This window comes from Serratia sp. BW106, from assembly GCF_002607755.1.
In the GTDB taxonomy this organism is placed as follows: domain Bacteria; phylum Pseudomonadota; class Gammaproteobacteria; order Enterobacterales; family Enterobacteriaceae; genus Serratia; species Serratia proteamaculans.
This window is the reverse complement of sequence record NZ_MCGS01000008.1, coordinates 230,687-285,678: the sequence shown is the minus strand read 5'-3', so window position 1 is coordinate 285,678 and position 54,992 is coordinate 230,687. Positions and strand designations below refer to the sequence as shown.

61 protein-coding genes and 1 other RNA gene (2 of these 62 running past the window's edge) are annotated in these 54,992 nt (G+C 55.1%); 33 read left to right on the top strand and 29 right to left on the bottom strand.

Going from position 1 to position 54,992, the window contains the following annotated elements; genetic code table 11:
• The 3 genes from proV to BEI65_RS07220 form a co-directional block, all read right to left on the bottom strand.
• A protein-coding gene (gene proV, locus BEI65_RS07230; protein WP_099062746.1) for a glycine betaine/L-proline ABC transporter ATP-binding protein ProV crosses the window boundary here: on the bottom strand, positions 1-1,147 show its 5' portion. The gene continues 56 nt to the left of window position 1, outside the view; only the first 1,147 of its 1,203 coding nucleotides appear in the window; the start codon lies at positions 1,145-1,147; the stop codon falls past the left edge of the window.
• A gap of 407 nt (positions 1,148-1,554) precedes the next feature.
• Positions 1,555-2,241, bottom strand: coding sequence for a response regulator (locus BEI65_RS07225; protein WP_099062745.1), 687 nt, complete (start codon positions 2,239-2,241; stop codon positions 1,555-1,557).
• An 11-nt stretch (positions 2,242-2,252) separates the two neighbouring features.
• On the bottom strand, positions 2,253-3,851 hold the full coding sequence (locus BEI65_RS07220; protein WP_099062744.1) for a sensor histidine kinase: 1,599 nt from the start codon (positions 3,849-3,851) through the stop codon (positions 2,253-2,255).
• Positions 3,852-4,178: 327 nt separating this feature from the next.
• Between BEI65_RS07220 and BEI65_RS07215 the strand changes: the two genes are divergently transcribed.
• Entirely contained in the window at positions 4,179-5,534 is a 1,356-nt protein-coding gene (locus BEI65_RS07215) for a 2-hydroxycarboxylate transporter family protein (protein ID WP_099062743.1), read from the top strand.
• A gap of 130 nt (positions 5,535-5,664) precedes the next feature.
• Complete coding sequence (locus BEI65_RS07210) at positions 5,665-6,609, top strand: MBL fold metallo-hydrolase (RefSeq protein ID WP_099062742.1); 945 nt, start codon at positions 5,665-5,667, stop codon at positions 6,607-6,609.
• 28 nt (positions 6,610-6,637) lie between these two features.
• On the opposite strand, the gene BEI65_RS07205 is transcribed toward BEI65_RS07210, so the two are convergent.
• Positions 6,638-7,531, bottom strand: a complete 894-nt coding sequence (locus tag BEI65_RS07205; RefSeq protein WP_099062741.1) for a LysR family transcriptional regulator — start codon at positions 7,529-7,531, stop codon at positions 6,638-6,640.
• Positions 7,532-7,655: 124 nt separating this feature from the next.
• Between BEI65_RS07205 and BEI65_RS07200 the strand changes: the two genes are divergently transcribed.
• Positions 7,656-8,396, top strand: coding sequence for an SDR family oxidoreductase (locus tag BEI65_RS07200; RefSeq protein WP_099062740.1), 741 nt, complete (start codon positions 7,656-7,658; stop codon positions 8,394-8,396).
• 72 nt (positions 8,397-8,468) lie between these two features.
• Positions 8,469-8,681, top strand: coding sequence for a DUF1289 domain-containing protein (locus BEI65_RS07195; protein WP_099062739.1), 213 nt, complete (start codon positions 8,469-8,471; stop codon positions 8,679-8,681).
• A gap of 36 nt (positions 8,682-8,717) precedes the next feature.
• Here the strand turns inward: BEI65_RS07195 and nrdF are convergent, their stop codons facing one another.
• The 5 genes from nrdF to BEI65_RS07170 form a co-directional block, all read right to left on the bottom strand.
• Positions 8,718-9,689 (bottom strand): class 1b ribonucleoside-diphosphate reductase subunit beta, encoded by a 972-nt coding sequence (nrdF, locus tag BEI65_RS07190; RefSeq protein WP_099062738.1) that lies wholly within the window; start codon positions 9,687-9,689, stop codon positions 8,718-8,720.
• 8 nt (positions 9,690-9,697) lie between these two features.
• The gene (nrdE, locus tag BEI65_RS07185) at positions 9,698-11,842 is read right to left on the bottom strand and encodes a class 1b ribonucleoside-diphosphate reductase subunit alpha (RefSeq protein ID WP_198404412.1); all 2,145 of its coding nucleotides are present in this window, start codon (positions 11,840-11,842) and stop codon (positions 9,698-9,700) included.
• Positions 11,824-12,228, bottom strand: a complete 405-nt coding sequence (nrdI, locus tag BEI65_RS07180) for a class Ib ribonucleoside-diphosphate reductase assembly flavoprotein NrdI (RefSeq protein WP_099062737.1) — start codon at positions 12,226-12,228, stop codon at positions 11,824-11,826. Before nrdI ends, nrdE begins: the two co-directional genes overlap by 19 nt.
• 8 nt (positions 12,229-12,236) lie before the next feature.
• A complete protein-coding gene (nrdH, locus tag BEI65_RS07175) occupies positions 12,237-12,473 on the bottom strand; it encodes a glutaredoxin-like protein NrdH (protein ID WP_099062736.1) in 237 nt (78 codons plus the stop codon).
• Between the two features lie 282 nt (positions 12,474-12,755).
• Positions 12,756-13,187 (bottom strand): carboxymuconolactone decarboxylase family protein, encoded by a 432-nt coding sequence (locus tag BEI65_RS07170; RefSeq protein ID WP_099062735.1) that lies wholly within the window; start codon positions 13,185-13,187, stop codon positions 12,756-12,758.
• A 96-nt stretch (positions 13,188-13,283) separates the two neighbouring features.
• Between BEI65_RS07170 and BEI65_RS07165 the strand changes: the two genes are divergently transcribed.
• Complete coding sequence (locus BEI65_RS07165) at positions 13,284-14,717, top strand: PLP-dependent aminotransferase family protein (protein ID WP_099062734.1); 1,434 nt, start codon at positions 13,284-13,286, stop codon at positions 14,715-14,717.
• Between the two features lie 63 nt (positions 14,718-14,780).
• On the opposite strand, the gene BEI65_RS07160 is transcribed toward BEI65_RS07165, so the two are convergent.
• Positions 14,781-15,089: a YqjD family protein gene (locus tag BEI65_RS07160; RefSeq protein ID WP_099062733.1), complete on the bottom strand. Its 309-nt coding sequence runs from the start codon at positions 15,087-15,089 to the stop codon at positions 14,781-14,783.
• Positions 15,090-15,307: 218 nt separating this feature from the next.
• On the opposite strand from BEI65_RS07160, the gene asr reads away from it, so the two are divergent.
• The gene (gene asr, locus BEI65_RS07155; RefSeq protein ID WP_099062732.1) at positions 15,308-15,742 is read left to right on the top strand and encodes an acid resistance repetitive basic protein Asr; all 435 of its coding nucleotides are present in this window, start codon (positions 15,308-15,310) and stop codon (positions 15,740-15,742) included.
• A gap of 183 nt (positions 15,743-15,925) precedes the next feature.
• Here the strand turns inward: asr and BEI65_RS07150 are convergent, their stop codons facing one another.
• Both BEI65_RS07150 and BEI65_RS07145 read right to left on the bottom strand, forming a co-directional pair.
• Positions 15,926-16,306 carry a DUF4440 domain-containing protein gene (locus BEI65_RS07150; RefSeq protein ID WP_099062731.1) on the bottom strand — a complete coding sequence of 127 codons (381 nt, stop codon included), beginning with the start codon at positions 16,304-16,306 and terminating at the stop codon, positions 15,926-15,928.
• Positions 16,303-17,685, bottom strand: a complete 1,383-nt coding sequence (locus tag BEI65_RS07145) for an MFS transporter (protein WP_099062730.1) — start codon at positions 17,683-17,685, stop codon at positions 16,303-16,305. The genes BEI65_RS07150 and BEI65_RS07145 overlap by 4 nt, the downstream gene beginning before the upstream one ends.
• A 106-nt stretch (positions 17,686-17,791) precedes the next feature.
• On the opposite strand from BEI65_RS07145, the gene BEI65_RS07140 reads away from it, so the two are divergent.
• The gene (locus BEI65_RS07140; protein WP_099062729.1) at positions 17,792-18,688 is read left to right on the top strand and encodes a LysR family transcriptional regulator; all 897 of its coding nucleotides are present in this window, start codon (positions 17,792-17,794) and stop codon (positions 18,686-18,688) included.
• On the opposite strand, the gene BEI65_RS07135 is transcribed toward BEI65_RS07140, so the two are convergent.
• Positions 18,648-19,688, bottom strand: a complete 1,041-nt coding sequence (locus tag BEI65_RS07135; RefSeq protein ID WP_099062728.1) for a dienelactone hydrolase — start codon at positions 19,686-19,688, stop codon at positions 18,648-18,650. The two genes, BEI65_RS07140 and BEI65_RS07135, sit on opposite strands and share 41 nt — an antisense overlap.
• 128 nt (positions 19,689-19,816) lie before the next feature.
• Between BEI65_RS07135 and BEI65_RS07130 the strand changes: the two genes are divergently transcribed.
• The 3 genes from BEI65_RS07130 to BEI65_RS07120 all read left to right on the top strand — a co-directional run bounded on the left by BEI65_RS07130 (position 19,817) and on the right by BEI65_RS07120 (position 22,556).
• On the top strand, positions 19,817-20,830 hold the full coding sequence (locus BEI65_RS07130; RefSeq protein ID WP_099062727.1) for an AraC family transcriptional regulator: 1,014 nt from the start codon (positions 19,817-19,819) through the stop codon (positions 20,828-20,830).
• Positions 20,831-20,924: 94 nt separating this feature from the next.
• Positions 20,925-22,115 carry an MFS transporter gene (locus tag BEI65_RS07125; protein WP_099062726.1) on the top strand — a complete coding sequence of 397 codons (1,191 nt, stop codon included), beginning with the start codon at positions 20,925-20,927 and terminating at the stop codon, positions 22,113-22,115.
• Between the two features lie 102 nt (positions 22,116-22,217).
• Positions 22,218-22,556 (top strand): DUF2002 family protein, encoded by a 339-nt coding sequence (locus BEI65_RS07120; protein ID WP_012146416.1) that lies wholly within the window; start codon positions 22,218-22,220, stop codon positions 22,554-22,556.
• Between the two features lie 29 nt (positions 22,557-22,585).
• Here BEI65_RS07120 and BEI65_RS07115 read toward each other — a convergent pair whose 3' ends face one another.
• Positions 22,586-23,032 (bottom strand): DUF1198 family protein, encoded by a 447-nt coding sequence (locus BEI65_RS07115; RefSeq protein ID WP_085118398.1) that lies wholly within the window; start codon positions 23,030-23,032, stop codon positions 22,586-22,588.
• Positions 23,033-23,097: 65 nt separating this feature from the next.
• Positions 23,098-23,436 (bottom strand): MbeD/MobD family mobilization/exclusion protein, encoded by a 339-nt coding sequence (locus BEI65_RS07110; protein WP_099062725.1) that lies wholly within the window; start codon positions 23,434-23,436, stop codon positions 23,098-23,100.
• A 172-nt stretch (positions 23,437-23,608) separates the two neighbouring features.
• Between BEI65_RS07110 and smrA the strand changes: the two genes are divergently transcribed.
• Complete coding sequence (gene smrA, locus BEI65_RS07105) at positions 23,609-24,181, top strand: DNA endonuclease SmrA (protein ID WP_099062724.1); 573 nt, start codon at positions 23,609-23,611, stop codon at positions 24,179-24,181.
• 47 nt (positions 24,182-24,228) lie between these two features.
• On the opposite strand, the gene BEI65_RS07100 is transcribed toward smrA, so the two are convergent.
• The 3 genes from BEI65_RS07100 to BEI65_RS07090 form a co-directional block, all read right to left on the bottom strand.
• On the bottom strand, positions 24,229-24,642 hold the full coding sequence (locus BEI65_RS07100) for a DoxX family protein (RefSeq protein WP_085118394.1): 414 nt from the start codon (positions 24,640-24,642) through the stop codon (positions 24,229-24,231).
• 158 nt (positions 24,643-24,800) lie between these two features.
• Entirely contained in the window at positions 24,801-25,535 is a 735-nt protein-coding gene (locus BEI65_RS07095; RefSeq protein ID WP_099062723.1) for a bifunctional 2-polyprenyl-6-hydroxyphenol methylase/3-demethylubiquinol 3-O-methyltransferase UbiG, read from the bottom strand.
• A 120-nt stretch (positions 25,536-25,655) separates the two neighbouring features.
• The gene (locus tag BEI65_RS07090) at positions 25,656-26,519 is read right to left on the bottom strand and encodes an aldo/keto reductase family oxidoreductase (protein WP_099062722.1); all 864 of its coding nucleotides are present in this window, start codon (positions 26,517-26,519) and stop codon (positions 25,656-25,658) included.
• Positions 26,520-26,629: 110 nt separating this feature from the next.
• Between BEI65_RS07090 and BEI65_RS07085 the strand changes: the two genes are divergently transcribed.
• Positions 26,630-27,538 carry a LysR family transcriptional regulator gene (locus tag BEI65_RS07085; protein ID WP_099062721.1) on the top strand — a complete coding sequence of 303 codons (909 nt, stop codon included), beginning with the start codon at positions 26,630-26,632 and terminating at the stop codon, positions 27,536-27,538.
• A gap of 14 nt (positions 27,539-27,552) precedes the next feature.
• On the opposite strand, the gene BEI65_RS07080 is transcribed toward BEI65_RS07085, so the two are convergent.
• Positions 27,553-28,488: a LysR family transcriptional regulator gene (locus BEI65_RS07080; RefSeq protein ID WP_099062720.1), complete on the bottom strand. Its 936-nt coding sequence runs from the start codon at positions 28,486-28,488 to the stop codon at positions 27,553-27,555.
• Between the two features lie 137 nt (positions 28,489-28,625).
• On the opposite strand from BEI65_RS07080, the gene BEI65_RS07075 reads away from it, so the two are divergent.
• The 3 genes from BEI65_RS07075 to BEI65_RS07065 are packed head-to-tail and all read left to right on the top strand — an operon-like array spanning position 28,626 to position 30,813.
• The gene (locus BEI65_RS07075; RefSeq protein WP_099062719.1) at positions 28,626-29,279 is read left to right on the top strand and encodes a DUF3313 domain-containing protein; all 654 of its coding nucleotides are present in this window, start codon (positions 28,626-28,628) and stop codon (positions 29,277-29,279) included.
• Between the two features lie 40 nt (positions 29,280-29,319).
• Complete coding sequence (locus tag BEI65_RS07070; RefSeq protein ID WP_099062718.1) at positions 29,320-29,667, top strand: DUF3302 domain-containing protein; 348 nt, start codon at positions 29,320-29,322, stop codon at positions 29,665-29,667.
• A gap of 9 nt (positions 29,668-29,676) precedes the next feature.
• The gene (locus BEI65_RS07065; protein WP_099062717.1) at positions 29,677-30,813 is read left to right on the top strand and encodes an HlyD family secretion protein; all 1,137 of its coding nucleotides are present in this window, start codon (positions 29,677-29,679) and stop codon (positions 30,811-30,813) included.
• Positions 30,814-30,910: 97 nt separating this feature from the next.
• On the opposite strand, the gene ssrA is transcribed toward BEI65_RS07065, so the two are convergent.
• Positions 30,911-31,291: a transfer-messenger RNA gene (gene ssrA / locus BEI65_RS07060) on the bottom strand.
• A 49-nt stretch (positions 31,292-31,340) separates the two neighbouring features.
• Positions 31,341-31,823 (bottom strand): SsrA-binding protein SmpB, encoded by a 483-nt coding sequence (smpB, locus tag BEI65_RS07055; protein ID WP_085118380.1) that lies wholly within the window; start codon positions 31,821-31,823, stop codon positions 31,341-31,343.
• Between the two features lie 161 nt (positions 31,824-31,984).
• Here smpB and BEI65_RS07050 point away from each other — a divergent pair, with 161 nt between their 5' ends.
• Both BEI65_RS07050 and BEI65_RS07045 read left to right on the top strand, forming a co-directional pair.
• On the top strand, positions 31,985-32,419 hold the full coding sequence (locus BEI65_RS07050; protein WP_020828273.1) for a type II toxin-antitoxin system RatA family toxin: 435 nt from the start codon (positions 31,985-31,987) through the stop codon (positions 32,417-32,419).
• Positions 32,412-32,696, top strand: a complete 285-nt coding sequence (locus BEI65_RS07045) for an RnfH family protein (protein ID WP_099062716.1) — start codon at positions 32,412-32,414, stop codon at positions 32,694-32,696. The genes BEI65_RS07050 and BEI65_RS07045 overlap by 8 nt, the downstream gene beginning before the upstream one ends.
• Before the next feature lie 114 nt (positions 32,697-32,810).
• On the opposite strand, the gene bamE is transcribed toward BEI65_RS07045, so the two are convergent.
• From bamE to nadK, 3 genes are all read right to left on the bottom strand, one after another.
• Positions 32,811-33,149, bottom strand: coding sequence for an outer membrane protein assembly factor BamE (gene bamE / locus BEI65_RS07040; protein WP_012146393.1), 339 nt, complete (start codon positions 33,147-33,149; stop codon positions 32,811-32,813).
• A 238-nt stretch (positions 33,150-33,387) separates the two neighbouring features.
• Entirely contained in the window at positions 33,388-35,049 is a 1,662-nt protein-coding gene (gene recN, locus BEI65_RS07035; RefSeq protein ID WP_198404411.1) for a DNA repair protein RecN, read from the bottom strand.
• A gap of 86 nt (positions 35,050-35,135) precedes the next feature.
• Positions 35,136-36,014 (bottom strand): NAD(+) kinase, encoded by an 879-nt coding sequence (gene nadK / locus BEI65_RS07030; protein WP_099062715.1) that lies wholly within the window; start codon positions 36,012-36,014, stop codon positions 35,136-35,138.
• A gap of 124 nt (positions 36,015-36,138) precedes the next feature.
• On the opposite strand from nadK, the gene grpE reads away from it, so the two are divergent.
• Positions 36,139-36,711 carry a nucleotide exchange factor GrpE gene (gene grpE, locus BEI65_RS07025; protein ID WP_017893731.1) on the top strand — a complete coding sequence of 191 codons (573 nt, stop codon included), beginning with the start codon at positions 36,139-36,141 and terminating at the stop codon, positions 36,709-36,711.
• A 51-nt stretch (positions 36,712-36,762) separates the two neighbouring features.
• On the opposite strand, the gene ung is transcribed toward grpE, so the two are convergent.
• On the bottom strand, positions 36,763-37,446 hold the full coding sequence (ung, locus tag BEI65_RS07020) for a uracil-DNA glycosylase (RefSeq protein ID WP_099062714.1): 684 nt from the start codon (positions 37,444-37,446) through the stop codon (positions 36,763-36,765).
• A 345-nt stretch (positions 37,447-37,791) separates the two neighbouring features.
• On the opposite strand from ung, the gene grcA reads away from it, so the two are divergent.
• From grcA to BEI65_RS07005, 3 genes are all read left to right on the top strand, one after another.
• Positions 37,792-38,175, top strand: a complete 384-nt coding sequence (gene grcA, locus BEI65_RS07015; RefSeq protein ID WP_085118371.1) for an autonomous glycyl radical cofactor GrcA — start codon at positions 37,792-37,794, stop codon at positions 38,173-38,175.
• A gap of 186 nt (positions 38,176-38,361) precedes the next feature.
• A complete protein-coding gene (locus tag BEI65_RS07010) occupies positions 38,362-39,324 on the top strand; it encodes a DUF2974 domain-containing protein (RefSeq protein WP_099062713.1) in 963 nt (320 codons plus the stop codon).
• Positions 39,317-40,072 (top strand): ankyrin repeat domain-containing protein, encoded by a 756-nt coding sequence (locus BEI65_RS07005; RefSeq protein WP_099062712.1) that lies wholly within the window; start codon positions 39,317-39,319, stop codon positions 40,070-40,072. The genes BEI65_RS07010 and BEI65_RS07005 overlap by 8 nt, the downstream gene beginning before the upstream one ends.
• Before the next feature lie 59 nt (positions 40,073-40,131).
• Here BEI65_RS07005 and srmB read toward each other — a convergent pair whose 3' ends face one another.
• The gene (gene srmB / locus BEI65_RS07000; RefSeq protein ID WP_099062711.1) at positions 40,132-41,457 is read right to left on the bottom strand and encodes an ATP-dependent RNA helicase SrmB; all 1,326 of its coding nucleotides are present in this window, start codon (positions 41,455-41,457) and stop codon (positions 40,132-40,134) included.
• 99 nt (positions 41,458-41,556) lie between these two features.
• Here srmB and BEI65_RS06995 point away from each other — a divergent pair, with 99 nt between their 5' ends.
• A complete protein-coding gene (locus BEI65_RS06995; protein WP_099062710.1) occupies positions 41,557-42,339 on the top strand; it encodes a tRNA1(Val) (adenine(37)-N6)-methyltransferase in 783 nt (260 codons plus the stop codon).
• Positions 42,340-42,378: 39 nt separating this feature from the next.
• Here BEI65_RS06995 and nadB read toward each other — a convergent pair whose 3' ends face one another.
• Positions 42,379-43,980 carry an L-aspartate oxidase gene (gene nadB, locus BEI65_RS06990; RefSeq protein WP_170925066.1) on the bottom strand — a complete coding sequence of 534 codons (1,602 nt, stop codon included), beginning with the start codon at positions 43,978-43,980 and terminating at the stop codon, positions 42,379-42,381.
• Positions 43,981-44,193: 213 nt separating this feature from the next.
• Between nadB and rpoE the strand changes: the two genes are divergently transcribed.
• Genes rpoE through rseC form a run of 4 tightly spaced genes read left to right on the top strand, consistent with a single transcriptional unit; the run spans position 44,194 to position 46,885 of the window.
• A complete protein-coding gene (gene rpoE, locus BEI65_RS06985) occupies positions 44,194-44,769 on the top strand; it encodes an RNA polymerase sigma factor RpoE (RefSeq protein ID WP_012146382.1) in 576 nt (191 codons plus the stop codon).
• 30 nt (positions 44,770-44,799) lie between these two features.
• Positions 44,800-45,453: an anti-sigma-E factor RseA gene (gene rseA, locus BEI65_RS06980; RefSeq protein WP_099062708.1), complete on the top strand. Its 654-nt coding sequence runs from the start codon at positions 44,800-44,802 to the stop codon at positions 45,451-45,453.
• On the top strand, positions 45,453-46,412 hold the full coding sequence (gene rseB / locus BEI65_RS06975; protein WP_099062707.1) for a sigma-E factor regulatory protein RseB: 960 nt from the start codon (positions 45,453-45,455) through the stop codon (positions 46,410-46,412). The genes rseA and rseB overlap by 1 nt, the downstream gene beginning before the upstream one ends.
• Positions 46,409-46,885 (top strand): SoxR-reducing system protein RseC, encoded by a 477-nt coding sequence (gene rseC, locus BEI65_RS06970; protein ID WP_099062706.1) that lies wholly within the window; start codon positions 46,409-46,411, stop codon positions 46,883-46,885. The genes rseB and rseC overlap by 4 nt, the downstream gene beginning before the upstream one ends.
• Here rseC and BEI65_RS06965 read toward each other — a convergent pair.
• On the bottom strand, positions 46,882-47,721 hold the full coding sequence (locus tag BEI65_RS06965) for a hypothetical protein (protein WP_099062705.1): 840 nt from the start codon (positions 47,719-47,721) through the stop codon (positions 46,882-46,884). The two genes, rseC and BEI65_RS06965, sit on opposite strands and share 4 nt — an antisense overlap.
• A gap of 542 nt (positions 47,722-48,263) precedes the next feature.
• Here BEI65_RS06965 and lepA point away from each other — a divergent pair.
• From lepA to acpS, 7 genes are all read left to right on the top strand, one after another.
• Positions 48,264-50,060, top strand: coding sequence for a translation elongation factor 4 (lepA, locus tag BEI65_RS06960; protein ID WP_099062704.1), 1,797 nt, complete (start codon positions 48,264-48,266; stop codon positions 50,058-50,060).
• A gap of 36 nt (positions 50,061-50,096) precedes the next feature.
• On the top strand, positions 50,097-51,074 hold the full coding sequence (gene lepB / locus BEI65_RS06955; protein WP_099062703.1) for a signal peptidase I: 978 nt from the start codon (positions 50,097-50,099) through the stop codon (positions 51,072-51,074).
• Positions 51,075-51,256: 182 nt separating this feature from the next.
• Positions 51,257-51,937 (top strand): ribonuclease III, encoded by a 681-nt coding sequence (rnc, locus tag BEI65_RS06950; RefSeq protein WP_012146375.1) that lies wholly within the window; start codon positions 51,257-51,259, stop codon positions 51,935-51,937.
• A complete protein-coding gene (gene era, locus BEI65_RS06945) occupies positions 51,934-52,842 on the top strand; it encodes a GTPase Era (protein ID WP_085118353.1) in 909 nt (302 codons plus the stop codon). Before rnc ends, era begins: the two co-directional genes overlap by 4 nt.
• Before the next feature lie 8 nt (positions 52,843-52,850).
• Positions 52,851-53,582: a DNA repair protein RecO gene (gene recO / locus BEI65_RS06940; RefSeq protein ID WP_099062702.1), complete on the top strand. Its 732-nt coding sequence runs from the start codon at positions 52,851-52,853 to the stop codon at positions 53,580-53,582.
• Between the two features lie 73 nt (positions 53,583-53,655).
• The gene (gene pdxJ / locus BEI65_RS06935) at positions 53,656-54,387 is read left to right on the top strand and encodes a pyridoxine 5'-phosphate synthase (RefSeq protein WP_012146372.1); all 732 of its coding nucleotides are present in this window, start codon (positions 53,656-53,658) and stop codon (positions 54,385-54,387) included.
• Positions 54,387-54,767, top strand: a complete 381-nt coding sequence (acpS, locus tag BEI65_RS06930) for a holo-ACP synthase (RefSeq protein ID WP_099062701.1) — start codon at positions 54,387-54,389, stop codon at positions 54,765-54,767. The genes pdxJ and acpS overlap by 1 nt, the downstream gene beginning before the upstream one ends.
• 65 nt (positions 54,768-54,832) lie before the next feature.
• Here acpS and BEI65_RS06925 read toward each other — a convergent pair whose 3' ends face one another.
• A protein-coding gene (locus tag BEI65_RS06925; RefSeq protein ID WP_099062700.1) for a YfhL family 4Fe-4S dicluster ferredoxin crosses the window boundary here: on the bottom strand, positions 54,833-54,992 show its 3' portion. The gene runs 101 nt beyond the window's last position; the window shows 160 of its 261 coding nt (coding positions 102-261); its start codon lies off the right edge, out of view; it ends in the stop codon at positions 54,833-54,835.

The window sequence follows — 54,992 nt, the reverse complement described above, 5'->3', positions numbered from 1 at the left end:
TGATTCCGATATAGTTGTTTTCTTCGCAGACCACAGGTACCGCGCAAGGCGCCAGAGCGACCAATGAAATCAGTTCGCTTAGCGGCATGTCGGCCGGTACCGGGGCGGGCGCTTCCAGCAGGGCATCATCCAGCGTCAGATTGGCCGCCAGTGCCTGCTTGAGCGAATCTACCGACACCACGCCGATAAATTTCTTTCCGCGTTCAACAACATAACCATAATCACGGTCTTCATCGCGCAGCAGCTGTAACGCCGACCGCGGACCAAAACCGGGGGTTTTACGAATAAGCGCCACCGGACGACGCTTGGCGATATCCTTGGCGCTGAAAACATGGCTGACATCTACGCCACGGAAGAAGGTACGTACATAATCGTTGGCCGGATTATTTAATATTTCCTCCGGCGTGCCGACCTGAATCACCTCACCGCCTTGCATAATGGCAATACGATCGCCAATGCGCATAGCTTCGTCCAAATCGTGAGAAATAAAGACGATGGTGCGCTGATGCTGAGCCTGTAATTTGACCAGCTCATCCTGCATTTCGGTACGGATTAAGGGATCGAGCGCCGAGAAGGCTTCATCCATCAATAATATATCCGGATTATTTGCCATGGCGCGGGCTAATCCTACGCGCTGACGCATGCCACCGGAAAGTTCATCGGGATAAGCATGGGCATAATTCTCCAGTCCGACCTGACGCAGGGCTTCCAGCGCTTTATCCAGGCGTTCCTGGGGAGGAATATCGGCTAATTCCATGCCAAATGCAGTGTTATTCAATACATTCATATGTGGCATTAAAGCGAATGATTGAAACACCATGCTGATCTTATTACGACGTACGGTACGCAGTGCGCTGTCGGATATTTTCGATATATCCTCGCCATCAATCAGCACCTGTCCGCGAGTGGGTTCTATCAGACGATTGAGAAGGCGTACCAGGGTGGATTTTCCGGAACCGGAAAGCCCCATGATGACAAATATCTCGCCTTCTTCAATGGCCAGAGAGGCGTCTTTTACGCCTAATGATAACCCGGTTTTTTCAAGCAGTTGGTCTTTTGTCAGACCTTTCTCAATCAGTTTGAATGCGCGATCCGGGTGTTCGCCAAATATCTTATACAGGTTCTTTACTTCGAGTTTAATTGCCATGCAATTTGCTGTTTCCTCTGATGAATTATCAAACGATAAAAAATGTCCCAATAGAAAATAATAGTCCCCTATACCCTAACACAGTGGATATCTGAGACAACCCTCAATGTCCGCTGAATGGGATATTAGCGATTTACATCAACATTTCTATTGGTTATGGTAGTGCGGTGAATATTCAATTATTTGCGTTTGATATTCCCCGTAAACGCTTGGTTTTAAGTAAAAATAATCCCATTGTATTAACGCTATTATTTACTCGCTGAGTCTTCTTGTCAGGCAATAAAAAACCCGACCAGAGGTCGGGTAAAAGTCATCAGTATTTCATCAGTTTTTAACGACAGGTGCCGATATCGAGGGGATATCGTCGCAGGCATATTATCCGCTTAATATGACAGCCAGATGTCAGCCTACGCCTTGCGATACAGGCGGCGTGGATGGCCAATATTGCCGTACATCATCTCTACGCGTACGAACTGGGTGGCGACACAGTATTCCAGATAACGCCGGGCGGTGGTTTTACTGATACCGACTTGTTCGACCACGTCTTCCACCGCGTGCGCAACCTCGGGCCGTTTGATAAACAGCGCCTGAACCAGCTCCAGCGTATTGGTTTCAATGCCCTTGGCGCTGGGCTCGCTGGAGAACTGTTTGGATTGCAGGTTATACAGCGCGTCGACGTTGCTTTGGTCGATCACCTTGAAGGTGCGCTGGGTTTGAACAAACTGCATAAAGCGTTCCAGCGAGTTGCGCAGCCGTTTGTAGGACACCGGTTTAATGATGTAATCGAAAGCGCCGTTGCGGATCGCCTGGCTGCAGGTGTTCATATCGCTGGCGGCGGTAATGAAGATCACCGAACAGCCGGGATTTTTCACTGCGGCTTCCTCCATTAGCTCAATACCCTGGCCGTCCGGCAAAAAGTTATCCAGCAGGATCAACCGTGGCTGGTGGATTTTGACCTTGGCTCTGGCCTCGGCCAGCGTGGCGGCATAGGCCACCACCCGCAGAGCAAAGTTCTGCTCAATGAACTCGGCGTGCAGCGTCGCCAACTGTGGCTCATCTTCCACGATCAAAACGTCCAGTGCTTCTGGTTGCATTATTCGGGTGCTCAAGATTGTTTAGGGATAAACAAAGAAAAAATGGTGCCGTGCGGCTCGTTGTCCGACACTTCTATGCTGCCATGCGCCTGCGCTACGTGGCTGGCGACCAAATGCAGGCCGATGCCGTGGTCACCTTTGTCATCTTTGGTGGTGACGCCTTGTTCGAACAGCGTATCACGCACCTCGGGGGCAATGCCGGTACCGCGATCGGCCACTTCAATCACCAACTCATTGCCGTTATCGCTAATATAGAGTTCTACCGCTTCATGCGGCGCATCGCAATGCAGCGTAGCGTCAACCGCATTATCCAGCAAATTGCCAATGATCGACATCAGTTCGGTTTCGTTCAGCGCCGCCGGGATTTGCCCCAGCTGACAGGCGGGATCGAAGCGCAGCTCAACGCCTTTTTCCTTCGCACTGGAGTACTTGCCCAACAGCAGGCCGCAAAGTGCCGCAGAACTGAAACGCTGAGAAATAAAGTCGAGGATCTCCTGCGCGCCTTCCGACTGAGCCTCAACATAACGGATCGCCTCGTCGTAGCGCTGCATATGTAACAGCCCGGCGAGGGTGGCGGTCCAGTTGAGCTGTTCATGGCGCATGATACGCAGGTTGTCAGCGTAGCGTTTGACCTGGCTGAGTTGGCTGCTCAGGGTATTGATGTCGTTCTTGTCGCGGAAGCTGATCACCCAGCCTTGCAACTCTTCTTCCTGCATAATCCGCACCCGGCTGGCGATGACCCGCACGTGGTTGAAACGGCAAACCTCATCATGGGTGTCGTGTCCCAACTGGGAAGCGCCGAAAAAGTCCGGCTGTGACTGGATCAACTCGCCAATTTCACGTCCCATCAAGGCCCCGGCGGGTTGACGCAGATCCAGTAATTCACGTGCTGCGTGGTTGATGGTGATGATGCGCAACTGGGGATCGACGGCAATCACACCCTCATAAATCGCTTCCAGCAGGGCCTTTTGTTGGCGCACCAGCAGCGCAATTTCCTTCGGCTCCAGCCAGAACATCTGGCGTTTTAAATTCTTCGATAACAGCCAGGAAAAGACAAACAGGGCGATTAATAACATCACAATCGACACCACAATTTGCGTCAGGGTTCTGGCATTCAGGTTATCGATATGTGATTTCAGATAGCCGACCGAGACAATACCGATAACCTTATTATTGTCATCCATAATTGGTGCTTTGCTACGCAATGAAATTCCGATGCCGCCTTTGCGGATGGAAATAATACTTTTGCCTTCCAGCACCTCTTGGTTATCGCCGCCGACCATCGGGGTACCGACACGATCAGTATATTCAGAGTGGTAAAGATGCCGGGTTTGTTTATCGCCGATCACGATATAGCTGGCATCACTGCTGGCACGTATTTTTTTCATCAGCTCGGCTATTTTTACCGGATCGTTTTTTTCCACTGCGGTGACCAGGGACGGGATCAGGGCAATCTCCCGTGCCTGCACTTGCGCCCGCGCGCCGAGGTCGCGATGCAGCTGGGCATCCAGCTGATAGTAGGTGTAAGCACCAATAAAGGTTAACAGCACACAAGAGAAGGCGACCAGGCACAGGAATAGCTTGATTTGAAATGAGAGTTTTATGCGCATGGCCTGGGGGGCGTCCTGAGAGATCCTGAGCGCTTACCCTATCATGAGTCGTGGTTAATGTAATATTGCGCCCGATCAACTTGTGATCGCCACCACGGGTTTATCCTTAATGGGTCGCGGTATTAAACGACTGCAATAAAACTGATAAGCTTTAAAGTTAAAATAACATTAACACCATTAAAACCTCGCTCTATTTTACATAACCCCAATTAACACCATAGAAACCATAACCACCATTAAAAACCCTTTTTAATTTTGAACAAAATCACAGCAGGTAATCCGTGCGTTTCTCTATGATGGCCGAACAAACTAATAAGAGGCCAGATTATGAGCACAACAGATGATTCTTACCTCGTCGCCAAAGACAAAACGGCTGAAATACCGTTGCGTGAAAAATGGTGGCACATACTGGACAATTACAAAGTAGGGATTATTCCGTTACCGTTCTTCGTTCTGGCCGGCGTACTTATTTTACTGGATTGCCTGGAAGGGAAATTACCCAGCGATATCGTGGTGATGGTCGCTACATTGGCCTTCTTCGGTTTTGCCTGCGGCGAGTTTGGCAAACGCCTGCCGCTGATCGGCAAAATGGGGGCCGCAGCCATTTGCGCCACCTTTATTCCTTCCGCGCTGGTGCATTACGGCCTGCTGCCGGACGTGGTGGTGGAGTCGACCACCAAGTTCTACAAGTCGACCAATATTCTGTATCTCTATATCTGCTGCATTATCGTCGGCAGCATTATGAGTATGAACCGTCAGGTGTTGATCCAGGGCTTCCTGCGCATCTTCGCACCGATGCTGTGCGGCGAGATTGCCGGCATGCTGGTGGGCATGGCGGTCGGCATGGCACTGGGGCTGGAGCCATTCCAAATCTTCTTCTTCCTGATCTTGCCGATCATGGCCGGGGGCGTCGGTGAGGGCGCGATCCCACTGTCGATGGGCTACGCGGCAATCCTGCATATGGAGCAGGGGGTGGCGTTAGGGCGTATTTTGCCGATCGTGATGCTCGGCAGTCTGACCGCCATTGTGCTTGCCGGCTTGCTCAACCAACTCGGTAAACGCTACCCGCACCTGACCGGTGAAGGCAGCCTGATGCCGAGCAAGCAGGGCGACAGCGAAATGAGCGCGGTGGATAAAATCAGCGGCAAGGTGGATGTCAGCACTATTGCCAGTGGCGCGCTGTTGGCCATCCTGCTGTACATGGTGGGAATGCTGATGCACCGCTTGATTGGCCTGCCGGCACCGGTTGGCATGCTGTTCGCGGCGGTGGCGGTGAAGCTGGCGCACGGTGTGTCTCCACGCATTCAGGAAGGTTCGCAGGTGGTGTATAAGTTCTTCCGCACGGCGGTGACCTACCCAATCCTGTTTGCCGTTGGCGTAGCGATCACGCCATGGCAGGAACTGGTTAACGCTTTCACTATTCAAAACCTGGTAGTGATCGTCAGCACCGTTTGCACGCTGGTGGCGACCGGCTTCTTTGTCGGCAAGAAAATTGGTATGCACCCGATTGATGTGGCGATTGTCTCCTGCTGCCAGAGCGGACAAGGCGGTACCGGTGACGTTGCTATCCTGACCGCCGGTAACCGTATGTCATTGATGCCGTTTGCCCAAATCGCCACCCGCATCGGCGGCGCGATTAACGTCTCACTCTCTTTGTTAGTGCTGGCCAAATTCTTCGTATAACAAAAAAACCTTAGTTTTCTTTGCCTTTCCCCGCCCCCGCGGGGATTTTTTTTATTCATTTTCTTCTCCTGCAGGCGTCATTTCCGCTTTGGGTTAATACTTAGCGCTTAAATGACAATCGGGAGTCACTATGTTCTGGAAACCTTACCTGCTGGGGGCGGCGCTGGCCGTCATGTCACTGCAAACCCTGGCCGCCGCGCCACAGGTGAAAACTCCCGCGCCGGGTTTTTATCGCCTTATGCTTGGCAGCTATGAAATCACCGTATTGTCCGATGGGGTGCTCCGTTTGCCGGTGGATAAACTGCTGCTGAACAGCACGCCAAAACAGATCGAAACCGCGCTGGCCGAGCACCATCAGAGCCTGCCGGTAGTGACCTCGTTCAATTCGTACCTGATCAATACCGGCAGTAAGTTGATTCTGATCGATACCGGGGCCGGTTCGCTGCTGGGCAAGGATCTGGGTAAATTGACCGCTAATCTGAAGGCGGCCGGCTATCAGCCGCAACAGGTGGATGAAATCTATCTGACGCACATGCACCCGGATCATCTCGGCGGTCTGATGCAAAACGGCCAGGCGGTATTCCCAAATGCGCTGGTGCGTGCCGGTCAGCAAGAGGCCGATTTTTGGCTGAGCGAGAGCCGCTTGAAACAGGCGAAGGCGGAAGATAAAGCGTCATTTGAGAATGCGATAGCGGCGATCAAACCGTATCAGGCCGTCGGGCACTTCAAACCTTTCAACAGTGACGGCGAGTTGTCGCCGGGCATCAGCGCTTTTGCAGCCCATGGTCATACGCCGGGCCACAGCATTTATCAGGTGGAAAGTCAGGGTAAGAAACTGCTGTTAATTGGCGATCTGATCCACGTGGCAGCGGTACAGTTTGCCGATCCGAATGTCGCGATCAGCTTCGACAGTGATGCCAAAGCAGCGGTGACCCAGCGACTGCGGGTCTTCGGTGATAGCGCCCGACAAAAGGAGCTGGTGGGCGGGGCGCATCTGTCATTCCCCGGGTTGGGCTATCTGAATAAGCAGGGCGAAGGATACGACTGGGTACCTTTGGACTACGGTGCACTGTAAGCCGCTGGCCGCCCTGACGGGCGGCTTGTTACCCGTTGCGTGCGGTAAAAACCTTGCTGAACCAGTCGATAAATACCCGCACCCGGGGTGAAAGTTGTCGGCTGCGCGGATACAGCAGCGAGACCGGCATCGGTGTGGAAGGGTATTGCGGCAACAGCGGCAGCAGGCTGCCATTGGCCAAATCGTCGCGCAGGTGATAGCGCGGCACCTGAATAATCCCCAGTCCCATGCGCGCCGCGGCCACCAGGCTTTCCGCCGCGCTGACCGACACCGTGCAGGGCAGCATCACCTGCTGCGGCTGACCTGCGACGTTAAATTCCAAAGGCATAATGGTGCCGCTGGCCGAGGAGCGAAAACCCACCATGCGGTGCCCTGCAAGCTCACCGATGTTAAGTGGTGTCCCGAAGCGTTGCAGGTAGTCGGGGGCCGCGCAGGTCACTTCCTCCAGTTCACCCAGCCGACGCGCTACCATATCGCTGTCTTTCAGCTTGCCGACCCGCACCACGCAGTCGATACCTTCGCGCACCGGGTCCACCAGCCGATCGCCTTCGCTCATGAACAATTCGATATCCGGATAGTGCGCCAGAAAATCAGGCAGCCCCGGCAGCAGAAAGTGACGCGCCAGGGTGCCGTGCACATCGATACGCAACAGTCCGCGCGGCCTGGCACCGGCAAATGCCATCTCGGCATCTTCGATATCCGCCAGAATAGTCAGGCAGCGCTGATAATAGGCCTCGCCATCCAGCGTCGGGCTGACGTGGCGGGTGGTACGCTGCAGCAGCCGTACCTGCAACCGGGCCTCCAGCTGTTTGATGGCATCGGTCACCGTCGAGCGCGGCAGGCCCAGATCCTGTGCGGCCTGGGTAAAGCTACGCTGTTCTACCACGCGGGTGAACAGACGCATGGCGTCAATTCTGTCCATGGTGATTGTTCGCTTAATTCGGATAGTGATAACGAAGGTTAGGGGATTATTCGCCATTGCGAAAGGTGCATGATGATCCCACGCCAGCAAGCCTGCCGGCGCATCGTCGACGAGGAGAGATCAGATGAACACCACTAGCCAACAAGTTGCCATCGTCACCGGCGCATCACGCGGCATCGGTGCCGCCATCGCCGAACGCCTGGCTGCCGACGGTTTTACTGTGATCGTCAACTATGCAGGTAACCAGGCATTGGCCGATCAACTGGTGCGCAAAATTGAGCAGAATGGTGGCCGGGCGCTGAGCGCCAAAGCGGACGTCAGCGATACCGCTGCGGTGGCCCAACTGTTTGACCGTGCCGAACAGGCTTTCGGCGGCGTGGATATTTTGGTGAACAACGCCGGGGTGATTGCATTGGCCCCGGTGGCAGAAATGAGCGATGCCGATGTCGATCGGTTGATCGACATCAACCTGAAGGGCACCTTCAATACTCTGCGTGAAGCGGCGAAACGCCTGCGTGACAATGGCCGTATCATCAACTTTTCTTCCAGTGTGGTCGGGCTGTTGCAGCCGAGCTACGGCATGTACGCCGCCAGCAAGGCCGCCGTCGAGGCGCTGACCAGCGTGCTGGCGAAAGAGCTGCGCGGGCGTAATATCACCGTGAATGCCATCGCACCTGGGCCCACCGCTACCGGGTTGTTCCTGGATGGTAAAACGCCTGAGCTAATCGAGCGACTGGCGAAAATGGCACCGTTGGAGCGTTTGGGCCAGCCGCAGGATATCGCCGCAGCAGTGTCATTCCTGGCCGGTGCCGACGGCGCCTGGATTAATGGCCAAACCCTGCGTGCCAACGGTGGCATCATCTGATGCTGGCGGGCGGTTTTTTCGCGGCAGGATCGGGTATCCTGTGGCGAGAAATCCACCTCGAGGAAGCATTTAATGGTAGAGCGCAGCAGAAGAAGGAAAAGGGGCAGTCAGATTGACGATAGCGTCCGTTCACCCTGCAATAATGTTTGCCAGATCGACGCCGAAAAATTGTGGTGCCGTGGCTGTTGGCGCACGCTGGATGAAATCGCTGCCTGGTCGAGCGCCGATGACCAGGAAAAGCGGGCCATCTGGCAACGCATCCGGCAGCGTTCCGGGAATATCTAAACAGTAGGGGCGCTGCATGCTGCGCCCCTACTGTCCTCAGAAATCCCAGTCGTCATCCTCGGTATTGACCGCTTTGCCGATTACGTAAGACGAGCCGGAACCGGAGAAGAAGTCGTGGTTTTCGTCGGCGTTCGGCGACAGCGCCGACAGAATCGCCGGGTTGACCTCCGCCATCGACGGTGGGAACAACGCTTCGTAACCCAGGTTCATCAGCGCCTTGTTGGCGTTATAATGCAGGAAGGTTTTCACGTCCTCGCTCCAGCCCACCCCGTCGTACAGCTCTTCGGTGTACCGCACCTCGTTGTCATACAGATCCTGCAGCAGATCGAAGGCGAAGTTTTTCACCTGTTGCCGACGGGCAGCGTCGACCTTCTCTAACCCTTTCTGGAACTTATAGCCAATGTAATAGCCGTGTACCGCTTCATCGCGGATGATCAGCCGGATCAGATCGGCGGTGTTGGTCAGTTTGGCGCGGCTCGACCAGTACATCGGCAGGTAAAAGCCCGAATAGAACAGGAACGACTCGAGGAACACGCTGGCGACTTTCTTCATCAGCGGATCGTCACTGCGGTAGTGGGCCAGAATGATATGGGCCTTTTTCTGCAACGCGCGGTTTTCCTCGCTCCAACGGTAGGCGTCGTCGACGTCCGGCGTCTGGCACAGCGTGGAGAAAATTGAACTGTAAGAGCGGGCGTGCACCGCCTCCATAAAGCATATGTTGGAGTACACCGCCTCTTCGTGCGGCGTAATGGCGTCGGCGATCAGCGCCGGGGCACCGACGGTATTCTGAATGGTGTCCAGCAGCGTCAGGCCGGTGAACACCCGGATGGTCAACTGCTGTTCTTTCGGTGTCAGCGTGGCCCACGACGGAATATCGTTCGACAGCGGTACCTTTTCCGGCAGCCAGAAGTTAGAGGTCAGGCGGTTCCACACCTCCAGATCTTTATCGTCTTCGATGGTATTCCAGTTGATTGCGCGCACCAGCTGCGCCGGTTTAATGCTATTCATAAGTTGCCTCACAGTGCGCAGGACACGCAGCCCTGCACCTCGGTGCCTTCCAGCGCCATCTGGCGCAGACGGATGTAATAGATGGTTTTGATGCCTTTACGCCAGGCGTAAATCTGCGCGCGGTTGATGTCGCGCGTGCTGGCGGTATCGCGGAAGAACAACGTCAGCGACAGCCCCTGATCGACGTGCTGACTGGCGGCGGCGTAGGTATCAATGATCTTTTCCGGCCCGATGTCATAGGCATCCTGGTAGTACTCCAGGTTGTCGTTGGTCATATAGGGCGCCGGATAATACACGCGACCAATCTTGCCCTCTTTGCGGATCTCGATGCGTGACACAATCGGATGGATGCTGGAGGTCGAGTTATTGATGTAGGAGATGGAGCCGGTCGGCGGCACCGCCTGCAGGTTCTGGTTGTACAACCCGTGCATCATCACCGACTGGCGCAGCGCCAGCCATTCCTCGCGGCCCGGAATAGCGATATTGGCGTCGGCGAACAGCGCGCGCACTCGCTCGGTCTGTGGCAGCCATTCCCTTTCGGTGTATTTGCTGAAGTACAAGCCGGACGCGTAGGTGGAATCCTCGAAGCCGGCGAATGCGCTGCCGCGCTCGATAGCCAGCTGGTTAGAGGCGCGAATGGCGTGGTAAGCGACGGTATAGAAATAGAAATTGGTGAAGTCGATGCCTTCCTCAGAGCCATAGAAGATGCGTTCGCGCGCCAGGTAGCCATGCAGGTTCATCTGGCCCAGGCCGATAGCGTGCGAGCTGCGGTTGCCTTCGGCGATTGAGGGTACCGAGCGGATGTCGCTCATGTCCGCCACCGCAGTCAGCGCGCGGATCGCGGTGGCGACCGCTTTGCCGAAGTCCGGTGCATCCATGGTTTTGGCGATGTTTAGCGAGCCGAGGTTGCAGGAAATATCCTTGCCGACCTGGTCATAGCTCAGGTCATCGTGATAAGTGCTGGCGCGGTTAACCTGTAAAATCTCCGAACACAGGTTGCTCATATTGATACGTCCGGCGATCGGGTTCTCGCGGTTGACGGTATCTTCAAACATCATGTACGGGTAGCCGGATTCAAACTGGATCTCCGCCAGCACCTGGAAGAACTCGCGTGCATTGATGCGCGACTTGCGGATGCGTTTGTCATCCACCATTTCGCGATATTTCTCGCTGACGCTGATTTCCGAAAACGGTACGCCATACACCTGCTCGACGTCATACGGCGAGAACAGATACATCTCTTCGTTATTTTTCGCCAGCTCGAAGGTGATATCCGGGATCACCACCCCCAGCGACAGGGTTTTGATGCGGATCTTCTCGTCGGCGTTTTCGCGCTTGGTGTCGAGGAAACGCAGAATATCCGGGTGGTGAGCATTGAGGTACACCGCACCGGCGCCCTGACGCGCACCCAGTTGGTTGGCGTAAGAGAAGGCATCTTCGAGCATTTTCATGATCGGAATGACGCCGGAGGATTGGTTCTCAATACGTTTGATCGGCGCGCCGACTTCGCGGATGTTGGTCAGCAAAAATGCTACGCCACCGCCACGTTTTGACAGTTGCAGCGCGGAGTTCACCGCCCGACCGATCGACTCCATATTGTCTTCAATGCGCAGCAGGAAGCAGGACACCAGTTCGCCGCGCTGCTGTTTGCCGCAGTTGAGGAAGGTGGGCGTCGCCGGCTGGAAGCGGCCGGAAATCATTTCTTCCACCAGAGCTTGCGCCAGTGCGGTATCGCCAGCGGCCAGCGTCATGGCGACCATGCACACCCGATCCTCGTAGCGTTCCAGATAGCGTTTGCCGTCAAAGGTTTTCAGCGTGTAGCTGGTGTAGTACTTAAAGGCGCCGAGAAACGTCTCGAAGCGGAATTTTTTCGCGTAGGCCTGCTGGAACAACTGCTTGATAAAAGCGAAGTCGTACTGCGCCAGCACGCTCTGCTCGTAATAACCTTCTTCCACCAGATAGCGCAGCTTCTCTTCCAGGTTGTGGAAGAACACGGTGTTCTGATTGACGTGCTGCAGGAAGTATTGTCGTGCCGCCAGTCGATCCTTATCAAACTGGATACGGCCTTCGGCATCATAAAGATTGAGCATCGCGTTGAGCGAATGGTAATCCAGCGCGCTGGTAGCGGGCCTGGTCAGTTCTGTCGTTGCCAAAATGCGGTTACTCCCTGTCGAACGTTTGCAACGTCTTGTGTGGTGCCGAGCAGCTCAAAACGGTAAAGAAAAGGCACCTGACATTTTTTGGCGATGATATCGCCGGCAATGCCGTACGCTGCGCCGAAATTGGTATTCCCGGCGGCGATAACGCCGCGCAGGAAAGCGCGATTCTGCGGATCGTTGAGAAAGCGGATCACCTGGATCGGCACGGCTCCCACGGCGCTGCCGCCGCCATAGCTGGGCACGATCAAAATATAGGGGCTTTCCATCAGCAGTTTGCTGCGGGCTCCGGCGATCGGTATGCGCATCGCCGGTAAGCCCAGCTTTTCAACGAACCTGTGGGTGTTCTCCGAACTGCTGGAGAAGTAGACCAGCGGGTTCATGGCCAACCTCAGGACACGACGGCGTGAGCCAGCGCGCCAATTTTGTCTGGCCGGAAGCCGGACCAGTGATCGTCTCCGGCGATAATCACCGGAACCTGTTGATAGCCGAGGGATTTAACATGGCTCAGCGCCTGTTGATCCTGGGTGAGGTCAATCACCTGATAACCAATCCCTTGTTTATCGAAGGCGCGATAGGTGGCGTTGCACTGGACACAGTCCGGTTTACTGTAAATAATAATGCTCATGATTCGCATTCACCTTATGGGCTAAAGGAAAGGCGGACAGGTCAGATAACGGAGCATTGAACGGCGTTTCTGACGGCGTTACCAACGGCTACATGTTCCCTGCGGTTGATGGATTAAATACTATATGTAGATATTTAATTTATCAACCACGCTATATATGGTGTTTTGATGGAATTTGAACGCAGGCCGCAGCGGCGCTGGAAAAGTGCTGGGGAATTTTTTTTTGCGGGGAAGTTAGTGACGAAAAAACCCTCTCGCAGCGAGAGGGGAGGTGCAGTTTGATCATTGACGCATGCTGATGGCCAGGCGATTAAAGGCATTCATGATGCTAATGGCGAAGGTCAAATCAGCAATTTCCGCGTCGCTAAAGTGCGCCTGTAACGCTTCAAACGCGCTGTCCGGTGCGCCGGTAGCGGCGATCAGGGTGACTGACTCTGCCCATTCCAGTGCCACACGCTCGCGCTCACTGAACGCATGGCTGACGCGCCAGCCTGCAAGCTGATCCAGCTTGGCGCTGCTGACGCCACTTTCGCGCAGGGCTTTGCCGTGCATATCCAGGCAGTAGGCGCAGCCGTTGATCTGCGAAACACGCATAAACATCAGTTCAATTGTCGCTTTATCCAGCGCGCCTTTCTCCAGCGCCATCAAGGCGTTCACCATATTTTTGTACGGAGCCGGTGAAAGTTCGGAATAGTTCAAACGTTGCTTAATCATGGTCAACCTCGGTTAGCGAATAGCAGAATCATGGTGCTACTTTAGCGGCGATATGGACTATGCTATAGGGCCATAAAGTGATTATTTAACCGGGCCATGATGCGTCAGTTTCTTACCTCCTTGCGGCTGGACAGCCGGCTTGCCGACCCCTTGTACCGGCAGATTTATTTGCGGATCAAAGACGCCATAGCGCAGGGAACCCTGCCGGCGGGCAGCCGCTTGCCTTCGGTTCGTGGATTGGCGAGCGATCTGGGCGTGGCACGTGCCACGGTAGAAAGTGCCTACGCGCAGCTGGTTGCCGAAGGTTTTCTGCAAAGCCGGGGGCAGGCGGGGACCTTTGTTTCGCCGCAGTTGCAGAACCTGCCGGTGCGTGCGGCGCTGGCAGTGGAACCTTTGCCGACGGTCACGGCAAATCCGCTGCATCCGAACGGGGCGACGCCGCCGTTTCAACTGGGGCTACCCGCGCTGGATGCGTTTCCGCGTGCGCAATGGCAGCGAATTGTCGGTCGCCAGTTACGCACTGCCCCGTTGGCCTCTATGGCACATCCGTCAACTCAGGGCTTGCCCGAATTGCGTGCGGCAATCGCCAATTATTTGCAGCTTTCGCGCGGCATCAGTTGCCGCCCGGAACAGGTGTTTATCTGCGCCGGTTATCAGGCACTGCTGGATCTGGTGATCGGCACTTTGCTTCAGCCGGGGGAAGCGGTATGGCTGGAGGATCCGGGCTATCCGGTCACGCTGCCGCTGTTTCGCGCCGCCGGTATGCGGCCAGTGGCGGTGCCGGTCGATGAGCAGGGCATGAACATTGCCGCCGGTTTGGCCAGCGCTCCCCAGGCACGGATGGCGGTGCTGACGCCGACCCATCAGAGTCCGCTGGGGGTCACACTCAGTCTGGCAAGGCGTATGGCGCTGCTGGAGTGGGCGCAGCAGCAGCAGGCGTGGATCCTTGAAGACGACTATGACAGCGAGGTGCGTTATCACGGTCGGCCGCTGCCGCCGTTGAAAAGTCTCGATCGTCAGGGGCGAGTACTGTACGCCGGTACCTTCAGCAAAACGCTGTTCCCGGCCTTGCGCATGGCTTATCTGGTGGTGCCTGCCGGGCAGGTAGAGGCCTTTGGTCACAGCAGTCGGCTGCGTGGCTGCGGTTGTCCACCGTTGCTGCAGGCCAGCGTGGCGGATTTTATTCATCAGGGGCATTTTTATCGCCATTTGAAGCGGATGCGGCCCATTTACCGCCAACGGCGCGCATGGCTGGCGCAGGCACTGGAACAGCAGTTGGGAGAGCATTTGACGGTCGCGTCACAGGCCGGTGGCATTCAGTTATTGGCCCGGCTGAAGGGGGAGGGGCAGGATCGGCTTTTGGCGGAACTGGCCTGGCAGTGCGGCTTGTCGATACAGGCGCTATCCGACTGGTGCATTGCGGATCCGGCGGGTTCGGGCCTGTTAATGGGCTTTGCCAACTTTACCCAGCAGGCGGAGACGGAGCGAGCGGTAGCCCGGTTGGCCGGATTAATCAAAGGCACAAATTAAACGGCCCGCGGTTTCCCGCGGGCCAGACGCACATCTGTTTTATCTTTATGACTGCAAGGGGTGTTAACGCCGGGCCAGCAGCACGCCGAGGACGATGCCAACTGCGGCCCCGATCCCTACGCCCTGCCAAGGTTTGTCGCGCACGTAGCTGTCGGCTTGTTCGACGGCATCGCGAGCGTGCTGTGTCAGACTGCTGGAACCATTAAAGCGTGCCCGGGCATCGCGTAATACGCCTTTTGCCTTGCTGTGCAGCTCTTTCAGTTCCTCTTTGGTCTTGTCACCGGATTCGCGTAGCACCTCATCCAGCGTATCCGCCAGCAGGGTGACGTCTTGATCGATGTCGCGTTCTACTTTTTCTGATCTCTTAAACATTCGATTCTCCGTTTCGACACATGTCTTTTAAGTGTAGACCATTTTTTAAAACGTGTTGGCGATCACGGAAAAAACGCCATGTTCGTCGGTCATACGGCCGCTGTACATTTGGTTACTCGGCGAAACCAATCACTCACGGAAGCGGCTCAGCGATTCCTCTAGTATCTGCTTCAACGGCCCAACGGGGCTTACTGAAAAAACACTCTGAGGAATTAAAGATGAAAAAAGTATTAGCCCTGATCGTTGCTGCTACCATGGGTCTGTCTTCTGTTGCTTTCGCTGCTGATGCTGTCGCTCCGGCGGCGGCTGCTCCGGCTGCAACCACTAGCGCTGCACCAGCCGCTGCTGCTGCTGAGAAGGCACCTGCTAAAGCCACTCATCATAAGAAGACGCACCACAAGGCAACCAAGAAAGCGCCAGCACAGAAAGCTCAGGCCGCTAAAAAGCACCACAAAGCGACCAAGAAAGCCCCAGCTCAGAAAGCTCAGGCTGCTAAAACTCACCACAAAGTGAGCAAAAAAGCCCCAGCCCAGAAAGCTCAGGCTGCTAAAACTCACCACAAAGTAAGCAAAAAAGCGCCAGTGCAGAAAGCTCAGGCCGCTAAAAAACACCACAAAGCTACCAAAAAAGCAGCAGCTCCAGCCGCTAAATAAGTGAAGTCTGCGGGTACCTCCGCATCCAGACGCTATGTAAACACCCGGTTTTGCCGGGTGTTTTCTTTTGAGGGCCAGCCCATGATGATCAATCGCTATCTGTTCGAAGTGATTTTCAGCGCCGTTACCCTGTGTGGGCTGATTGTTGCCTGGGAGCTGTTTCTGGCCGACGGTTTTCTCTGATTACTGTGCCAGCGTGGTTTCATGCAGGTGCCGCCAGCCCAGCCCGGTTTGGGTCTGCTCAAACACCACGGTGGAGTTGCGTAGCGTTGCCGCTTGTCCAGGCTGCATTTGCTTTTCGCGATAGCTAACCACCGCCCCCGTTGGCCACTCGGCCACTAACGTCATCTCTTCTATAGTGATTTCCAGCCCTGGTTTAGCGGCGCGATGTGCATGGAAAAAGGCGCTCAATGCGGCGAAATCCAGTCGGCTGCCGTTTAGCGCGATCATGCTGAAGGCCGGATCAAAACGCGCCAGCAGCGCTGTTTCCTCCCCCATTCCTTTTTCCAGCCAGTTTTCAATGGCGACGTGAGCGTCGATCACTTCGGTAAAATATCGGTTCATGGAGCTTCCTGTTGAGTGTTGAGACGGTGCACGATGGCACGGTTAGCGATACGCAGGCACAGCAACAGCGGCACCAGCGTGCTGGCGGCGGCCAGGTAAAAACAGATTTTGTAGGCGGCAGCGGGCGAAAAATGCTCAAGCAGCAGATTTAACAGCAGGCTGAGCAGGGCGACACCCAGGCAAAAGCTGAGCTGGCGATTGATATTCCACAGTGCACTGGCATCCGCCAATTGTTCATCGGCAATCTGCAGGAAAGCGCTGCTTTGTGCGGTGCTGCTGCACAGGCTACCGCCAAAGCCCATCAGGGCGAAGGCCGTCAACTGCAATCCGTAGTCCCCGGCGTGAGCAATCTGCGACAGCGTCAGAATACCCAGCCCCTGCAGCAGACAACCGAGGATAAACAGCGGCCGCGGGCCAAGGCGATTGAATTTCTTGCCGGTCAGGGTGATGGCCAGAAACGAGGCCAGCGACCAGGGCAGCATCAGGCTGCCAACCTGTGCGGCGCGCATGCCCAATTGGTTTTGCAAATACAGCATGGCCACCAGACTGACGCCGATAAACAGGCCGGGAATACACTGATAAATCATCATCGAGGTGCGCAGCAGCGGATCTTGCATCAGCCGCAGGTTCAGCAGCGGTTGGGCGATGCGCAGGCTGCGCCGCAGGTAATAAGCCAACGTCAGCGCCCCGGCGGCCAACAGCAAAGCGCCCTGCAGCAGGCCATCGGCATCACCCAGCCGGGTCAGGCCCAGCAGGATCAGCGTCAGAGCGGTGCAGGCGCTGAGCAATCCGTTGACGTCGAGCGGCTTGCGTTGTAGCTCGGCTGCCTGAGGGCGCAACCACAGCGCGGCCAGCAACAGTGCCAGAGCTGCCAGTGGCAGGTTGGCGAAGAACACCCAGCGCCAGTCAAGGCTGTCAACAATCAGCCCGCCCAGCGCCGGTGACAGCGCGGGTGCCAGCAGGCCAACCAGCATAATGGCGGCGGAAAGCCCGGCGCGTTCGTGGCTGCGATACAGTTGATAGGTTAGCGTTTGACCGATCGGGATCAGCAAACCGCCCCCCATACCTTGTAGCACTCGCCAACCAATCAACTCGCCAATTGAGCCGGCATAGCCCGCCGCGGTTGTTGCCAGCATAAACAGTGTCAGCGACAGCAAAAACACCCGCCGTCCACCGATGCGCTGCGCCAGCCAGGCGCTGAGCGGGATCACCAGCGTCAGGCCGAGAATATAACCGTTGCTGACCCAGGCCAGTTCACCGACCGAAGCCTGCAACGCATGACCGATCGACGGATAAGCGACGTTAGCGATAAACATGTTGATCAGATCGACAAAAAATCCGAGCAGATAGACGATTGCGACTTTGATGCGATAGGGCATGGGGCCTCCGGTTGAAGGCCAGCAGTGTAGCGGGCGAGAAACTGCGGATAAATCGGCTGCGAACGATTACACTGTCAAAATAATTTTGACAATAAGGCGTGACACTGTGCTTAACCTGCAGCGTTTGGCGATCTTTGTGGCGGTGGTAGATGCCGGCAGCTTCACTGCTGCGGCGGTGGCGTTGGGGCAAACCAAGGCGGTGGTCAGTTTCAATGTCAAACAGCTGGAAAGCGAGTTGGGGGTGTCGTTGCTGGTGCGCACTACCCGGCGGTTGGCGCTGACCGATGCCGGTGAACGCTTCTATCAGCGCTGTCTGCGGCTGTTGCAGGATGCGGAAAACGTGCTGGATGACGTGCGCCGCGATCACCACGGTCTGAGCGGCGTATTGCGTATCACCACTACGCCGGAATACGGTGCACAGGTGGTGGTACCGGCGCTGGCGGCATTTTCCCGGTTGCATCCGCGCTTGCGTATTCAGCATGTTTCTTCTTCTTATCATGCCGATTTAATTTCGGAACGCTTCGATGTGGCGATCCGGCTGGGGCAACTGGCGGACTCCAGCCACCATGCGGCGCGGCTCGACAGTTTTGCCATCCTGCCGGTCGCCTCGCCGGAGTATCTGACCCGCCATCCGGTTGGCTCGCTGGCGCAACTGGCGCAGGCGCAGTGGATCGCCCACAGCCGCCTCAGTTCACCGTTGAGCTGGCAGGTGATTACCCCGGAACGGCAGGCGGTGCTGTTCAAGGTTGAAGATGCCGCCACGCTAATGGGCGACAGTGCCTCCGCGCTGCTGGCGTTTGCCCTGCACGGTGCCGGGGTGGCATTACTGCCCGAATGGCTGGTGCGGCCCGCCATTGCCGAAGGCAAACTGTGCCCGCTGCTGGCAGACCATCAATTTCCGGCCCAAAGCATTTATGCGCTGTACCCCAATACCCGCCATGTGCCGGAGAAGGTGCGGGCGTTTATTGATTTCCTGCGGGCGCGGATAGCCACGGGTGAATAAACGCCATTATGGCCGTCAATGTCTTCTGGTGTACCCATTCACGCCGCGTATTGGAGGACGCGCATAACACCTCTGCATCTTTCTCCTCCGCAGCCAGAATTTGGCGTCCATTCGGCTGACAAAGCGGAATAAAATCAAAATGGTTACCGTTCGACAGCCGTAGTGCATCAATCGGTTGCTGTCCTGCGTCTTTGGCCAGTGTGGCACCGCCAAGACTGGGTATTTGGCTGTCTGGTTCGAAATGTTGAGGTTCGATAACCAATAAAGGGGCGCTGAGCCGATGCAGGCTGTCAGGCAGCAGATAAGGCACCATGCCGGGATCGAGGGCGACGGCAAAGCGGATGCGCGGGTCGGTATAATCGGCATCAAATTGTCGGGCGGAGAGCGCGCCTAAATCAACCTTGGCCCGGGTATAAAACTGGCAGTTGGGTGACTGTGGGGCTTGTTGGCAGCCGCGGATGAAATCGGCCAACCGGACTCGCCCGCCGATGGCGGCAATGGCACTGTAACCACCCTTGGAGTGGCCGATAACGCCAATCACCTGGCGATTGACGATTTTACTCCACTGAGGATCGGCGGTGATGGCGCTGATCAGGCCGGAAACATCCTCGGTCTGTAACCACAGTTTGGCGGAGAGCGCCGGAACCGAGTTGCCGGTGGTGCTGCCTGGGTGATTGGCTGCCACGACAATCATTCCCTGCCGGACTAACGCCGCCGCCAGCCAGGCCTGACTGCTGTTATTGCCGCCGCTGCCGTGGCTGATCACGATCAGCGGAAAGTGTCCGTTCGCCACCGGCGCATCTGGCCGGCTGCTGATGCCAGTAAAGACCTTATTCGCACCGGTGAGCCGTTGCCCATTCGTCTCGGTCGTGGGGTAGTAAATTCGGCTGTTCAACGAACGTGAACCGGCCTGAAAGACTTGATCGCGGGTGGCAACCTGATAGGGGGTGGCACTGGCAATACCGCACAGCAGTATCCACAACAACAACGCTCTGTTCATTTTCACTCCTCAAATGTTGACCTCGAGAGGGTGGCATGAGGGGCATTATCCGGCGACCTCGATCGCGATCCGGGTCGTTAAAGGTTTGTTTTAACAGTACACTGCCGTTTCTGTGTGAACACAACAAGATGCCGACGATGCCGCTTATCCCCCTCACTTTTTTGTTTGGTCTGCTGTGCCTGGGGCTGCTGTATCGCCTGGGGCGACCACGGCCGCAGCGCTGGGTCTTCCAGTTATTGCTGTTGCTGTGCGCCTGGCAAAGCCTGCTGGTGGGGATCCGCTATGGTTATGGCGTGGCGCAGTTTAATGGACTGCAACCCTTCGGTGCAGTGGCGATCCCTACGTTGACGTATCTGGCCTTTCTGGTCAGCACCCAGGGCAGGCTGCGGCGACGTGAACTCGGGCACCTGATGCCGCTATGCCTGACGCTGCTGGCGAGCGTGTTCGCGCCTTTTTGGCTGGATGTGCTGATCGCGGGCGCTTATCTGGGTTATGGCGCGGCGCTGCTGTATGCACTACGGCGCGGTGAGAACGCTTTGCAGCAGGTGGCGCTGGCGGAAAGCTGGCTCAGCTATCGACTGTGGCGGGGGCTGGGCATCTTGCTGATGGCCGTGGCGGTGGCTGAACTGGTGATTACGCTCGATTTTTCACTGTTCGATGGGCGTCATGCCGGTAGGTTGGCGACCCTGGTTAACCTGCTGGTGGCGGTAAGCCTGTGTCTGGTGTTGTCCCGCAGCCGTCCCTCAAACAGCCCGGTAGAGCCGTTGCCGGAGCCGATGCAGGAGGTTGCCGAAGATGAAGAGCAACTGGCCGAATGGTTTGACCGGGTGCAGCAGCGGCTGCGGCAGGACGACCTTTATCTGGAGCCTGAACTGAATCTGGCCCGCCTGGCGCGCAAGGTCGGTTTGCCGACACGGCGGGTTTCACAGGCGATCAACCGCCATACGGGCATGAATGTGTCGCAATATGTGAATCAACTGCGCATCCGCCAGGCGGCCCAGTGGCTGTTGGACGGTGAGGAGCCGGTAACCGATATCATGCAAAAGGCCGGATTCACCACTAAATCCAACTTTAACCGTGAGTTTCTGCGCATTCAGGGCATTAGCCCGAGCGAGTGGCGTAAGCAGCAAAAGTTGAGTTAAATAATAATTGGTTATAACTCGCAGATTTATGATCGACCCCCGACCGGGTATGCTGAGTGCTGTTGCCTACCCGGTTTAATGCGAGCCACCTTCGATGACCGCCGTCAGTTCTAAAGAAAACAACTTTCAGCTTAACCAACGGATCCTGTCCGTGGTGATGTTTACCTTTGTCTGTTACCTGACCATAGGTTTGCCGTTGGCGGTATTACCGGGGTTTGTGCATAACGAGTTGGGGTATAACTCGGTACTGGCCGGTTTAATCATCAGCGCCCAGTATTTCGCCACCTTATTCAGTCGGCCACATGCCGGGCGCTATGCCGATCAGCTCGGGCCAAAAAAGGTAGTACTGTTCGGGCTGGCCTGTTGCGGGGTGAGCGGTCTGTTTTACGCCATGGCTTTTTGGTTTGTCGGTATACCGCTGCTGAGCCTGATTTTGCTGTGCGTTGGCCGGGTATTTCTTGGCGTCGGCGAAAGCTTTGCCAGCACCGGTTCCACATTGTGGGGCATTGGTCTGGTGGGACCGCTGCATACCGCCCGGGTGATTTCGTGGAACGGGGTGGCGACTTACGGTGCCATGGCGGCCGGAGCGCCGCTCGGCGTTTACCTTAACCAGCAATGGGGGCTGGCCGGGGTGGCGGCGCTGATCGTGTTGGCCGTCGCGATTTCGCTGTGGCTGGCCAGTGCCAAGCCCAATGTTTCGATCACTGCCGGCAAACGCCTCGCCTTTAGCGCGGTATTCGGCCGCATCTGGACCTATGGCCTTGGACTGGCGATGGGCACCGTGGGCTTTGGCGTGATCGCCACATTTATCACCCTCTACTATGCTGATAAGGGCTGGAGCGGGGCGGCATTCTCACTGACGCTGTTCAGCGTTGCCTTTGTCGGTATCCGCTTGATCTTCAGCCAGACCATTAATCGTCACGGCGGCTTAAAGGTCACGCTGGTGTCGTTCCTGATCGAGATTGTTGGATTGCTGCTGATATGGCAGGCCAGCGATCCGTTGATGGTGCAGGCGGGCGCGCTGTTGGCCGGTGCCGGTTTCTCTTTGGTGTTCCCGGCACTGGGCGTGGAGGCGGTTAAACAGGTGCCGCAGCAAAGTCAGGGCACCGCGCTGGGCACCTACTCGGCGTTTCTCGATCTGGCGTTGGGGATCACCGGGCCGCTGGCCGGGCTGCTGATGAGCCACATGGGCGTGCCGTCGATCTATCTGGCGGCAGCGCTGATGGTGTTTCTGGGCGTGCTGTTGACGCTGCGGTTACTTGTGCAAAACCGGCAAAACCCATAATTAAGGATTATTCCTAAACCCACATCCATACCGAAAAATTTATTGTTTCATCTCATGATTACGGTAAGGTCGCTCAGCGGTCCAGAACGAGAGGAGAAATCGATGTATTTACGGCCGGATGAAGTGGCTAGAGTGTTGGAGAATACTGGCTTTGAGCGTGATTATGTCACCGACCAGTCTTATGGTTACCGCAAGGGTGAGCACTACGTATATGTGAATCGTGAAGCGCGGATGGGCAGAACCGCGTTGGTGATCCACCCGGCGCTGAAAGAGAAAAGCGTGCATTTTGCCACGCCGACCTCGCCGGTACGCATCAGCAATCAGTATCTTGAGTTTCCCCTGGATTTAAGCAGCGATGCCCCGAGTGCGCGTTACGGCATTCCACACGGCTTCAGCTCGCGTGATGCGCTTTCGCGCTATATCTACAGCATGTTCCAGTAATGCTTCCCCCGCCTGCGGGGGACACATTCTTACCAGTTCGCAATGGCTTCCTGATTAAAACGCTCATTGTAAGCGCGGCGAAACTGCGCCAGTTCGAAGGCGTCAATATCCAGATCGGCAAAGTAAAACAGTGCGGCCTCGGTGTGTTCGGCATGCAGCTCCGGCGATAGCCCGGCGCGCAGCAGCGTTTCACGCCACAGGGCGATCTGTTGGTCATCCGCCTGCTTGATAAAGGTCAGGTAGATAAACAGCAAATAGGCCGCCTGGTGCATCTCTTCGGTGTAGCCGTTATTCAACACGCGAATAAAGGTCTGGCTGTTGCGACTGCCCATCTCCTGAATCATGGATTCAATTAGCATCGGTTTTACTTTCAGCAGGTGAGCCAGAGAGTCGATGGCTTTGCGGGTATCGGAAGTCAGAATGCGGTAGCCAATAATAAATACAACGATCAGGGCAGCGATGATGATCCAGGTCATTTATGATTTATTACACTCTCAGACGCCAGTATTTGGCAGGAGGCGCTGCGTGACAGCGCCCGGTGTCAACGCTGTTCGCCGCTGAAGTTGTCGGCTGCCCGCTGTTGATTGTGCAGGTGGTGGTTAAAGGTGGCGGCATCTTTGGCCAACGCGTCCAGATGAGCGCCCAGCATTTTGATTTGCTTCACTAACGCGTGCTGTTCCGGCACTGAACTGGCGGTGCTCAGTTTGCGCACCAGCTGTTCATTCTGCATACGCAATGCGACTTCGCGCTGTTTAGCCTCTTCCAGCAACTGCTGCAGTGCCTGATAGCTGTGCTGCCATTCACGATGCTGCTTTTCGAAGCTGGCCTGCAACTCGCTCATGGCATTTTGAAACTGGGTTTCCAGCTCGCGCATTTTCATGGGATCGATCCTTTGCGGCACTCAATAATGGTTTAGCAGTATAACGAAAACTGCACAGAACCTCACCCGTTGACGACGATTGCGGAAAATTCCCGGCTTGCAACCGGGGTGAGGCGTCTTACAATCAGGGTCATTCCCGGCATTAAAGGCCCAGTCTAGGAATGGCAGAGCGATGAGCAACCAGGACAAAGACTTTTTTGAACAGGCGATGGCGGATGTGATCCCGTTATCCAGCGCCCCCGAGACCTTGTACCTCAAGCCGCAGGAGACGGTGGATAAAAGCGCACGCCGTGAGGCCGAGGCGCTGCGGCAGGAAAACTTTCTCAGCACCGGTTTTCTTGAGCTGATCCCTTGCGAAGTCCCGCTGGAATACAAGGGCGAGGGCATTCAGCAGGGCGTTCTGGACAAGCTAAGCCATGGGCGCTATCCGCCGCAGGCCAGTCTGAACCTGCTGAAACAATCGGTAGAGGTCTGTCGACAAGCGCTGTTCCGCTTTATTGTTCAGGCGGAAAAGCAAAACTTGCGCTCGCTGTTGATTGTCCACGGCCGTGGTCGCGAAGATGAAAGCCATGCCAACATCATCCGCAGTTATCTCGCCAAATGGTTGGCGCAGTTTGAACAGGTACAGGCCTTTTGCCGCGCGTTGCCGCGTGACGGCGGGGAAGGTGCTTGCTACGTCACGCTGCGTAAATCGGCGCAGGCCAAAGCCGACAATTTCGAGCGTCACGCCAAGCGCAGTCGTTAGGGAATTGCGGAGCAGCAGCCGGCAGCGATGCTGCCGGCTGAATAAAGCTATTTATTGAAGAATTTATAATCCAGCGAATAACGCCCGGCACCGGTGACCGCCAACAGCAGCAGCCCGCCGATAATGCTGATATTTTTAAAGAAGTTTATTTCATTGCCCATCATTTCCATACCGGTCATTTTCCAGAATGGATGACCGATAAAGGCGGTGCCGAGAACATAAACGGCAAAAATAACCGCGATAGGCCGGGTAAATAACCCGAGAATAAGCGCGATGCCAAAAAAGAATTCAACCACCACGGCGATGATCGCCGCTAAATAGGGCATTGGCGTGCCGTACCCTTCCATCGCTGTCACGGTTGCGCCAAAACTGGTCAATTTCATCCAGCCAAAAATGATAAACAGGATCATCAACAATATTCGGGATAGCAGAATTACGCCGTCTTTTGAGCCTTCACCCATTTTGAACTCCTCAGCCACTGTCACAATTATGTTGTATTGCTGATTAAATAGTAGACTAATATCAGGATATCCGTGCCTGAAGAGTGGGGGCGAGATTTTGGGGGGAGGTAACCTCCCCAAAATTGGATGTGTTAAGAATTTACTGTGACGAGGAATAACTACGCGGGTTTATGGGCGGCCAGAATAAAGATCATCGGGCGTTCTTGCTCTTCGTCGAGCGCCGGATTTTCTGCGATTTGCTGTGCCGAAGGGCCCCATTCATTCAGATAGGTGACGACGAACCCCTGCTGTACCAGCAAGTTCACGTAACTGCCGAGCATACGGTGCTGCTTGATCACCCCTTCCGCCAGCCAGTTGGAAATGCGCTGGCCTTCCTGCTGATAACCATTGACCGGCCAGGATTTTTGCCCGTTTTCGTCTACCTGCCAGCCTTGGTGCTTTGGTGCGGTATAGATCGGGTGTTCGGCGGTGAAGATAAATTGCCCGCCCGGCACTAACGCCTGATAAACCGTGGCGAACAACCGTGCCAGATCTTCGATGTAGTGCAGCGTCAGCGAACTGTAGGCCAGATCAAAACAGGCCGTTGGCAGTTGAAGCTGTTCCAGATCCTGCTGGTGATATTCGATACCGGCGTCTTGCGTCAGCGTGCGGGCTTTGTTGAACATTTTCTCCGACAGATCCAGACCGAGAACCCTGGTAGCGCCCTGTTCACGCGCGCTGCGACAGAACCAGCCATAACCACAGCCCAGATCGACCACCTGCTTGCCGTGTAAGTCCGGCAGGATACTGCGGATGGTCGGCCACTCCGGCGCACCGTCCAGCCCGTCTACCGAGCGGCTGAGCTGCGCATAGCCGTCGAAGAAGGTTTGGTTGTCATAAATATTTTGCGTCATAACGACTCCTGTTTGAGTTAAACCGCTGCCGTATATTTAGGCAGCGTCGTCATGTTATCCGCACATCCCGCTGATTTCCATGTTAAATAAGGTAGGCTTGATCGGGCGGTCAGCTTGCTGTCAGGCAATGGCGTCCAGCGCTTGGGCAATCTCTTCTGTCCAGGGCAAGTCAGGGACCGCGAGATTTTCTCGCAGGTGCGCCACGGAGGAAGTCCCCGGTATCAGCAGAATATTGGGCGAACGGTGATACAGCCAGGCCAGGGCGGTTTGCAGCGGGGTGGCCCCGAGGCGCTGGGCTATATCGGATAAGGCCGAAGACTGGATCGGACTAAAACCACCGAGTGGGAAAAAGGGTACGTAGGCAGTGCCTTCACGCGCCAGGCTGTCAATCAGGGCATCATCGCTGCGATTGACCAGGTTGTAGTGATTTTGTACGCAGACAATACGACAAATATTACGTGCCTGGGCGATCTGGGTCGATGTGACATTACTCAGGCCGATATGCCGTACCAGCCCCTGATGCTGGAGTTCCGCTAATGCGGTTAAAGGGGCTTCGATAGAACCTTCTGCCGGGCCATGGGCACTGAACATAATCCTCAGGTTAACCACATCCAGCGTCTCAAGACCCAGATTGCGCAGGTTGTCATGCACTGCACTGGTCAACTCTTCGGCGGAAAATGCCGGTAACCATGAGGCATCGGTTCCCCGTCGCGCACCGATTTTGGTAACCAGAGTCAGGTCGTCCGGGTAAGGCGCCAGCGCGGCTTTAATCAGTTGGTTAGTGACGTGCGGGCCGTAGAAGTCACTGGTGTCGATATGGTTAACGCCAGAGGCTACCGCTTCGCGCAGTACCGCCAGTGCGGCATCAGTATCCTTCGGTGGCCCGAACACGCCAGGGCCGGCCAGTTGCATGGCTCCGTAGCCAAGTCGCTTGACGTTTCGATCGCCGAGGTTGAAGGTGTTGTGTTGATCGCGATTGAACATAACCAGTCTCCTAGAGGGTAAGCGGGGCTACCGCATCCATTTATAATAAGCGTTGCCGCCGACGGTGATAAGTAGCGGGGCAGTGGACGGGTTGTACGGGGAAACGCACAATGAACACCGATTTAGATGATTTGCATGCCTTTCTCGCCGTGGCGCGTACGGGGGGATTCCGTGAAGGTGCCAGAACCCTGGGGCGCAGTGCCTCCGGCGTTAGTGATGCGGTGCGTCGCCTGGAGAAACAGCTCGGTGTCAGGCTGTTCAACCGCACCACGCGCAGCGTCACGGCCACCGCCGCTGGTTATGGCCTGCTGGAAAGGCTGGGGCCGGCGCTGGCTGAAGTGCAGGGGGCGCTCGATGTGGTCAATGGTTTTCGCGATAAGCCTGCCGGTTCACTGAAGCTGAATGTGCCGACCAGCGTGGCGCGGCTGGTGTTGCCGGCGCTGATCCCGGCATTTCTCGCTGCCTATCCGGAGATCAAGCTGGAGGTGCAGACGGACGAAAGCTTTGTCGATGTGCTGGCCGCGGGCTGCGACGCCGGTATCCGTTATGAAGAACGGCTGGAAAAGGACATGATCGCGGTGCCTATCGGCCCGAGAATACAGCGCTTTGCCGCTGCTGCTGCGCCGGACTACCTTGATCGCTGTGGGCGGCCTGAACATCCGCAGGATCTGTTCAACCATGCTTGCCTGCAAGGGCGTTTTCCCAGTGGTAAAACCTATCCCTGGGAGTTTGAGAGGCAGGGCGAGAAACGGGTTATTCACCCGGAGGGCCCGCTGACGGTACAGGCGGGCGGTGCTACCGATCTGGCCATAGAGGCTGCCGTAGCTGGCGTGGGGATTATCTATTTATTTGAGGACTGGTTAAGGCCCTATTTGATCCGAGGCGAGTTGGAGCCAGTGCTCGAAGCCTGGTGGCCGCAGTTTTCCGGGCCCTATCTCTATTATTCCGACCGCCGATTCATACCCGCGCCATTGCGGGCATTTATCGATTTTATCAAACAGGCGCAGGACCACGGCTGACAGGGCCGGTGGGGTTAGATCAGGCGATGCTCATGTATTTTGATGGTATTCATGATGCTGTCCATCATCACCTGCACCCGGTGGGGGAGCACGCCGCGTTGACGGTAAATAAGGTAAGCCTGCATATCGATGCAGCGCTCGCGCTCGATGCAAGGCAGCAGTGAACCTGATTCCAGCGCGGAAGCCACCGAGTAATAGGGGGCATAGACAATGCCCAGCCCCTGTTTAGCCAGTTCGATCGCCGGCAGGATATTGTCACAGATACTGGTGCCGTTGACCGCCACATCGACCAACTGGCCCTGCGAGTTGTAAAAGCTCCAGGTATTGCGGCTGCCGCCCAACACTCGCAGGGTAATACAACGATGTTGCGCCAGCTTGGTCGGCTCGATAAGCGGTGAGCGGGCAATATAATCCGGCGATGCGAATAAGCCAACGCGGAAACGGGTCAACGGCCGGGCTATCAGGCTTTCATTCTGCGGCTGGAAGAGGCTAATCAGTAAATCGCAGTCGCTATCAAAAACCGCACCGTATTTTTTCTCGCGTTCATCCGGGTTGCGGGTGACTAAATCGACGATCAGTTCGGGGGATCCACGCAGCAGGGGCGGCAGCAGATAACGGGTCAGGAAGGAGTGAATACCGATCGGCGCACCCAGGGTCACCATGCCGTTCAGGCTTTTTTTATAGGTGCCGGACATGTCGAGCAGGTCGTTATGCTCATCCAAAAGCTGAGCGGCACGGCGTAGAAATTGCTCACCGAACTCGGTTAATGACAGCGTTCGTGGACTGCGCAAAAAAAGCTCCAGGCCCAGCCGTCGCTCAAGTGCAGTCAGGGTGCGTGACACATTGGATTGCGGCATATCCAACAGCTGCGCTGCTTTGCTGACGCTGGCGGTTTCTGCGATGGTGCGAACGATCCTGAGCTCGTCAATCCTGAAGTCTTTTGATTTCACAGTGCGTACCAAACTGAGTTTTTATATCAAAAATGATATACATTTTTGCCGGTATTGTCATATGACTTATCACTGACCGGCGGGTATTCTTTTGGTCAATTATTTGCTATGCATTAAAATTGACATGGAAGATTATAATGAAAATAACCTGCGCGATAATTCTACCCTTGACGTTAACACTGATCGCCTGTTCGTCGTCGGTCACTGAAAAAGAGAAATACTCGACGTTTCTGCCTAATTATAATGATATTACCAAGAGCCAATCTGCTTCTGGTAAGGACGTATTATATTGGAAAGATAGTAACGTTGATTTTTCCAAATATAAATATTTGGTTTACCAACCGATGATCTATTTCCCACGGCCAAAACCTAGCGAGATGGTGAGCCAGCGTGCACTCGATAATATTCTGAGCTACACCAATCAGCAGTTCAGGCAGGCGATGGGCTCACACTTCATCCTGGAGGATGTACCGCGTGAAAATACGCTGATTTTCCGTGGGGCTATCACGGCTATCGATATGCAGAAGAAGGGGCTGCAGGTGTATGAAGTGCTGCCGATTACGCTGCTGGTTGCCGCAACGCAAAGCGTCACTGGCCACCGCACCATGGAAAGTGCCGTTTATATGGAAGGGGAATTTATCGATGCCTCAACCCACCAACCGGTGATCAAAGTGGTGAGGAAAGCCTCCGGAGAGAACCTGAATAATGAAAAGTCACAGTTAAAAGTGGCCGATGTTAAAAATGCCATCGATACCATTGCCAAAGATATTAAAGAATATAAAACCACATAAATATCGTTAAATAATTTAGCCTTACCAACCAGGATACTGCATGTTTCTAGATTACTTCGCTTTAGGGGTATTGATCGCCGTATTTTTAATTTTATTTTACGGTGTGATCATTATCCACGATATTCCTTATCTGCTGGCCAAGAAACGGCAGCATCCTCATCAGGATGCCATTCATGTGGCGGGCTGGGTCAGTCTGTTTACCCTGCATGCCATTTGGCCACTGCTGTGGATTTGGGCGACATTATATCGACCGGAACGGGGTTGGGGGATGGCCGACAAGCCTGAGCAACCTGACGTGCTGCAGGCGCGAATAAATCAGCTCGAAGGTGAGTTGCAGCGTATGCAGCTACAGGTTGCCGAACAACGCTTGTCGTCCAACAAAGGTTAAGCAAACAGTATGGATCTCTTAATTATCCTCAGCTACGTCGCGCTGAGCTACGGCGTATTCAAACTGTTCCGTATCCCGGTCAATAAATGGACGGTACCGACAGCGGTGCTCGGCGGTATTTTTATTGTGGGCGCCTTAATTCTGGGCATGAACTACAACCACCCTTATACCTACCGGGCGCAGAAAATCGCCATTTCAGTGCCGATCGTCCCGCAAGTCTCGGGCGTGATTGTTGAGGTCACGGATAAAACCAATGTGCTGTTGCACAAAGGGGACCTGTTGTTTCGCCTTGACGATACCCGTTACCGCGCTCGCTTAAGCAAGCTGCAGGCGGAACTTGCTGGCGCAGAAGCGGATGTGCGGGCGCGCCAGGCTACATTAAATGAGTCTGCCGCGAATGTTCAGCGGGTGAATGCTGAGTATGAACGGGCCCGCAAGGATTATCAGCGCTATGCCAAAGGCGCGACCATGGCGGTTAATCCTTTTTCCGAGCAAGATATCAGCCATGCGCAGCAACAGTTCCAGGCACAATCTGCCGCATTGCAGGCTGCCAGGGCACAGCATCAGCAGGCTAAGGAACAACTTTCTGGTCGTTATAACGGCGAAGATGCGCATATTGCCGGCCTGAAATCGCAGATTGCCGAGGCGACTTATAACCTGGAACAAACCATTGTTCGCGCACCGAGCGACGGTTATGTCACTCAAGTGCTGGCCAGACCGGGCACCACGGCAGTGCGCTTGCCTTTCAAGCCGGTGATGATTTTTATTCCGCAGCAAAAGCGACAGGTGGTGGCGGTATTCCGTCAAAACTCGATCCTGCGTTTAACCCAGGGTGATAAGGCCGAGGTGGTCTTTAACGGCTTGCCGGGCAAAATCTATGGCGGCTCGGTAACGCGAGTGCTGCCCGTGGTGCCGGACGGCAGCTATCAGGCCAGCGGCGTATTGCAGGGATTAAATGCCGGCGCCCAGCAGGAAGGGGTCTACGTGATGATCGATCTGGATCCTACTGCGGATCTCGACAAACTGCCCGATGGCGTGACTGCCCAGACCGCAGTGTATACCGAGCACTTTGAGCACCTTTCCATTATGCGCAAAGTCCTGCTGCGGATGACCAGCTGGATGCACTATCTCTATTTGGATCACTAGCCGTTATCTGTTTACAGACACAAAAAAGCCCGCAACGTGAATTGCGGGCTTTTTCGTTATTGTCACCGGATCTATCTGGTATCACCGGTGACCTATTTGGTGGAGCTGGGGGGATTTGAACCCCCGTCCGGAATTACTACACCGTCGGCACTACATGCTTAGTCCAATCTTCACATTCGCCGGTCAGCTGCGGATGGACACGCCACTAACAAACTAGCCTGATTGGGTTTAACGCTTCAGCCCCAGGCAGGACATCCACGCGATCTCTTTTGGGTTTGACCTCTCTTGATCCCCGTCCTAAGAGCGGAGGCTAGGGAGAGAGGGAATCTTCAGTTTCTTAGGCTGATTAAGCTGCTAAAGCAGCAGATTCGAATTGCGAGTCGTTTGCAATTATTTTTTTTGCGGCTTTTTACGAGGCAAACCGCCCCTCGGCATGCTCCTAAGGCCTCACAATCCCGTCGAATCCAGAATCAGCCCCAAGTTACGTCGCGCAGTATAACAGAAGTTTATCCCATTAAGCCAGAGGCTTATCGGTTGGCGTGCTTCATGATACGGGATTTCGCCGTCTGCCATTCACGATCTTTGATGTCATCGCGCTTATCGTGTTCTTTCTTACCTTTGGCTACGCCGATTTTGATCTTGGCCCAGGCATTTTTCCAATACATGGACAAGGCAACCACGGTGTAACCGTCACGGTTTACACGGCCGAGCAGTGAGTCCAGCTCACGCTTTTTCAGCAGGAGTTTACGGGTACGTGTCGGATCGCAGACCACATGAGTAGAAGCTACGTTGAGCGGTGAGACAGTGGCGCCAAACAGGTAGGCTTCACCATCGCGAAAGGTCACGTAGCTGTCACTGATGTTGGCTTTGCCGGCACGCAGCGATTTGACTTCCCACCCTTGCAGAGACAGGCCCGCTTCGAATTCTTCCTCAATGGCGTATTCGAAACGCGCGCGCTTGTTTTGCGCAATGGTGGCAGAGCCGGGTTTGTGTGCTTTTTTCTTTGTCATAGTGTGTTCATTATACTGGATGCGTCAGCGAAAGAAATCCTTTCCCGCTGAGCACCTGCGCAATTTTTCGCATTTTTGGCCTCTGTGTTGCATAGCAGATTTTTTGTTTGCCGATAGATAAATGGTATGATTTGTATGTTTTGTGTCTCACAGGAAATGATATGCCCCAGATCAGTCGATCTGCGTTAGTGCCATTCAGCGCCGAGCAGATGTATCAGTTGGTTAACGATGTTCATTCTTATCCCGATTTTCTGCCAGGTTGCACCGGTAGCCGGGTGATTAACGCGTCCAACAATGAAATGACCGCCGCGGTGGATGTTGCCAAAGCCGGTATCAGTAAAACTTTTACCACGCGCAACACGCTGCTGGATAACCAGAGCATCAATATGCAACTGGTTGATGGTCCGTTCCGCAAGCTGATGGGGGGCTGGCACTTCACGCCGCTCAGTCCGGAAGCCTGCAAGGTTGAGCTGCACCTGGATTTCGAATTTACCAACAAACTGATCGAGTTGGCGTTCGGCAAGGTGTTTAAAGAGCTGGCGGGTAACATGGTGCAGGCATTCACCCAGCGGGCGAAAGAGGTTTACAGTGTCTGAGATACGGGTCGAGGTGGTTTACGCCTTGCCGGAACGTCAGTATCTGCGCAACGTCACGTTGGCCGAGGGCAGCAGCGTTGAGCAGGCGATTGTCGCCTCCGGGCTGCTGGAGCTGCGTGGTGACATTGATCTGCAAAGTAACAAGGTGGGTATCTATAGCCGACCGGCCAAGTTGGGTGATGTGCTCAATGATGGCGACCGGGTGGAAATTTATCGCCCCTTGATTGCCGACCCCAAAGAGCTGCGCCGCCAACGGGCAGAGAAGGCAAAAAAATAAGGCGCTGAATGCGCCTTGTTTTTTATCAGAATTTTATCTTCCGAGTTGCAGCCTGGTACTGTCATGAAGAACTTGACGCGTCCCTCACGGGCCGGACGATAGTTCCTGCGCGGATTACTTGGTCAGCGCTGGCTTGTTCTGAATATCGGTCAATACACCCGCGCTGTTAAAGGTCAGCGTCAGGGTTTGTTGGGTGATATTTTCATGACCAGGTTGCTGGCGGAACACATAGAACCACGTCTGAGTACCGAACGGGTCCTGCAACATTGGGGTTCCCAATGTATAAGCGACCTGTTGCTGGGTCATACCTTTTTGGATTTTAGCTACGTCGGTTGACGTCAGGTAGTTCCCTTGGTTGATGTCAGGCCGGTAAACCACCTTCTCAAAAGTAGAACAGCCTGCAGTCAGCATCACAAGAACCACAGCGGCGGCAGTCAGCGTTTTACAGCGCATAGTAATCACATTCCTTTAGGGCATAGGATGCCGATGATAATAGACCTTGCAGCCGTTGGAAACCCTTATACCCTTCATCTTTCAAGTTGTAGCTGTGTTGGCTTCCTACTCTCACCCCAGTCACTTAGTTATCTAAGCTCCTGGGGATTCACTGAGTTGCCGCCTTGCTACAGCTTGAAATCTATTGGGTAAACAGCGCCAAAGTCAGACCTCAGGAAAGTGAAAAAGTTGAGCTTTTCTATGCAGCAAGCAGTTCTTTTGCGTTTGCCAGGGTGTTTCGGGTGACTTCACTGCCGCCGAGAAGGCGCGCCAATTCTTGCAAACGGGCACGTTTATCCAGGGATGACATCTGTGTTTCGGTTTCGGTGCCGTCGGTCTGTTTGCTGACAAACAGATGCTGATGCCCACAACCTGCCACCTGCGGCAAGTGAGTAACGCACATCACCTGGGTTGATTCCCCCAACTGGCGCAGCAGGCGGCCGACGATGGCGGCGGTTGGGCCGCTGATACCTACGTCCACTTCGTCGAAAATCAGCGCCGGTGTTTCCATCTTGCGGGCGGTAATCACCTGGATTGCCAGCGCGATGCGCGACAGCTCGCCGCCAGAGGCTACTTTCGCCAAGGCCTGCAGCGGTTGGCCCGGGTTGGTGGAAACGCAGAACTCGGTACGGGTCGCGCCTTCAGCACTCAAATATTGCGGCTCGAAGCGCACATCGATATTGAATTTGCCGTGTGGCATGGAAAGCGCCTGCATGCTGTCGGTAATCAACGTAGTCAGTTCGGCGGCATAATGCTGGCGTTTCTGATGCAGTTGCTCTGCCAGCAACAGCGCTTGCTGATGATGCAACGTGACCGCCTCGGCCAGGTGTTCGTGGTCGTTTTCTTGCTGTGACAACAGTTGTTGTTCATCCAGCATTTGCTGGTGCAACTGCGGCAGTTCTTCTGGCGCGACGTGGTGTTTACGTGCCAGGTTAATTTGGCGCGACAGGCGCTGTTCCAGTTCTTGCAGGCGGTTTGGGTCTAAATCCATGCGATCGGCATAGTGGCGCAGTTCATCGCTGGCTTCACTGATTTGGATTGACGCCTCTTCCAGCATATCCAGCAGGCCACTGAGCTTTTCATCCATACTGACCAGCTCAACCAGCAGGTGTTTGGCGGTGTAGAGCTGGCTCAGCATATTGTTTTCTTCGCTATCAGCCAATAATTGCAGGGTTTGCTGGCTGATGGTCAGCAACTGGCCGCTGTTGGCCAGGCGTTTGAATTCAGTATCGATTTTTTCAAACTCACCGGCCTGCGGCGCAAACTCGTTCAGCTCTTTCAATTGGTATTGCAGCAGCTGTTTGCGTGCGTCACGTTCGATGGACTGTTGCTGATGGTGGGCCAGTTCGCGACAGCTCTGATGCCAGCGCTGGTAAGCCTGCTGCATTTGCGCCAGCAGGGCAGGTTCGTCGGCGTAGGCGTCGAGCAGTTGTTTTTGGTGCTCAGGCTTGAGCAGTAACTGGTGGGCATGCTGGCCGTGGATTTGAATCAGGCGCTGGCCGAGTTCGCGCAGTTGCGAAAGCGGTACGGCGGTACCGTTGATAAAGCCACGTGAGCGGCCGTCGGCGTTGATCACCCGGCGCAGCAGGCACTCATTGCTGTCGTCCAGCTGGTTCTGCTCGAGCCACTGTCTTGCAGAAGGGGTGTCCGCCAGTGAGAAGCGGGCGCAGATATCGGCACGGGCGGCTCCCAGCCGAACGACATTACCGTCGGCGCGATTACCGAGGCACAGCCCCAGCGCGTCGATGGCAATCGATTTGCCGGCGCCGGTTTCACCGGTAATCGCCGTCATACCCGGTTGAAAATCAATTTCCAACTCACGAACGATAGCAAAATTGCTGATGGTCAATTGCGCCAGCATGGGAACCTTCCTGTGTATAAACACATAACTGTAGTTTCATACAGTATAGACTGGTTTTATATACAGTAAAGAGGCTGGCGCAGTTTTTAGAATAATTTTTTTGACCAGCCCAGCTTGGTGCTTAACGTGTTGAAATAGCTGTAGTCCTTTGGATGAATAAGATTCAAATGGAAATCACTACGGCGTATCAATACCTCTTCACCTTCCTGGATCGGCAACGCGATTTGGCTGTCGCAGCTGATTTCCAGATCGCTGCCAATTTGCGAAAACTTCAGCCGGATGGTGCTGTTGCCGTTGATCACCAATGGGCGAGCCGAAAGGGTGTGCGGGAACATCGGCACCAGCGCGATGGCCTCCAGCGAGGGCGTCAGGATCGGCCCACCGGCAGAGAGTGAGTAGGCGGTCGAACCGGTCGGGGTGGCGATGATCAAGCCGTCGGAGCGCTGGGAGAAGGCGAAACGATCGTCGATATACACTTCGAACTCAATCATGTGCGCCACTTTACCGGGGTGCAACACCACTTCGTTAATCGCGGTGCTGATGCGGCACTGCTGGTTCTCTTTGTGCACGATGGTTTCCAGCAGGAAGCGCTGTTCATCGATGTATTCGCCTTCCAGCACGTTGGCCAATTGCTGCAATGCGTTGTCAGGATCAAGATCGGTCAGGAAGCCGAGATTACCGCGGTTAACACCGATCACTTTAATGTCGTAGCGTGCCAGCACGCGTGCAGCGCCCAGCATATTACCGTCGCCGCCGACCACCACGGCCAGGTCGGCCTTTTGGCCAATCTCTGCCAGGCTACCGGTCACGGCGTCTTGCAGCCCCAAATCCTTGGCTATCTGCCGTTCAACCATCACTGAATAGCCTCGGGCGACCAACCAGTGAAATAACATCTCATGCGTTGCCAGCGCCGAAGGGTGACGCGGGTGGCCAACAATGCCAATACAGGCGAATTTTTTATTCATTGTTGTGATTTTCCTCACCGGGACCAGTTTATGCCCCACATTGTGACCGGTTGACTTGAAACCCCGGTTTTGATCCCCATAATAAGCCAAGTTGCGAGATTAATGCTAAAACGCGGAGATATTCATGAGTAGTAAAGAACAGAAGACGCCAAACGAGCAAGTCTCGGAAGAAATGGAACAGCAGGAAGTCTTGCCGGAAGCGGCTGAGGGCGTCGATCTGCGGGATGAGCGCATTGCTGAGCTGGAAGCTCAACTGGCCGAAGCCCAGCAGCATGAACGCGACAGCCTGCTGCGTGCCAAAGCGGAAATGGAAAACGTCCGTCGCCGCACCGAGCTGGATATTGAAAAAGCGCACAAATTTGCTCTGGAGAAATTCTCCGGTGACCTGCTGCCGGTGCTTGATAACCTGGAGCGTGCGTTGGATCTGGCGGATAAAAACAATCCGGAACTGACGGCGATGATCGAAGGTATCGAACTGACGCTGAAGTCCCTGCAGGACGTCGTGCGTAAGTACGGTATCGAAATCGTTGGCGACACTAACGTGCCGTTCAACCCGGAAGTGCACCAGGCGATGAGCCTGATGGAATCTGCCGATCACCAGCCAAATCACGTAATGATGGTGATGCAGAAAGGCTATACGCTGAATGGTCGTCTGCTGCGCCCGGCGATGGTTGCGGTTTCCAAAGCCAAGGCTTAAGCGAAATTAAGTAAAGAAAAGGCACCTCCGGGTGCCTTTTTTGCGTCTGAATCAGGCCTGCGGCAGTTGCGGCAACCAGTCGATAGGCTTTAGCCCCTGTTGTTCCAACAGCTGGTTGGCCTGCGAGAAGTGATGGCAGCCGAGGAAACCACGGTGGGCGGAAAGCGGCGAAGGGTGCGGCGCTTTCAATACGTGGTGACGGTTGCTGTCGATAAAGTTGCCTTTCTTCTGGGCATGCGCGCCCCACAGCAGGAACACCACACCTTCGCGATTTTCATTCAATGCGGCGATCACCTTGTCGGTAAAGGTCTCCCAGCCCAGCTTGGCATGAGAGTGCGCCTGGCCGCCTTCAACGGTCAACACCGTGTTCAGCAGCAGCACGCCCTGTTCCGCCCAGCTTTGCAGGCAGCCGTGGCTGGGGCGCTCAAAACCCGGGATATCCGTTGCCAGCTCTTTATACATATTCACCAGCGAAGGGGGCGCAGGCACGCCAGGGAGCACCGAGAAAGACAGACCATGGGCCTGATTCGGGCCGTGATAGGGATCCTGACCGAGGATCACCACCTTCACGTCTGCCAGTTCGGTATAACGAAAGGCGTTGAACACGTCTTTTTGTGGTGGGTAAATGGTCTTACCGGCCTGGCGTTCAGCGGCAACAAAGGCAAGCGTTTCATGAAAATAGGGCTGCTCTTTCTCCTTGCCGATGACATCATGCCAGGTGAGGGAGGTGGACATAAACGCTCTCCTTTGTTTTCGTTAACAATTCACTGGGCATAGCTTACCGTTTAGCTCCACACAGTGAAACTCGCTTTTATCCTGGCGTTATCGCGATAGATGCAAAAATTGTTGATAATTTACAAAAATAATTGCGAAGTGCTTTGTGGGGAAAATTGACATAAAACATAAACTTGCCCCTTGTCGCCGTGTGGGTACCCCGTGAAAATTGACTTTAATCAAAGAATTGCCCTGGCCAGACTGGTATACAGAACAACAAGACAACAATGGTTTTACCAAATGGCCGAAACCAGGATTGGTTTTTTCTCGAAGTAGAATTTTTCGCCCTTGTACGGAGGCAACAAAATGATTACTGGTATTCAAATCACTAAAGCGAACGACCAGGCGCTACTGAACTCTTTCTGGCTGCTGGATGATGAAACATCCGAAGCCCGCTGCGTTTGCGCTAAAGCCAAATACACAGAAGACCAGGTCGTACCGGTCAGCGATCTGGGCCAGATCGAGTACCGTGAAGTGCCGCTGGAAATGCAATCTACCGTGCGCGTGGAAGGTGGGCAGCACCTGAACGTGAACGTACTGCGTCGTGAGACGCTGGAAGATGCGGTTAAGCACCCAGAAAAATACCCGCAATTGACCATTCGTGTGTCCGGCTATGCGGTGCGTTTCAACTCGCTGACGCCAGAACAACAACGTGACGTGATTACACGTACCTTTACAGAAAGCCTGTAATTACCCGCGTGGTTAATAAGGGAGCTTCGGCTCCCTTTTTTATTGCTGTACTCGCCAGAAACTGAACCCGGATCACATTCCTCGCAAAGATAATCGCCCGAATTACAGAACTGCTCCGACCTGCCGATAGCTAAAGCAGCACCCATTGGGGTGCGGCATAGATAAGTCTATCGACAAGGAGTCGGCATGAGTATGTCTTTGAGTTTTACCTCTGCGGTGAGTTCCGCGGCCATCCAGCCCCCAGTGGCGCGCGCGTTGCCCGAACCACCGAGTTCACCTCAGCTCACAGAAACCCCACCGACCAAGGCACCGGCGTCCACGCTTTCCACTAACAGCCTGAATGCGCAGCACCTGCTGAATACGCTGGTGAGCGATATGTCGGCCGCTGCACCGGTGGCTGCTAATCAGGGCGTGACGCGTGGGCAACAGTCCCAGCAAGGGGACTATACCCTGGCGTTATTGGCTAAAGACGTTTACAGCATCACCGGCCAGGGTGTTGACGGATTTAGCCGGTTGAGCGACAGCGCCTTGCTCGGCGCAGGCATTGATCCCGCCAGCCTGCATGACTCGGCATCGGGTTTTCAGGCCGGCATTTACAGCGATAATCAGCAATATGTATTGGCCTTCGCGGGTACCAATGATATGCGCGATTGGCTGAGCAATGTGCGGCAGGCAACCGGTTATGATGATGTGCAGTACAATCAGGCGGTCGCGGTTGCCAAAAGCGCCAAGGCGGCGTTTGGTGATGCGTTGGTGATTGCCGGCCATTCGTTAGGGGGCGGTCTGGCGGCAACGGCGGCGCTGGCGACCGGCACGGTAGCGGTCACCTTTAACGCTGCGGGCGTGTCCGATTACACGCTGAACCGTATGGGGATCGATCCGGCAGCGGCGAAACAGGATGCGCAAGCCGGCGGCATCCGCCGTTACAGCGAGCAATACGACATGCTGACCGGCACACAGGAATCCACTTCGCTGATCCCGGACGCTATTGGGCATAAAATCACGTTGGCCAATAACGATACTCTGAGCGGCATTGACGACTGGCGGCCAAGCAAACATGTGGATCGCAGCCTGACCGCGCACGGTATCGATAAGGTGATCGGTTCGATGGCGGAGCAAAAGCCCTGGGAGGCGAAAGCCAATGCCTGACAGGCGACGAGTACGGCAGGCGTTAATTATCGCCATGCTGTTGCTGACGGCGATCGCCGGTTTGTTGATGATGGCTAAGGAACAACAGATGAATCAGGATATCTCTCCGTTCAACGGACACGGCAATGCGGCGCTGGCTCAGGCGGTGGCGCGCGGTGATGTGCAGAGTATTGCCGAACAGGCCACCCAGGGGCGACTGCGCGAGCAGGGCGACCGTCAGGTCACTTTGCTGCAATGGGCGATACTGTCGCAGCAACCGTCAAGTCTGGGCTCACTGCTAGAGCTGGGGGCCGATGCCGCCACGCCGGGGCTGGATGGCAACAGCGCACTGCATACCGCTGCGGCGGTGCAGGATCCGCAGTATTTGCGGCTGTTGCTGGAGCAGGGTGTAGCGGTTAACCCGCGTAATGCGGTGACCGGTGCCACGCCGCTGGCGGCTGCGGTGTTGGCGGGGCGAGAGGAGCAACTGCGGCTGCTGTTGGTCTCTGGGGCGGATGTTACGCTGAGCGATCGGCTGGGGGATACACCTTTGCACGTAGCGGCAAAAATCAATGCACCGCAATTGGCGTTGATGCTATTGCAGGCCGGGGCCGATGCCAAAGCCCGCAACCAGCAGGGAGTGACCTTCCAGTTCTATTTCTCACAGACCCCGACGTCGTTGCAAAGTGAAGAAATGCGCGATCGTTACCGTCAACTGAATGCCTGGCTGAAAGCCCATCAGCAGGCGACGCATTACGTGCAGCCGTAACGGGCATAAAAAAACCGCCTTCAGGTCAATGGAGGCGGTTTTTATTCACTACGGCAGCATTATTTCGCGCCATTGCCCTCAGGCTTGGCCTTTGGCTGGCGGCGTTTGCCGACGTTTTTCGCATCGCGATGGCGCACTTTCACCTTGGCTTTTTCTTTGTTCTTTTCTTTGTCGACAGCGCGCTTGGCTATCACCTTCTTGGAAGGTTTGCCGTTGCTTTTTTCGCTTGGCACTTTGGTTGATGGACGCAGCTCTTCGATCACCCGCGCTTTCAGCGGCTCGTTCAGGTAACGGCCCACTTTGCCCAACAGCAGGTGGTCGTGTGCCTCAACCAGCGAGATGGCGGTGCCTTTGCGTCCGGCACGACCGGTACGGCCGATGCGGTGCAGGTAGGTATCCGCAGTGCGCGGCATGTCGAAGTTGAACACGTGGGTGATATCCAGGATATCCAGACCACGAGCGGCAACGTCGGTAGCGACCAGCACGTTGACCCGGCCGTCCATCATGCGTTTTACCGCTTCGTTACGCTTGGCCTGCACCATTTCACCTTCTAGGTAACAGGTGTTGATGCCCGCCTCGCGCAGCCAGGCTGCCAGTTCATGCACGCGCTCACGCTTACGCACGAAGATCACGGATTTCTGCACGTCCGGTTGCTGCAGCAAATGCACCAACAGGGCGGTTTTGTGCACTACGTCGTCTGCACGGTAGTACCACTGCAGGATCTTTTTGCGCTCGCGGCGTGACGGGTCAGCTTCGACTTCTACCGGCTCTTTCAGAATGCGTTCGGCGAATTCGCGGATGGCATCGCCTTCCAGCGTCGCGGAGAACAGCAGGGTCTGGTTACGCCAGCGGGTCTCGGCAGAAATCGTTTCGATGTCCTGCGCGAAGCCCATATCGAGCATACGGTCGGCTTCATCGAGGATCAGCGTTTCTACCGCGCGGCAGTCGAAGTTTTCTTCTTTAATGTACTGCAGCAGACGACCGGTAGTGGCAACGACCACGTCCTGGTTTTCGCTGAAGACTTCTGCGTGGTTCATATAAGCGACGCCACCGGTGATGGTAGCGATATCCAGCGAAGTATGAGCAGCCAGTTCACGTGCCTGATCGGCTACCTGCATCGCCAGCTCGCGTGTCGGGGTCAGGATCAGTACGCGCGGTGGGCCGGACTTCTTGCGTGGGAAGTCGAGCAGATGTTGCAATACCGGCAGCAAAAATGCAGCGGTCTTGCCGGTGCCGGTCGGCGCCGAACCCAATACGTCGCGCCCATCCATCGCAGGCGGGATCGCCTCGGCTTGAATGGCGGTTGGGCGTTCGTAGCCTTTATCGCGCAGGGCGTTTATCAGGCGTTCATCGAGTTCGAGCTCGGAAAAATTGGTTACTGTCATGGTCTACCTCTACTTGGGGCGCCGATTATAGACGGGTTGGCCGCGTTCTTCACCTATTTAAGCGGAAAGCATGTCTTTTCCCAAAAATCAGATTGCCTTATGCTACGCGAGTTTTGTATTCAGGTGGTTATTGTGAGCACTCAATCGAAAGCGAATTTTACTCCGCGTCGCGGCGGTTTTACCTTCAAACAATTTTTTGTTGCCCACGACCGCTGTGCAATGAAAGTGGGCACCGACGGCGTGTTGCTCGGCGCATGGGCACCCTTGGCGCAGGCGCAACGAATGCTGGATATCGGCAGCGGCAGCGGATTGATCGCGCTGATGCTGGCGCAGCGGTCGGCCGAGAACGTGCTGATCGACGCGGTGGAACTGGACGAGGCCGCTGCCGCACAGGCACGTGACAACGTGCAGGAATCCCCCTGGCCGCAGCGCATTCAGGTCCACGCACAGGACATTCATCATTTTGCCCAGCATCATGCCGGTGAATATGATTTGATCGTCAGTAACCCGCCGTATTTCGAGCCGGCGGTTGCCTGCCGTGACCAGGCGCGCCACAACGCACGCTATACCGAAACCCTGACCCACGATGCTCTGTTGGCCAGTGCGGAGCAGTTGATCGCACCAAAGGGGACATTTTGCGTAGTGCTGCCCCATGACATTGGTGGCGCTTTCGAAAGCAATGCACAGCTACGTGGCTGGCATACTGCGCAGCGGCTGAATGTCAGCGATCGCGCGGATACGCCAATGCATCGGATATTATTGGCCCTGACGCGTCAGCCCGCCGAACAAGAAACCGAACAGAAGCTGGCTATCAAGTTGGACGATGGCAGTTACACCGATGATTTCCGCCGTCTGATTACCGATTTTTACCTGTTCTACTGAAATGAACAGGGCACCTTTATGGGTGCCCTGACGGTATCATTATGGTTGCAGGATGGTCGGTAGCGCTTCCGGCAGCAGATCCGGGTAGTCCAGCGTGTAGTGCAACCCGCGGCTTTCTTTACGCTCCATGGCGCTGCGGACGATTAATTCTGCCACCTGCACCAAATTACGCAGTTCCAACAGGTTGTTGGAGATGCGGAAGTTGGCGTAGTACTCGTCAATTTCTGCCTGCAACGTATTGATGCGGCGCAGCGCGCGCTCCAGTCGTTTTGTGGTGCGCACGATCCCCACGTAGTCCCACATAAACAGCCGCAGCTCATGCCAGTTGTGCTGGATCACCACTCGCTCATCGGCATCATCCACCCGGCTTTCATCCCACTGCGGTAGCTGTTTGGCCAGCTTGATAAACGGCAGACGCGTCATGATGTCTTCTGCCGCCGACCAGCCATAAACCAGGCATTCCAGCAGTGAGTTTGACGCCATGCGGTTGGCCCCGTGCAGGCCGGTGTAGCTAACCTCGCCAATGGCGTACAGCCCGTCCAGATCGGTGCGACCGTGCTGATCGACCATCACGCCGCCACAGGTATAGTGCGCTGCGGGGACGATAGGGATCGGCTGGCTTGTCAGGTCAAAGCCCAGCGTCAGCAGTTTTTCATGGATCATCGGGAAATGCTGGGTAATGAATTCGGCTGGCTTATGGCTGATGTCCAGATACATGCAGTCCGCACCCAGACGCTTCATTTCATGGTCGATGGCGCGTGCCACGACGTCTCGCGGTGCCAGTTCGCCGCGTGGGTCAAAATCGGGCATAAAGCGGCTGCCGTCCGGGCGCTTCAGATAAGCCCCTTCACCGCGTAACGCTTCGGTCAGCAGGAAGTTACGTGCCTGCGGGTGGAACAGGCAGGTCGGGTGGAACTGGTTGAATTCAAGGTTGGCGACCCGGCAACCGGCGCGCCAGGCCATGGCGATGCCGTCTCCGGAAGAGATATCCGGGTTGGTGGTGTATTGATACACCTTGGCCGCACCACCGGTCGCCAGCACGACCGTTTTGGCGCGGTAAGTTTCTACCTGCTCCCGTTCGCGGTTCCAGACATAGGCGCCGACCACGCGACGGGTGCCCGGCAGGCCAATTTTGTTTGAGGTGATCAGATCGACCGCATTACGGCGTTCCATCACGCAAATATTCGGGTGGTTGCTTGCTTTCCCAACCAGGGTGGTCTCTACTTCTTTGCCAGTAGCATCAGCGGCATGCAGGATACGGCGATGGCTGTGCCCGCCTTCCCGCGTCAGGTGGTAATGTGCCTCGCCCTGAGCGTTGACCTCGGTGTCGAACAAGACTCCCTGATCGATCAACCACTGCACGCAGTGGCGAGCATTGCCGGCGATAAACTCAACGGCGTCTTTGTCACACAGGCCGGCTCCGGCAATCAAAGTGTCATCAACGTGTGAGGCAATGCTGTCCGTTTCATCGAAAACCGCGGCGATCCCGCCTTGGGCATAAAAGGTGGCGCCTTCGTTGAGTGGCCCCTTGCTGAGTACGGTAACCTTGCAATGCTGCGCCAGGCGCAACGCCAGTGACAGGCCGGCAGCACCGCTGCCGACGATCAGTACATCGCTAACATGTTCAGATGATGGTTGCATAGCGTATGATGTGTGCAGAAGAAGAGTGAAATTCATGTTAGCCTAATTGTCCGGGCAAAAGCCACGGATGGGTGACATCAACATAAAAAACAATGGCAATACGGAACTTCGTGTTCTGTATGAACTCCAAGCGAGTGCTTGCTCAGGAAAATAATGTATGGCTGGCAGTACAATTTTACGCGTGGAGACGGATTTGGGGAGAGTTTACCTCGGATGAGCGAGCAGTTAACGGATCAAGTTCTGGTTGAGCGGGTCCAAAAGGGCGATCAGAAATCGTTTAACTTACTGGTGATTCGTTACCAGCATAAAGTGGCGAGTCTCGTTTCCCGGTATGTACCGCAGGGCGATGTGCCGGATGTGGTACAGGAGTCGTTTATTAAAGCCTATCGCGCACTGGAATCATTCCGTGGGGATAGCGCTTTCTATACCTGGTTGTATCGAATTGCTGTGAATACGGCAAAAAATTATTTGGTGGCTCAGGGCCGTCGTCCGCCATCCAGCGATGTGGATGCCAACGATGCCGAAAATTACGAAAGTGCGGGCGCACTGAAAGAAATTTCGAACCCTGAGAACTTAATGTTGTCAGAAGAACTGAGACAGATAGTTTTCCGTACCATTGAGTCTCTCCCTGAGGATCTTCGCATGGCGATTACCCTGCGGGAGTTGGATGGTCTAAGCTACGAAGAAATAGCTGCCATCATGGATTGCCCGGTCGGAACCGTACGTTCGCGTATTTTCCGCGCCAGGGAGGCTATCGATAATAAAGTTCAACCGCTGATTCAACGTTAGCAATGGCGAACACAGGAAGGGTACTTAGGCATGCAGAAAGAAAAGCTTTCCGCTCTGATGGATGGAGAATCGCTCGACAGCGAGCTACTGAGTTCATTGTCTAAAGACAGGGCGCTTCAACAAAGCTGGCAGAGCTATCACCTGATACGTGACACACTACGGGGTGATATCGGACAAGTCATGCATCTCGATATCGCAGATCGTGTTGCTGCTGCACTTGAGAAAGAACCTGCACGTCTGGTTCCTTCTGCAGTTCCAGAATCTCAGCCGCAACCGCACACCTGGCAGAAAATGCCGTTCTGGCACAAAGTTTGCCCTTGGGCTAGCCAGATCACACAGATTGGTATGGCGGCCTGCGTGTCGCTGGCGGTGATTGTAGGCGTACAGCAATACAATCAACCGGCTGCACAATCTGGCGCTGCTGAATCACCGGCGTTCAATACCCTGCCGATCATGGGGCAGGCGTCACCGGTTAGCCTTGGCGTGCCGGCAGACAGTTTCTCCACTGGCAGCGGTCAACAGCAGCAGGTGCAGGAACAACGCAAACGTATTAACGCTATGCTGCAAGATTATGAGTTGCAACGTCGTTTGCATTCTGATCAGTTGCAGCTTGAGCAAAGCACCCCACAACAGGCTGCCGTTCAGGTACCAGGAACTCAGTCTTTAGGAATGCAACAGCAGTAATGAAGCAACTTTGGTTCTCCGTCTGTCTATTGACGGGCAGCCTGCTCTACTCAAACATCGCCCCGGCGCAGCCCTCTGCGTCCGGGGCGTTGTTACAACAGATGAGCAGTGCCAGCCGTTCGCTCAATTATGAACTCGCCTATATCAGCATCAGCAAGCAGGGGATCGAATCGCTGCGCTACCGCCACGCGATGATCGACCAGCAGCCGCTCGGCCAATTACTGCATATGGACGGCCCACGCCGTGAAGTACTGCAGCGCGGCGGGGGGATCAGCTATTTCGAACCCGGCCTGGAGCCCTTCACGCTGTCTGGCGATCACATCGTCGATGCGTTGCCGGCCATTGTTTATGCTGATTTTGACCGCCTGGCGAAATATTACGATTTCATCTCCGTCGGCAGCACCCGCATTTCCGATCGTCCCTGCGAAGTGATCCGCGTGGTGGCTCGCGATGGTTCACGCTATAGCTATATTGTCTGGATGGATGAAGCCACCAAGCTGCCGCTGAGGGTGGATTTGATCGACCGCGACGGCGAAACGCTGGAGCAATACCGGGTGATTTCGTTCGTGGTCGGGCCGCAGGTGCAAAGTGCAATGGAGGGGCTGATCAAGGCTAGCCTGCCACCGTTGTTGTCGCTTCCTGCAGTGGATAAAATCAAGCTGAGCTGGAGCACGGGCTGGTTACCGGCTGGGGTGGATGAAATTGCACGTAATCGCCGCAAACTGCCGAACGTGACTGAGCCTGTTGAATCGCGGCTCTACAGCGATGGTCTGTTCAGCTTCTCGGTTAACGTCAGCCCTGCGGGCAGCGGTGCCGGTCAGCAGTATTATCGTCAGGGGCGTCGCACTATCCAGACCGAAGTCCGTAACGGCAATGAGATCACTATCGTTGGCGAATTGCCGCCGGCGACGGCTAAACGAATTGCTGACAGTATTTCCTTCAAGGTGCCACCACAATGATGAAAGAGTGGGCCACGGTTGTTTCGTGGCAACAAGGTGTTGCGCTGCTGCGCTGTGAGCCGAAAGCAGGATGTGGCAGTTGTACGGCCCGTTCTGGCTGTGGCGCACGCGCGTTGAATGAGCTGGTGCCGGAAACCGAACACCAACTGCAGGTGCGTATTGAGCAGCCGCTCGAGCCGGGCCAGCGGGTTGAGGTGGGTATTGCTGAAGGCAGCCTATTGCGTTCAGCCATGCTGGTTTATCTGACGCCGCTGCTGGGCATGATGCTGGGGGGCAGCCTGTTGCAATATTGGCTGGGCACCGATGCATCTGCCGCGCTGGGCGCACTGCTTGGCGGGGTTGCGGCCTTTATGCTGGCACGCAGTCTGGCACATCGTCTCGGTGAACAGGCGAATTACCAACCCATCGTTCTGCAAATTGGTTTACCGCCTGGGGCCATGCGCCTGCAGACGGAAAACTCACCTCAGCTTTAAAACTGCTGCCGCGTCATCGCCGGGTTATGGTAGGCGGTGATGCGGGTGTAGATCATATGTTCCAGCAGCGCGATAAACAGATCGGCGCTGAGCAGCGAAAAATATCCGATGGTAAATAACGCATTGCCCTGATTATCCAGCAGGCGAATGGTGCCGCGCTGCGGATTATTTTCCAGTTCGCGGATCTGCTCAATCGGGATAGATCCCTGTGCCGTGATCAGTGCCGTTGAGCTCAGACTCAGTGTTTGGGTTGACGGCCGTTTCCGCTGTCCAGGCAGTAATTGATTCAGCCAGCGAGCGCCGCAGCTGAGGTAGTGAAACGACAGCATTTCCCCCTGATACAGCGCATTTAAGGCTTGCGGCCCACGCTGTTGGATCTGCTGAGCGATAATGGTATCTGCCAGCCGCCAGGAATGGGAAACATTGCTGAATACCGGGCACCAGGGCTGTTCAACCGAGGTGCGAAAAGCCATCACATCGAATACCCCACCAAACAGACGCCCACCGCGAAAACGATAAATATCACCGATTTTTTCAAAGGGGATAAATCGTTCTTTATGACTATGCGGGTTAATCACCCGAACACCGTGCTCGTACAGGCGATAGGTCAACGTTGGCCGCAGACAATGGCGCAGCGCCAGCAGAATGCAGCCGAGTACAATAGTTGCTGCGCCGGTTTGCAGTAAGGTCAGTACCTCATTTTCATCCATGTTGCTCAGTAGTGGCAGTAACAGCAGTGCCGCACCGAGAGTTAACAACAGCGCTGCCGCTGCCAGAATGCCCCAATTGACCTTTGAAAAATCGTGCCGGCTCAGCATTGGCCCTTTATCGATCATTTTGCACCTTCCAATCAATACGCAGAGATAGGCTGATGAACCCCGGTGGGCATGCCGATGTAGTGCCCTGAATTATGTTTTATCGCGGTGTTCACCCACATTTCTATAGAAGCAGCCGGTCAGCGTATATCGGGTTTTTCCTAAAGCCTGGGGAGTGAAGTGCAATTCTAAGATGTTGATCCAGATATTATTTTATCCAGAATTAGGAGGGGGTTTATTGCGTTATTGGCGGTTATGTATTAACGCCCGATCCCGCAGGCGGCAGGTGAGGGGATAGGGGAAGGAAAGCTTGTCATAACTGACCGTTTTGACTGCGTTGGGTTTTGTTAACATCTGCTTTCATAACCCGGAGCGCCCTGTAACATTAAAGTGTACATAATAGAATGCCTTCACTGCACCGATCGCTAGGTTTTCAGTGTTGTGGCATGTAGAATGCAGCGATTCAGGCGCAAGACGGCCGAACCCATTCACTGTCGCTTTAGGTCCATGCGGGTTTCTATAGGCGAGTAATTCAGAAATACCAAGGCAGAAAAACTTTTATAATGAAGCATATACGAAATTTCTCCATTATTGCCCACATTGACCACGGTAAGTCGACGCTGTCCGACCGTATTATCCAAATTTGCGGTGGCTTGTCCGAACGTGAAATGGCCGCACAGGTGCTCGATTCTATGGATCTTGAGCGCGAGCGCGGCATCACCATTAAAGCGCAAAGCGTGACGCTGGATTATAAGGCGCAGGACGGCCAAACCTACCAGCTCAACTTTATCGACACGCCTGGACACGTTGACTTCTCCTACGAAGTTTCCCGTTCACTGGCCGCCTGTGAAGGCGCACTGCTGGTGGTCGATGCCGGGCAGGGCGTAGAAGCCCAGACGCTGGCTAATTGCTACACCGCACTGGATATGAATCTGGAAGTGGTGCCGGTACTGAACAAAATTGACTTGCCGGCTGCCGATCCCGATCGCGCTGCGCAGGAAATTGAAGATATCGTTGGCATCGACGCTACCGATGCGGTGCGTTGCTCGGCCAAAACCGGCGTCGGCGTGCCAGAAGTGCTCGAACGCCTGGTGCGTGATATTCCGGGCCCGGCAGGCGATCCGGAAGCGCCACTGCAGGCACTGATCATCGACTCTTGGTTCGATAACTACCTGGGTGTCGTTTCCCTGGTGCGCGTTAAGAACGGCACCATGCGCAAGGGCGACAAGATCAAGGTCATGAGCACCGGCCAAACCTATAATGCCGATCGCCTGGGCATCTTTACCCCGAAACGTGTCGATCGCGACGTGTTGAACTGTGGTGAAGTAGGCTGGTTGGTCTGTGCAATTAAAGACATCCTTGGCGCACCGGTGGGCGATACCCTGACACTGGCTCGCCAACCGGCTGACAAAGCCTTGCCGGGCTTCAAAAAAGTGAAGCCGCAGGTTTATGCGGGCCTGTTCCCGATCAGCTCCGACGACTATGAATCCTTCCGCGATGCGCTGGGCAAACTGAGCCTGAACGACGCCTCCCTGTTCTACGAGCCAGAGAGCTCCACCGCGTTGGGCTTCGGCTTCCGCTGTGGCTTCCTCGGCCTGCTGCACATGGAGATCATTCAGGAGCGTCTGGAGCGTGAATACGATCTGGAACTGATCACCACTGCGCCAACGGTAGTGTATGAAGTGGAAACCACCAGCAAAGAAACTATCTACGTTGATAGTCCATCCAAGCTGCCGCCACTGAATAACATCGAAGAGCTGCGTGAACCGATCGCCGAATGTCACATGCTGATGCCGCAGGAGTTCCTGGGTAACGTCATCACCCTGTGTATCGAGAAACGTGGTGTGCAGACCAACATGGTTTACCACGGTAACCAGGTTGCGCTGACCTACGAAATCCCGATGGCGGAAGTGGTGCTCGACTTCTTCGACCGTCTGAAATCCACCTCGCGTGGTTACGCGTCACTGGATTACAACTTCAAACGCTTCCAGACCTCTGACATGGTGCGTGTCGACGTGCTGATCAACAACGAGCGCGTGGATGCGCTGGCGCTGATCACTCACCGCGACAACTCGCAGTACCGTGGCCGTGAGCTGGTAGAGAAGATGAAAGAGCTGATCCCACGTCAGCAGTTCGATATTGCCATTCAGGCCGCTATCGGAACCCATATCATCGCGCGTGCTACGGTGAAACAGCTGCGTAAAAACGTTCTGGCGAAATGCTATGGCGGTGACGTCAGCCGTAAGAAGAAGCTGCTGCAGAAACAGAAAGACGGTAAGAAACGCATGAAGCAGGTCGGTAACGTAGAGTTGCCGCAAGAAGCGTTCCTGGCCATTCTGCACGTTGGCAAGGACAAGTAAGTAACAGCGATAGAGTCGCGTAACTAGGGAGTTTGCATGGCGAATATGTTTGCCCTGATCCTGGCACTGGCCACATTGGTTACCGGGATCATCTGGGCCTTTGAGCGCTTCAGATGGGCGCCGGCCCGCCAAGCCAAGATTGCGGCGGTGAATGCACAGACTGCGGGCGCTGTAGACGATAAAACGCTGGCAAAAGTGGCGAAACAACCGGGTTGGATTGAAACCGGCGCGTCGGTTTTCCCGGTATTGTTGCTGGTCTTTGTGGTGCGTTCGTTTATTTACGAACCTTTCCAGATCCCGTCCGGTTCTATGATGCCGACGTTGTTGATTGGCGATTTTATTCTGGTGGAGAAATATGCCTACGGCATTAAAGATCCTATTACCCAGACCACGCTAATTGAAACCGGTCATCCGAAACGCGGTGATATTGCGGTATTTAAATATCCGCTGGATCCGAAACTGGATTATATCAAGCGTGTGATTGGCCTGCCGGGCGACCGTGTGAGTTATGATCCGATCAATAAGCGTGTGACCGTTCAGCCTTCGTGTAACAGCGGGCAGTCATGCGATACCGCATTGGCCGTGACTTACAACGATGCGCAGCCAAGCGACTTTGTCCAGTTGTTCAGCCGCAGCGGCATGGGCGAAGCCAGCAACGGTTTCTACCAAATCCCGCTGAGCGAAAACGTGCCGCAGGGTGGCATCCGTCTGCGTGAACGCCAGGAAAGTCTGGGTAATGTTTCTCACCATATTCTGACCGTGCCGGGCACGCAGGATCAGGTGGGCGCTTATTACCAGCAGCCGGGTAAACAGTTGGCGGAGTGGGTTGTACCAGCGGGTCATTACTTCATGATGGGTGATAACCGCGACAACAGCGCCGACAGCCGTTATTGGGGCTTCGTACCAGAGAAAAATCTGGTTGGTAAGGCCACGGCTATCTGGATGAGTTTTGAAAAGCAGGAAGGCGAATGGCCTACCGGCGTAAGATTTAGCCGCATCGGTGGAATTCATTAATCCAGCGTCTATTAACGCAGCATTATATTTCCACTCGTTGTAGAATACCGGCTCGAGCGATAAAAAGTTGGCTCCCTGTTGGGGGCCACTGCAAACGAAACAGCTTTGGATTGGCTTTCAGCGAAGCAGGCCTGTTCCGTATGCTGCAAGTTTTTGACGCATTCTTGATCTATTGGTAACTCATGAATCCCATCGTAATAAATAGGCTGCAGCGGAAGCTGGGCTACACTTTTCAACAGCAGGAGCTCTTACTGCAAGCGTTAACTCACCGTAGCGCCAGCAGTAAACACAATGAACGTCTTGAGTTTCTGGGTGACTCCATTCTCAGTTTTGTCATCGCCAATGCGCTGTTCCAGCGTTTCCCTCGCGTAGACGAGGGCGATATGAGCCGCATGCGCGCCACGCTGGTGCGCGGTAATACGCTGGCGGAGATGGGACGTGAGTTCGATCTGGGCGAATGTCTGCGTCTCGGCCCGGGTGAGCTGAAAAGTGGTGGATTCCGCCGCGAATCAATCCTGGCGGATACGGTGGAAGCCTTAATTGGCGGTGTGTTCCTGGACAGTGATATCCAAACTGTTGAACGACTGATTTTGGACTGGTATCGCAGCCGGTTGGACGAAATCAGCCCTGGTGATAAGCAGAAAGACCCAAAAACCCGTTTGCAGGAGTTTTTACAGGGGCGTCATCTGCCGTTACCTTCTTATCTGGTGGTGCAGGTTCGCGGTGAGGCGCACGATCAGGAGTTTACTATCCACTGTCAGGTGAGTGGTTTGAGCGAACCCGTAGTGGGAACCGGCTCAAGCCGCCGTAAAGCCGAACAAGCGGCAGCGGAACAAGCGTTAATAAAGCTGGAGCTTGAATGAGCGAAGAAAAACAATACTGTGGTTTTATTGCGATAGTCGGTCGTCCCAACGTGGGCAAATCCACGTTGCTGAACCAACTGCTGGGGCAAAAAGTCTCCATCACCTCGCGTAAACCACAGACGACCCGTCACCGCATTATGGGTATCGATACCGATGGCGCCTATCAGGCCATCTACGTTGACACCCCGGGTCTGCATATCGAAGAAAAGCGCGCCATCAACCGTTTGATGAACCGTGCGGCCAGCAGCTCAATCGGCGACGTCGAGCTGGTGATCTTCGTGGTAGAAGGCACTAACTGGACTGCCGATGATGAAATGGTGGTCAACAAGCTGCGCAACCTGAAAAGTCCGGTCCTGCTGGCGATCAACAAGGTCGACAACGTTACCGACAAATCCAAGCTGTTGCCGCACATTGCGTTCCTCAGTCAGCAGATGAATTTCCTCGACGTGGTGCCAATTTCTGCCGAAAAAGGCATGAACGTGGACACTATCGCGGCTATCGCGCGCAAGGTGCTGCCGGAAGCGGAACACCACTTCCCGGACGATTACATCACCGACCGTTCCCAGCGCTTTATGGCGTCGGAAATCATCCGTGAAAAGCTGATGCGTTTCCTGGGTGAAGAACTGCCTTACTCGGTGACGGTTGAGATCGAACAATTTGTGCCGAACGAGCGCGGTGGTTACAACGTGCACGGGCTGATCCTGGTTGAGCGCGAAGGCCAGAAGAAAATGGTCATCGGCAACAAGGGCTCGAAGATCAAAACCATCGGTATCGAAGCCCGTCAGGATATGGAACAGATGTTTGAAACCAAAGTGCATCTGGAACTGTGGGTGAAAGTGAAATCGGGCTGGGCGGACGACGAACGTGCGTTGCGTAGCCTGGGCTATACCGACGACCTGAAATAAACTATCCAATGGACGGCTGGGAGCGCGCTTTCGTCCTGCATGGACGACCGTACAGTGAAACCAGCCTGATGCTGGATATGTTTACCGAAGGTCATGGGCGGGTGCGTTTGCTGGCAAAAGGCGCGCGCAGCCGCCGTTCCAATCTAAAGGGTTGCCTGCAACCCTTTACTCCCCTGCTGGTGCGCTGGGGCGGTCGTGGCGAAGTCAAAACGCTGCGCAACGCCGAAGCGGTCTCCCTCGGTTTACCCCTCAGCGGCATGATGCTGTACAGCGGCCTGTACGTGAATGAACTGCTGTCACGGGTGCTGGAGCAGGAAGCCAACTACTCGGTACTATTCTTCGATTATCTGCAATGTTTGCAGGCGCTGGCGGCAGAAGATGTTTCGCCGGAACAGGCGCTGCGACAGTTCGAATTGGCCTTGCTGAATCACCTGGGCTACGGCCTGGACTTCCTGCACTGCGCCGGCAGCGGCCTGCCGGTAGATGACGGCATGACCTATCGTTACCGCGAAGAAAAAGGCTTTATCGCCAGCCTGGTGGTTGATCATTACAGCTTTACCGGCCGCGAGTTGCGCGCATTGGCGGAGCGCCAGTTTCCCGATGTGCACACCTTACGTGCAGCCAAACGTTTCACCCGCATGGCGCTCAAACCTTACCTGGGCGGTAAACCGCTGAAGAGCCGCGAGCTGTTTCGTCAGTTTGTCCGCAAACAGCCGGATTCGCCGGTCGACGACGCCTGACCTTTTCCCCTTTTGCAGCACTGTCCCCGCGTGTAAACTACGGCCACTGAAAATCGTTTTTTAGAGGGTTGTCATGGCTGATTTGCTGCTGGGCGTCAATATCGATCACATCGCCACGTTACGTAACGCGCGCGGAACCCAATACCCGGATCCGGTACAGGCGGCATTTATTGCCGAGCAAGCCGGGGCCGACGGGATCACCGTACACCTGCGTGAAGATCGCCGTCATATCACCGATCGCGATGTTCGCATTTTGCGCCAGACCATTCAGACCCGAATGAATCTGGAAATGGCCGTGACCGATGAGATGCTGGATATCGCCATAGAGTTAAAGCCGCATTTTTGTTGTCTGGTGCCGGAAAAACGCGAAGAAGTGACCACCGAAGGTGGGCTGGACGTTGCCGGGCAGCAAGACAAAATGGCCGTCGCGGTTGAGCAACTGGCGAAGGCCGGCATTCTGGTTTCGCTGTTTATCGATCCGGATCACCGCCAAATCGATGCGGCGGTCGCTGTAGGTGCACCCTATATTGAGATTCATACCGGCGCCTATGCAGAAGCCGAAGGCGAACTGGCAGTAAAAGCCGAGCTGCGCCGTATTGCAGTTGCCGCGACCTACGCCGCTGAGAAAGGCCTGAAGGTCAACGCCGGCCATGGCCTGACTTACCATAACGTTCAGCCGATCGCGGCCCTGCCTGAAATGCATGAGTTGAATATCGGCCACGCTATTATCGGCCAGGCGGTGATGTGTGGGTTACCGGCAGCGGTGACTGACATGAAATTGCTGATGCGTGAAGCGCGTCGCTAATGGCAGTGCTGGGGCTGGGTACCGACATTGTCGAAATGGCGCGCATAGAAGCGGTCGTGGAGCGCAGTGGCGATCGTCTGGCACGTCGCGTACTGAGCGAAGCCGAATGGCAGTTGTACCAGCAGCATCAGCAGCCGGTGCGCTTTTTGGCCAAGCGTTTTGCGGTGAAAGAGGCGGTTGCCAAGGCATTTGGTACCGGTATTCGCAACGGGCTGGCGTTTAATCAGTTTGAAGTGTTCAACGACGGGCTCGGCAAGCCGAATATTCGTCTGCATGCACGTGCCGCCGAACTGGCGCAGGAAATGGGGGTGACCTCCATTCACGTTTCGCTGGCCGATGAACGCCGCTATGCCTGTGCTACGGTGATTATCGAAGGGTAATAGTCTTATCCGGCTGTAAAACAAAAGGGCGCCTGTTGGCGCCCTTGTTGATCTGACCGTTGCGGTCAGAGTCGGTCGGCGTGGTGCAGCACCACAAATTTATCCCACAGCTGTTCGTTGGTTTCGGTGTGCTGCGGGTCAACCACAATGGTGTTATCGATTGGGCACACCTGCTGACAGGTGGGAATATCGTAATGGCCAACGCATTCGGTGCAGCGATCGGTA

Coding starts and splice junctions, on each gene's coding strand:
- BEI65_RS07100 (WP_085118394.1), bottom strand. CDS start 24,642: ATGGGTGAAGGCTCAAAAGACGGCGTAATTCTGCTATCCCGAATATTG.
- BEI65_RS07205 (WP_099062741.1), bottom strand. CDS start 7,531: ATGGACAGAATTGACGCCATGCGTCTGTTCACCCGCGTGGTAGAACAG.
- BEI65_RS07110 (WP_099062725.1), bottom strand. CDS start 23,436: ATGAAAATGCGCGAGCTGGAAACCCAGTTTCAAAATGCCATGAGCGAG.
- BEI65_RS07125 (WP_099062726.1), top strand. CDS start 20,925: ATGACCGCCGTCAGTTCTAAAGAAAACAACTTTCAGCTTAACCAACGG.
- BEI65_RS07010 (WP_099062713.1), top strand. CDS start 38,362: ATGAGTATGTCTTTGAGTTTTACCTCTGCGGTGAGTTCCGCGGCCATC.
- BEI65_RS07195 (WP_099062739.1), top strand. CDS start 8,469: ATGGTAGAGCGCAGCAGAAGAAGGAAAAGGGGCAGTCAGATTGACGAT.
- srmB (WP_099062711.1), bottom strand. CDS start 41,457: ATGACAGTAACCAATTTTTCCGAGCTCGAACTCGATGAACGCCTGATA.
- BEI65_RS07200 (WP_099062740.1), top strand. CDS start 7,656: ATGAACACCACTAGCCAACAAGTTGCCATCGTCACCGGCGCATCACGC.
- BEI65_RS06965 (WP_099062705.1), bottom strand. CDS start 47,721: ATGATCGATAAAGGGCCAATGCTGAGCCGGCACGATTTTTCAAAGGTC.
- BEI65_RS07120 (WP_012146416.1), top strand. CDS start 22,218: ATGTATTTACGGCCGGATGAAGTGGCTAGAGTGTTGGAGAATACTGGC.
- smrA (WP_099062724.1), top strand. CDS start 23,609: ATGAGCAACCAGGACAAAGACTTTTTTGAACAGGCGATGGCGGATGTG.
- BEI65_RS07075 (WP_099062719.1), top strand. CDS start 28,626: ATGAAAATAACCTGCGCGATAATTCTACCCTTGACGTTAACACTGATC.
- ung (WP_099062714.1), bottom strand. CDS start 37,446: ATGTCCACCTCCCTCACCTGGCATGATGTCATCGGCAAGGAGAAAGAG.
- rseA (WP_099062708.1), top strand. CDS start 44,800: ATGCAGAAAGAAAAGCTTTCCGCTCTGATGGATGGAGAATCGCTCGAC.
- BEI65_RS07050 (WP_020828273.1), top strand. CDS start 31,985: ATGCCCCAGATCAGTCGATCTGCGTTAGTGCCATTCAGCGCCGAGCAG.
- lepA (WP_099062704.1), top strand. CDS start 48,264: ATGAAGCATATACGAAATTTCTCCATTATTGCCCACATTGACCACGGT.
- recN (WP_198404411.1), bottom strand. CDS start 35,049: ATGCTGGCGCAATTGACCATCAGCAATTTTGCTATCGTTCGTGAGTTG.
- BEI65_RS07145 (WP_099062730.1), bottom strand. CDS start 17,685: ATGCCCTATCGCATCAAAGTCGCAATCGTCTATCTGCTCGGATTTTTT.
- BEI65_RS07210 (WP_099062742.1), top strand. CDS start 5,665: ATGTTCTGGAAACCTTACCTGCTGGGGGCGGCGCTGGCCGTCATGTCA.
- nadB (WP_170925066.1), bottom strand. CDS start 43,980: ATGCAACCATCATCTGAACATGTTAGCGATGTACTGATCGTCGGCAGC.
- lepB (WP_099062703.1), top strand. CDS start 50,097: ATGGCGAATATGTTTGCCCTGATCCTGGCACTGGCCACATTGGTTACC.
- grcA (WP_085118371.1), top strand. CDS start 37,792: ATGATTACTGGTATTCAAATCACTAAAGCGAACGACCAGGCGCTACTG.
- BEI65_RS07115 (WP_085118398.1), bottom strand. CDS start 23,032: ATGACCTGGATCATCATCGCTGCCCTGATCGTTGTATTTATTATTGGC.
- bamE (WP_012146393.1), bottom strand. CDS start 33,149: ATGCGCTGTAAAACGCTGACTGCCGCCGCTGTGGTTCTTGTGATGCTG.
- BEI65_RS07160 (WP_099062733.1), bottom strand. CDS start 15,089: ATGTTTAAGAGATCAGAAAAAGTAGAACGCGACATCGATCAAGACGTC.
- BEI65_RS07135 (WP_099062728.1), bottom strand. CDS start 19,688: ATGAACAGAGCGTTGTTGTTGTGGATACTGCTGTGCGGTATTGCCAGT.
- pdxJ (WP_012146372.1), top strand. CDS start 53,656: ATGGCTGATTTGCTGCTGGGCGTCAATATCGATCACATCGCCACGTTA.
- smpB (WP_085118380.1), bottom strand. CDS start 31,823: ATGACAAAGAAAAAAGCACACAAACCCGGCTCTGCCACCATTGCGCAA.
- era (WP_085118353.1), top strand. CDS start 51,934: ATGAGCGAAGAAAAACAATACTGTGGTTTTATTGCGATAGTCGGTCGT.
- acpS (WP_099062701.1), top strand. CDS start 54,387: ATGGCAGTGCTGGGGCTGGGTACCGACATTGTCGAAATGGCGCGCATA.
- nrdH (WP_099062736.1), bottom strand. CDS start 12,473: ATGAGCATTATTATTTACAGTAAACCGGACTGTGTCCAGTGCAACGCC.
- rseB (WP_099062707.1), top strand. CDS start 45,453: ATGAAGCAACTTTGGTTCTCCGTCTGTCTATTGACGGGCAGCCTGCTC.
- nrdI (WP_099062737.1), bottom strand. CDS start 12,228: ATGAACCCGCTGGTCTACTTCTCCAGCAGTTCGGAGAACACCCACAGG.
- rpoE (WP_012146382.1), top strand. CDS start 44,194: ATGAGCGAGCAGTTAACGGATCAAGTTCTGGTTGAGCGGGTCCAAAAG.
- nrdF (WP_099062738.1), bottom strand. CDS start 9,689: ATGAATAGCATTAAACCGGCGCAGCTGGTGCGCGCAATCAACTGGAAT.
- BEI65_RS07065 (WP_099062717.1), top strand. CDS start 29,677: ATGGATCTCTTAATTATCCTCAGCTACGTCGCGCTGAGCTACGGCGTA.
- BEI65_RS07085 (WP_099062721.1), top strand. CDS start 26,630: ATGAACACCGATTTAGATGATTTGCATGCCTTTCTCGCCGTGGCGCGT.
- BEI65_RS07005 (WP_099062712.1), top strand. CDS start 39,317: ATGCCTGACAGGCGACGAGTACGGCAGGCGTTAATTATCGCCATGCTG.
- BEI65_RS07090 (WP_099062722.1), bottom strand. CDS start 26,519: ATGTTCAATCGCGATCAACACAACACCTTCAACCTCGGCGATCGAAAC.
- BEI65_RS07215 (WP_099062743.1), top strand. CDS start 4,179: ATGAGCACAACAGATGATTCTTACCTCGTCGCCAAAGACAAAACGGCT.
- BEI65_RS07220 (WP_099062744.1), bottom strand. CDS start 3,851: ATGCGCATAAAACTCTCATTTCAAATCAAGCTATTCCTGTGCCTGGTC.
- grpE (WP_017893731.1), top strand. CDS start 36,139: ATGAGTAGTAAAGAACAGAAGACGCCAAACGAGCAAGTCTCGGAAGAA.
- BEI65_RS07150 (WP_099062731.1), bottom strand. CDS start 16,306: ATGAACCGATATTTTACCGAAGTGATCGACGCTCACGTCGCCATTGAA.
- asr (WP_099062732.1), top strand. CDS start 15,308: ATGAAAAAAGTATTAGCCCTGATCGTTGCTGCTACCATGGGTCTGTCT.
- BEI65_RS07095 (WP_099062723.1), bottom strand. CDS start 25,535: ATGACGCAAAATATTTATGACAACCAAACCTTCTTCGACGGCTATGCG.
- rseC (WP_099062706.1), top strand. CDS start 46,409: ATGATGAAAGAGTGGGCCACGGTTGTTTCGTGGCAACAAGGTGTTGCG.
- BEI65_RS07225 (WP_099062745.1), bottom strand. CDS start 2,241: ATGCAACCAGAAGCACTGGACGTTTTGATCGTGGAAGATGAGCCACAG.
- BEI65_RS07130 (WP_099062727.1), top strand. CDS start 19,817: ATGCCGACGATGCCGCTTATCCCCCTCACTTTTTTGTTTGGTCTGCTG.
- rnc (WP_012146375.1), top strand. CDS start 51,257: ATGAATCCCATCGTAATAAATAGGCTGCAGCGGAAGCTGGGCTACACT.
- recO (WP_099062702.1), top strand. CDS start 52,851: ATGGACGGCTGGGAGCGCGCTTTCGTCCTGCATGGACGACCGTACAGT.
- BEI65_RS06995 (WP_099062710.1), top strand. CDS start 41,557: ATGCTACGCGAGTTTTGTATTCAGGTGGTTATTGTGAGCACTCAATCG.
- BEI65_RS07170 (WP_099062735.1), bottom strand. CDS start 13,187: ATGATTAAGCAACGTTTGAACTATTCCGAACTTTCACCGGCTCCGTAC.
- BEI65_RS07070 (WP_099062718.1), top strand. CDS start 29,320: ATGTTTCTAGATTACTTCGCTTTAGGGGTATTGATCGCCGTATTTTTA.
- BEI65_RS07165 (WP_099062734.1), top strand. CDS start 13,284: ATGATGCGTCAGTTTCTTACCTCCTTGCGGCTGGACAGCCGGCTTGCC.
- nadK (WP_099062715.1), bottom strand. CDS start 36,014: ATGAATAAAAAATTCGCCTGTATTGGCATTGTTGGCCACCCGCGTCAC.